At 70.5% G+C, this 44,701-nt stretch carries 59 protein-coding genes (1 of these 59 cut by a window edge); 43 read left to right on the plus strand and 16 right to left on the minus strand.

Going from position 1 to position 44,701, the window contains the following annotated elements:
• On the minus strand, positions 1–752 hold the 5' portion of the coding sequence (locus LRP67_RS19065) for a hypothetical protein (protein WP_231271730.1). It extends 199 nt beyond the left edge of the window; 752 of the gene's 951 nt are visible here — the first part of the coding sequence; it begins with the start codon at positions 750–752; the stop codon falls past the left edge of the window.
• A gap of 638 nt (positions 753–1,390) precedes the next feature.
• Between LRP67_RS19065 and rpsJ the strand changes: the two genes are divergently transcribed.
• From rpsJ to rplQ, 33 genes are all read left to right on the plus strand, one after another.
• Positions 1,391–1,699 (plus strand): 30S ribosomal protein S10, encoded by a 309-nt coding sequence (rpsJ, locus tag LRP67_RS19070; protein WP_008360994.1) that lies wholly within the window; start codon positions 1,391–1,393, stop codon positions 1,697–1,699.
• A gap of 10 nt (positions 1,700–1,709) precedes the next feature.
• The gene (rplC, locus tag LRP67_RS19075; RefSeq protein WP_231271731.1) at positions 1,710–2,369 is read left to right on the plus strand and encodes a 50S ribosomal protein L3; all 660 of its coding nucleotides are present in this window, start codon (positions 1,710–1,712) and stop codon (positions 2,367–2,369) included.
• 4 nt (positions 2,370–2,373) lie between these two features.
• Complete coding sequence (rplD, locus tag LRP67_RS19080) at positions 2,374–3,096, plus strand: 50S ribosomal protein L4 (RefSeq protein WP_231243373.1); 723 nt, start codon at positions 2,374–2,376, stop codon at positions 3,094–3,096.
• On the plus strand, positions 3,093–3,398 hold the full coding sequence (gene rplW, locus LRP67_RS19085; protein ID WP_231243374.1) for a 50S ribosomal protein L23: 306 nt from the start codon (positions 3,093–3,095) through the stop codon (positions 3,396–3,398). Before rplD ends, rplW begins: the two co-directional genes overlap by 4 nt.
• Positions 3,399–3,422: 24 nt before the next feature.
• Positions 3,423–4,259 carry a 50S ribosomal protein L2 gene (gene rplB, locus LRP67_RS19090; protein ID WP_231271732.1) on the plus strand — a complete coding sequence of 279 codons (837 nt, stop codon included), beginning with the start codon at positions 3,423–3,425 and terminating at the stop codon, positions 4,257–4,259.
• 5 nt (positions 4,260–4,264) lie between these two features.
• Positions 4,265–4,546, plus strand: a complete 282-nt coding sequence (gene rpsS / locus LRP67_RS19095) for a 30S ribosomal protein S19 (RefSeq protein WP_231243376.1) — start codon at positions 4,265–4,267, stop codon at positions 4,544–4,546.
• Complete coding sequence (gene rplV, locus LRP67_RS19100; RefSeq protein ID WP_231271733.1) at positions 4,543–4,989, plus strand: 50S ribosomal protein L22; 447 nt, start codon at positions 4,543–4,545, stop codon at positions 4,987–4,989. Before rpsS ends, rplV begins: the two co-directional genes overlap by 4 nt.
• Positions 4,989–5,834, plus strand: a complete 846-nt coding sequence (gene rpsC, locus LRP67_RS19105) for a 30S ribosomal protein S3 (protein ID WP_231271734.1) — start codon at positions 4,989–4,991, stop codon at positions 5,832–5,834. The genes rplV and rpsC overlap by 1 nt, the downstream gene beginning before the upstream one ends.
• A gap of 3 nt (positions 5,835–5,837) precedes the next feature.
• Positions 5,838–6,257, plus strand: a complete 420-nt coding sequence (gene rplP / locus LRP67_RS19110; RefSeq protein ID WP_231271735.1) for a 50S ribosomal protein L16 — start codon at positions 5,838–5,840, stop codon at positions 6,255–6,257.
• Positions 6,257–6,502 (plus strand): 50S ribosomal protein L29, encoded by a 246-nt coding sequence (gene rpmC / locus LRP67_RS19115; RefSeq protein WP_231243380.1) that lies wholly within the window; start codon positions 6,257–6,259, stop codon positions 6,500–6,502. Before rplP ends, rpmC begins: the two co-directional genes overlap by 1 nt.
• Entirely contained in the window at positions 6,499–6,783 is a 285-nt protein-coding gene (gene rpsQ, locus LRP67_RS19120; protein ID WP_231271736.1) for a 30S ribosomal protein S17, read from the plus strand. The genes rpmC and rpsQ overlap by 4 nt, the downstream gene beginning before the upstream one ends.
• Before the next feature lie 88 nt (positions 6,784–6,871).
• Positions 6,872–7,240: a 50S ribosomal protein L14 gene (gene rplN / locus LRP67_RS19125; RefSeq protein ID WP_231243382.1), complete on the plus strand. Its 369-nt coding sequence runs from the start codon at positions 6,872–6,874 to the stop codon at positions 7,238–7,240.
• 3 nt (positions 7,241–7,243) lie between these two features.
• The gene (gene rplX, locus LRP67_RS19130) at positions 7,244–7,615 is read left to right on the plus strand and encodes a 50S ribosomal protein L24 (protein ID WP_231243383.1); all 372 of its coding nucleotides are present in this window, start codon (positions 7,244–7,246) and stop codon (positions 7,613–7,615) included.
• Positions 7,615–8,193 (plus strand): 50S ribosomal protein L5, encoded by a 579-nt coding sequence (gene rplE, locus LRP67_RS19135; RefSeq protein ID WP_231243384.1) that lies wholly within the window; start codon positions 7,615–7,617, stop codon positions 8,191–8,193. The genes rplX and rplE overlap by 1 nt, the downstream gene beginning before the upstream one ends.
• Before the next feature lies 1 nt (position 8,194).
• Positions 8,195–8,380: a type Z 30S ribosomal protein S14 gene (locus tag LRP67_RS19140; protein ID WP_011757321.1), complete on the plus strand. Its 186-nt coding sequence runs from the start codon at positions 8,195–8,197 to the stop codon at positions 8,378–8,380.
• Positions 8,381–8,453: 73 nt separating this feature from the next.
• Complete coding sequence (gene rpsH, locus LRP67_RS19145; RefSeq protein ID WP_091025724.1) at positions 8,454–8,861, plus strand: 30S ribosomal protein S8; 408 nt, start codon at positions 8,454–8,456, stop codon at positions 8,859–8,861.
• 28 nt (positions 8,862–8,889) lie between these two features.
• On the plus strand, positions 8,890–9,429 hold the full coding sequence (gene rplF, locus LRP67_RS19150) for a 50S ribosomal protein L6 (protein WP_231243385.1): 540 nt from the start codon (positions 8,890–8,892) through the stop codon (positions 9,427–9,429).
• Position 9,430: 1 nt separating this feature from the next.
• Positions 9,431–9,814 carry a 50S ribosomal protein L18 gene (gene rplR, locus LRP67_RS19155; RefSeq protein ID WP_231271737.1) on the plus strand — a complete coding sequence of 128 codons (384 nt, stop codon included), beginning with the start codon at positions 9,431–9,433 and terminating at the stop codon, positions 9,812–9,814.
• A gap of 34 nt (positions 9,815–9,848) precedes the next feature.
• Entirely contained in the window at positions 9,849–10,487 is a 639-nt protein-coding gene (rpsE, locus tag LRP67_RS19160) for a 30S ribosomal protein S5 (RefSeq protein ID WP_231243387.1), read from the plus strand.
• Positions 10,487–10,678, plus strand: coding sequence for a 50S ribosomal protein L30 (gene rpmD, locus LRP67_RS19165; RefSeq protein ID WP_231243388.1), 192 nt, complete (start codon positions 10,487–10,489; stop codon positions 10,676–10,678). Before rpsE ends, rpmD begins: the two co-directional genes overlap by 1 nt.
• Positions 10,679–10,682: 4 nt before the next feature.
• Complete coding sequence (gene rplO, locus LRP67_RS19170) at positions 10,683–11,123, plus strand: 50S ribosomal protein L15 (RefSeq protein ID WP_231271738.1); 441 nt, start codon at positions 10,683–10,685, stop codon at positions 11,121–11,123.
• Positions 11,124–11,310: 187 nt separating this feature from the next.
• Positions 11,311–12,609 carry a preprotein translocase subunit SecY gene (gene secY / locus LRP67_RS19175; protein WP_231271739.1) on the plus strand — a complete coding sequence of 433 codons (1,299 nt, stop codon included), beginning with the start codon at positions 11,311–11,313 and terminating at the stop codon, positions 12,607–12,609.
• Positions 12,610–12,709: 100 nt separating this feature from the next.
• Positions 12,710–13,285, plus strand: a complete 576-nt coding sequence (locus LRP67_RS19180; protein ID WP_231271740.1) for an adenylate kinase — start codon at positions 12,710–12,712, stop codon at positions 13,283–13,285.
• Positions 13,286–13,293: 8 nt separating this feature from the next.
• Positions 13,294–14,112 carry a type I methionyl aminopeptidase gene (gene map / locus LRP67_RS19185; RefSeq protein WP_308189791.1) on the plus strand — a complete coding sequence of 273 codons (819 nt, stop codon included), beginning with the start codon at positions 13,294–13,296 and terminating at the stop codon, positions 14,110–14,112.
• A gap of 241 nt (positions 14,113–14,353) precedes the next feature.
• Entirely contained in the window at positions 14,354–15,346 is a 993-nt protein-coding gene (locus tag LRP67_RS19190; protein ID WP_231271741.1) for a TerC family protein, read from the plus strand.
• 72 nt (positions 15,347–15,418) lie between these two features.
• Positions 15,419–16,453, plus strand: a complete 1,035-nt coding sequence (locus LRP67_RS19195) for an LLM class flavin-dependent oxidoreductase (RefSeq protein ID WP_231271742.1) — start codon at positions 15,419–15,421, stop codon at positions 16,451–16,453.
• A 246-nt stretch (positions 16,454–16,699) separates the two neighbouring features.
• Entirely contained in the window at positions 16,700–16,921 is a 222-nt protein-coding gene (gene infA, locus LRP67_RS19200) for a translation initiation factor IF-1 (RefSeq protein ID WP_026145687.1), read from the plus strand.
• 32 nt (positions 16,922–16,953) lie between these two features.
• Positions 16,954–17,067 (plus strand): 50S ribosomal protein L36, encoded by a 114-nt coding sequence (gene rpmJ / locus LRP67_RS19205; protein ID WP_137756603.1) that lies wholly within the window; start codon positions 16,954–16,956, stop codon positions 17,065–17,067.
• A gap of 194 nt (positions 17,068–17,261) precedes the next feature.
• Positions 17,262–17,636 carry a 30S ribosomal protein S13 gene (rpsM, locus tag LRP67_RS19210; protein ID WP_231243394.1) on the plus strand — a complete coding sequence of 125 codons (375 nt, stop codon included), beginning with the start codon at positions 17,262–17,264 and terminating at the stop codon, positions 17,634–17,636.
• 65 nt (positions 17,637–17,701) lie between these two features.
• Positions 17,702–18,106: a 30S ribosomal protein S11 gene (gene rpsK / locus LRP67_RS19215; protein WP_091025736.1), complete on the plus strand. Its 405-nt coding sequence runs from the start codon at positions 17,702–17,704 to the stop codon at positions 18,104–18,106.
• A gap of 28 nt (positions 18,107–18,134) precedes the next feature.
• Positions 18,135–18,743 carry a 30S ribosomal protein S4 gene (gene rpsD / locus LRP67_RS19220; protein ID WP_231243395.1) on the plus strand — a complete coding sequence of 203 codons (609 nt, stop codon included), beginning with the start codon at positions 18,135–18,137 and terminating at the stop codon, positions 18,741–18,743.
• Between the two features lie 113 nt (positions 18,744–18,856).
• A complete protein-coding gene (locus LRP67_RS19225) occupies positions 18,857–19,873 on the plus strand; it encodes a DNA-directed RNA polymerase subunit alpha (protein ID WP_231271743.1) in 1,017 nt (338 codons plus the stop codon).
• 105 nt (positions 19,874–19,978) lie between these two features.
• Entirely contained in the window at positions 19,979–20,542 is a 564-nt protein-coding gene (rplQ, locus tag LRP67_RS19230) for a 50S ribosomal protein L17 (protein WP_231271744.1), read from the plus strand.
• 94 nt (positions 20,543–20,636) lie between these two features.
• On the opposite strand, the gene LRP67_RS19235 is transcribed toward rplQ, so the two are convergent.
• The gene (locus LRP67_RS19235) at positions 20,637–21,602 is read right to left on the minus strand and encodes a ketopantoate reductase family protein (protein ID WP_231271745.1); all 966 of its coding nucleotides are present in this window, start codon (positions 21,600–21,602) and stop codon (positions 20,637–20,639) included.
• A gap of 100 nt (positions 21,603–21,702) precedes the next feature.
• On the opposite strand from LRP67_RS19235, the gene LRP67_RS19240 reads away from it, so the two are divergent.
• Complete coding sequence (locus LRP67_RS19240; protein ID WP_308189793.1) at positions 21,703–22,197, plus strand: SigE family RNA polymerase sigma factor; 495 nt, start codon at positions 21,703–21,705, stop codon at positions 22,195–22,197.
• Positions 22,197–23,462, plus strand: coding sequence for a hypothetical protein (locus LRP67_RS19245; protein WP_231271747.1), 1,266 nt, complete (start codon positions 22,197–22,199; stop codon positions 23,460–23,462). The genes LRP67_RS19240 and LRP67_RS19245 overlap by 1 nt, the downstream gene beginning before the upstream one ends.
• Here LRP67_RS19245 and LRP67_RS19250 read toward each other — a convergent pair.
• Positions 23,459–23,815, minus strand: a complete 357-nt coding sequence (locus tag LRP67_RS19250; RefSeq protein WP_231271748.1) for a GntR family transcriptional regulator — start codon at positions 23,813–23,815, stop codon at positions 23,459–23,461. The genes LRP67_RS19245 and LRP67_RS19250 overlap by 4 nt on opposite strands.
• Positions 23,816–23,865: 50 nt before the next feature.
• Between LRP67_RS19250 and LRP67_RS19255 the strand changes: the two genes are divergently transcribed.
• Entirely contained in the window at positions 23,866–24,729 is an 864-nt protein-coding gene (locus LRP67_RS19255) for a carbohydrate kinase (RefSeq protein ID WP_231271749.1), read from the plus strand.
• Positions 24,730–24,742: 13 nt separating this feature from the next.
• On the opposite strand, the gene LRP67_RS19260 is transcribed toward LRP67_RS19255, so the two are convergent.
• Positions 24,743–26,401: an FAD-dependent oxidoreductase gene (locus LRP67_RS19260; protein WP_231271750.1), complete on the minus strand. Its 1,659-nt coding sequence runs from the start codon at positions 26,399–26,401 to the stop codon at positions 24,743–24,745.
• A gap of 34 nt (positions 26,402–26,435) precedes the next feature.
• Between LRP67_RS19260 and truA the strand changes: the two genes are divergently transcribed.
• Together truA and LRP67_RS19270 are read left to right on the plus strand one after the other, a co-directional pair.
• A complete protein-coding gene (truA, locus tag LRP67_RS19265; protein WP_231271751.1) occupies positions 26,436–27,224 on the plus strand; it encodes a tRNA pseudouridine(38-40) synthase TruA in 789 nt (262 codons plus the stop codon).
• Positions 27,217–27,849, plus strand: coding sequence for a class I SAM-dependent methyltransferase (locus LRP67_RS19270; RefSeq protein ID WP_231271752.1), 633 nt, complete (start codon positions 27,217–27,219; stop codon positions 27,847–27,849). Before truA ends, LRP67_RS19270 begins: the two co-directional genes overlap by 8 nt.
• On the opposite strand, the gene LRP67_RS19275 is transcribed toward LRP67_RS19270, so the two are convergent.
• From LRP67_RS19275 to LRP67_RS19295, 5 genes are read right to left on the minus strand one after another with little or no spacing between them, the layout of a single operon-like run.
• Entirely contained in the window at positions 27,807–29,147 is a 1,341-nt protein-coding gene (locus tag LRP67_RS19275; RefSeq protein WP_231271753.1) for an ABC transporter substrate-binding protein, read from the minus strand. The genes LRP67_RS19270 and LRP67_RS19275 overlap by 43 nt on opposite strands.
• The gene (locus LRP67_RS19280; RefSeq protein WP_231271754.1) at positions 29,144–30,280 is read right to left on the minus strand and encodes a branched-chain amino acid ABC transporter permease; all 1,137 of its coding nucleotides are present in this window, start codon (positions 30,278–30,280) and stop codon (positions 29,144–29,146) included. Before LRP67_RS19280 ends, LRP67_RS19275 begins: the two co-directional genes overlap by 4 nt.
• Complete coding sequence (locus tag LRP67_RS19285) at positions 30,280–31,158, minus strand: branched-chain amino acid ABC transporter permease (protein ID WP_231271755.1); 879 nt, start codon at positions 31,156–31,158, stop codon at positions 30,280–30,282. Before LRP67_RS19285 ends, LRP67_RS19280 begins: the two co-directional genes overlap by 1 nt.
• A 17-nt stretch (positions 31,159–31,175) precedes the next feature.
• On the minus strand, positions 31,176–31,868 hold the full coding sequence (locus LRP67_RS19290; protein WP_231271756.1) for an ABC transporter ATP-binding protein: 693 nt from the start codon (positions 31,866–31,868) through the stop codon (positions 31,176–31,178).
• Positions 31,869–31,878: 10 nt separating this feature from the next.
• Positions 31,879–32,694, minus strand: coding sequence for an ABC transporter ATP-binding protein (locus LRP67_RS19295; protein ID WP_231271757.1), 816 nt, complete (start codon positions 32,692–32,694; stop codon positions 31,879–31,881).
• 153 nt (positions 32,695–32,847) lie between these two features.
• Here LRP67_RS19295 and LRP67_RS19300 point away from each other — a divergent pair, with 153 nt between their 5' ends.
• Positions 32,848–34,092: a CdaR family transcriptional regulator gene (locus tag LRP67_RS19300; RefSeq protein ID WP_231271758.1), complete on the plus strand. Its 1,245-nt coding sequence runs from the start codon at positions 32,848–32,850 to the stop codon at positions 34,090–34,092.
• Here the strand turns inward: LRP67_RS19300 and LRP67_RS19305 are convergent.
• From LRP67_RS19305 to LRP67_RS19320, 5 genes are read right to left on the minus strand one after another with little or no spacing between them, the layout of a single operon-like run.
• Entirely contained in the window at positions 34,079–34,540 is a 462-nt protein-coding gene (locus LRP67_RS19305) for a VOC family protein (protein ID WP_231271759.1), read from the minus strand. The two genes, LRP67_RS19300 and LRP67_RS19305, sit on opposite strands and share 14 nt — an antisense overlap.
• A 21-nt stretch (positions 34,541–34,561) precedes the next feature.
• Positions 34,562–34,684: a hypothetical protein gene (locus LRP67_RS21660; RefSeq protein ID WP_269211815.1), complete on the minus strand. Its 123-nt coding sequence runs from the start codon at positions 34,682–34,684 to the stop codon at positions 34,562–34,564.
• A 12-nt stretch (positions 34,685–34,696) separates the two neighbouring features.
• A complete protein-coding gene (locus tag LRP67_RS19310) occupies positions 34,697–35,845 on the minus strand; it encodes an acyl-CoA dehydrogenase family protein (RefSeq protein ID WP_231271760.1) in 1,149 nt (382 codons plus the stop codon).
• A gap of 15 nt (positions 35,846–35,860) precedes the next feature.
• Positions 35,861–37,036 carry an acyl-CoA dehydrogenase family protein gene (locus LRP67_RS19315; RefSeq protein ID WP_231271761.1) on the minus strand — a complete coding sequence of 392 codons (1,176 nt, stop codon included), beginning with the start codon at positions 37,034–37,036 and terminating at the stop codon, positions 35,861–35,863.
• Between the two features lie 59 nt (positions 37,037–37,095).
• On the minus strand, positions 37,096–38,067 hold the full coding sequence (locus tag LRP67_RS19320; RefSeq protein ID WP_231271762.1) for a phosphatase PAP2 family protein: 972 nt from the start codon (positions 38,065–38,067) through the stop codon (positions 37,096–37,098).
• A 110-nt stretch (positions 38,068–38,177) separates the two neighbouring features.
• Between LRP67_RS19320 and LRP67_RS19325 the strand changes: the two genes are divergently transcribed.
• Positions 38,178–39,878, plus strand: coding sequence for an ABC-F family ATP-binding cassette domain-containing protein (locus LRP67_RS19325; RefSeq protein WP_231271763.1), 1,701 nt, complete (start codon positions 38,178–38,180; stop codon positions 39,876–39,878).
• Positions 39,875–40,900, plus strand: a complete 1,026-nt coding sequence (locus tag LRP67_RS19330) for a GNAT family N-acetyltransferase (protein WP_231271764.1) — start codon at positions 39,875–39,877, stop codon at positions 40,898–40,900. Before LRP67_RS19325 ends, LRP67_RS19330 begins: the two co-directional genes overlap by 4 nt.
• 48 nt (positions 40,901–40,948) lie before the next feature.
• On the opposite strand, the gene LRP67_RS19335 is transcribed toward LRP67_RS19330, so the two are convergent.
• Positions 40,949–42,220 carry a S1C family serine protease gene (locus tag LRP67_RS19335; RefSeq protein WP_231271765.1) on the minus strand — a complete coding sequence of 424 codons (1,272 nt, stop codon included), beginning with the start codon at positions 42,218–42,220 and terminating at the stop codon, positions 40,949–40,951.
• A gap of 90 nt (positions 42,221–42,310) precedes the next feature.
• On the opposite strand from LRP67_RS19335, the gene LRP67_RS19340 reads away from it, so the two are divergent.
• The gene (locus tag LRP67_RS19340; RefSeq protein WP_231271766.1) at positions 42,311–43,276 is read left to right on the plus strand and encodes a YihY/virulence factor BrkB family protein; all 966 of its coding nucleotides are present in this window, start codon (positions 42,311–42,313) and stop codon (positions 43,274–43,276) included.
• 89 nt (positions 43,277–43,365) lie between these two features.
• The gene (locus LRP67_RS19345; protein WP_231271767.1) at positions 43,366–43,773 is read left to right on the plus strand and encodes a nitroreductase family deazaflavin-dependent oxidoreductase; all 408 of its coding nucleotides are present in this window, start codon (positions 43,366–43,368) and stop codon (positions 43,771–43,773) included.
• Here LRP67_RS19345 and LRP67_RS19350 read toward each other — a convergent pair.
• Positions 43,739–44,425: a ceramidase gene (locus tag LRP67_RS19350; RefSeq protein ID WP_231271768.1), complete on the minus strand. Its 687-nt coding sequence runs from the start codon at positions 44,423–44,425 to the stop codon at positions 43,739–43,741. The two genes, LRP67_RS19345 and LRP67_RS19350, sit on opposite strands and share 35 nt — an antisense overlap.
• Between the last annotated feature and the right edge of the window lie 276 nt (positions 44,426–44,701).

Consider the following 44,701-nt stretch of genomic DNA (forward strand, 5'->3'; position numbering starts at 1 on the left):
CCGAGCAGTCCGACCGGGACCGAGAGCACGGAGCCCGCGATCGAGGCGATGACCAGGGTCAGCAGCGCGATGCCGAGGGTGCGCCAGAAGTGACCGCTCGTCAGGTGGTAGCCCCGCCCGATCGCGCCCAGGACGCCGACGTCCTCGAGCATCAGGGACGGCGCCGGCAGGTAGTAGAGGCGAACCCAGAGCCACAGTGCGCCGGCGGCGAACGCGACGGTGCCGAAGAGGGCCCACAGCACGATCACGACGACGCTGTCGCTCATGAGGACGACGGCGAACCACAGCGTCACGTACGCGCCGGTGTAGAGCAGCATGCCGAGGTTGACCAGGACGGTCAGCCCGACGAGCCGCCAGCGCTTGCCCAGCGTGGCGGCCCACGCCTCTCCCAGGCTGAGGCGCCGCCCCTCGGCGGCGGCGCGCACCACCAGCGAGACCAGCCCGTTGACCATGCCCAGCGCCACGACGAGGAGGACCAGGCCCCCTAGCATCGAGCCGAAGGCACCGAGGGCCCCGAGCACCTCCTCGGTGCCGGTGACGTCCTGCGACTCGTCGATGACGACGCCGGTGGTGAACGTCAGCAGGGTCGTCACGAGGACCGGCAGTGCCATGGTGAGGGCGGTGACCAGCACCGCGGCTCCCACGGTCGCCTGGGGGTTGAAGCGGATGATCCGGAACGCGGCGTCGTACATGTCCCCGAGGGCGAGCGGGCGCAGGGGGATCGCGCCGGGCTTGTGTGCGGCACCGAGCATCCCGCGAGGCGCCGCCCAGGCGTGCGGCGGGGCGTAGGCCGGTGGCGGAGGCGGAGGCGGAGGCGGAGGCGGAGGCGGAGGCGGTGGCGGTGGCGCCCAGCCAGGCGGGGGAGGGGTCGCCGGCTCCCCGGCCGGTGCTCCCGGTGGCGGAAAGTGTTCGTAGCCCGACATCGCACCCCCTTCGTCCGGCACATCCTGTCAGGTGGTCGTCGGGCCCCCGGACGATCCGCGACATCAGGGTCGCGGGGAGGCCGGGCCCGCCCCGCGAGGAGGGGCGCTCGCCGGTGGCCGATCCGATTTGGCGCACCGGCACAGATCTGCCAAGATAGTCCGGTTGCTCCGGCGGGTCGCCGGGGTGCGGCACATCTTGACTACTGAATCGCGTCTCCCAGCTCCTCGCGGAGCGATGTTTCGGTAGCAGGCCTGTGCCAGCACCGCACCTGGAGACCCGATCAGCCCGACAAACCGTCGGGCACCACAACACCGTAGATCGATCCTGGTCTCGTGTTGCGAGGAAATCTCGCGACACGCCCGACCGCGGGGGTCGGCCGGGGGAGTGGTGAGCACAGGGCGGAGCGGATTCGACCTGAAGACGTTCCGGACAGCGACGTGGACCAGTAGAAGGTAGAGAGAGACCTATGGCGGGACAGAAGATCCGCATCAGGCTCAAGGCCTATGACCACGAGGTGATCGACACCTCGGCGCGCAAGATCGTGGACACCGTCACCCGTACGGGTGCCAAGGTCGCCGGCCCGGTGCCGCTGCCGACCGAGAAGAACGTCTACTGCGTGATTCGCTCGCCGCACAAGTACAAGGACTCCCGCGAGCACTTCGAGATGCGCACGCACAAGCGACTCATCGACATCATCGACCCGACCCCGAAGACCGTCGACTCCCTCATGCGACTCGACCTGCCGGCCGGTGTCGACATCGAGATCAAGCTCTGAGGTCCAAGCCATGACTGTTGAGAAGAACGTGAAGGGGCTGCTGGGCACCAAGCTCGGCATGACCCAGCTCTGGGACGAGAACAACCGCATCGTCCCCGTCACCGTGATCGCCGCGTCGACCAACGTGATCACCCAGGTCCGCCACCCCGAGATCGACGGCTACAACGCCATCCAGGTCGGGTTCGGCGAGATCGAGGGTCGCAAGGTCAACAAGCCGCAGGCCGGTCACTTCGCCAAGGCCGGCACCACGCCGCGCCGCCACGTGGTCGAGATCCGCACCTCCGACGCCGCGTCCTACACCGTCGGCCAGGAGCTCCCGGTCGAGACCTTCGCCGCGGGCGAGGTCATCGACGTGACCGGCACCAGCAAGGGCAAGGGCTTCGCCGGTGTCATGAAGCGCCACGGCTTCCACGGCGTGGGCGCGTCCCACGGTGCCCACCGCAACCACCGCAAGCCCGGTTCGATCGGCGCCTGCGCCACGCCGGGCCGCGTGTTCAAGGGCGTCCGCATGGCCGGCCGGATGGGTAGCGACACCGTCACCACCCAGAACGTCACCGTGCACGCCGTCGACGCCGAGAAGGGCCTGATCCTCGTGAAGGGCGCCGTTCCCGGTCCCAAGGGCGGGGTCATCGTGCTGCGCTCGGCTGCGAAGAAGAGCCAGGAGGCCTGATCCAATGGCGACCGAAAGCACGACCAAGAAGGCTGCCGCCAAGAAGGCGCCCGCCAAGAAGGCTGCCTCGAGCAAGAAGGCCGACTCGAGCGCTCCCAAGACCGTCAAGGTCGACCTCCCCGCCGAGATCTTCGACGCCAAGGTCAACATCCCGTTGATCCACCAGGTCGTCGTGGCCCAGCAGGCCGCGGCCCGCCAGGGCACGCACTCGACCAAGCGTCGGGGCGAGGTCCGCGGTGGCGGACGCAAGCCGTACAAGCAGAAGGGCACCGGCCGCGCCCGTCAGGGCTCGACCCGCGCCCCGCAGTTCGCCGGCGGTGGCGTCGTCCACGGGCCCAAGCCGCGCGACTACGACCAGCGGACCCCCAAGAAGATGAAGGCCGCCGCACTGCGCGGGGCCCTCTCGGACCGGGCGCACAACGAGCGCATCCACGTCGTGGAGTCGCTCGTGTCCGGAGACGCGCCGTCGACCCGCGCGGCGATCGCCGCCCTGGCGTCGCTGACCTCGCGGACCCGCGTGCTCGTGGTGCTCGAGCGCACCGACACGCTCACCTGGCTCTCGCTGCGCAACGCGCCGCAGGTGCACCTGGTGGCCGTCGACCAGCTCAACACCTACGACGTGCTGGCCTCCGACGACGTGGTCTTCACCAAGGGCGCCTACGACGCCCTCGTGGGCGCCGCCTCGGCGACCGAGACGGACCAGAACGCCGAGGAGGGCGACAAGTGAGCACGCTGCACAAGGACCACCGCGACGTCCTGATCGCGCCCGTGGTGTCGGAGAAGAGCTACAGCCTCCTCGACGCCAACAAGTACACGTTCCTGGTCCGCCCGGACTCCAACAAGACCGAGATCAAGATCGCGGTCGAGAAGATCTTCGGAGTCAAGGTCACGTCGGTCAACACGATCAACCGTGCCGGCAAGACGCGACGTACCCGCAACGGTCTGGGCAAGCGCAAGGACACCAAGCGCGCCATCGTCAGCCTCGCCGAGGGCCACCGCATCGACATCTTCGGGGGTCCGGTCTCCTGACCGGGTCTCTGACTAGGAACTGATATGGCTATCCGCAAGTACAAGCCGACCACGCCGGGCCGTCGCGGCTCGTCCGTCGCCGACTTCGCCGAGGTCACCCGGACCACGCCGGAGAAGTCGCTGACCCGTCCGCTGCCCAAGAAGGGCGGCCGCAACAACCAGGGCCGGATCACCACCCGGCACCAGGGTGGCGGTCACAAGCGGGCCTACCGGATCATCGACTTCCGTCGCTACGACAAGGACGGCGTGCCGGCCAAGGTCGCTCACATCGAGTACGACCCCAACCGCACCGCCCGCATCGCGCTGCTGCACTACGCCGACGGCGAGAAGCGCTACATCATCGCGCCGAAGGACCTGACGCAGGGCACCCGCGTGGAGTCCGGCGTGGGCGCCGACATCAAGCCCGGCAACAACCTGCCGCTGCGCAACATCCCGGTCGGTACGACGATCCACTGCGTGGAGCTGCGTCCCGGCGGCGGCGCGAAGATCGCCCGCTCCGCCGGCAACAGCGCTCAGCTGGTCGCCCGCGAGGGCAGCCGCGCCACGCTCCGCATGCCCTCGGGCGAGATGCGGTTCGTCGACGTGCGCTGCCGCGCGACGGTCGGTGAGGTGGGCAACGCCGAGCAGTCCAACATCAACTGGGGCAAGGCCGGCCGCATGCGCTGGAAGGGCAAGCGCCCGACCGTCCGAGGTGTCGTCATGAACCCGGTCGACCACCCCCACGGTGGTGGCGAGGGCAAGACGTCGGGTGGTCGTCACCCGGTGTCCCCCTGGGGCAAGCCCGAGGGCCGTACGCGCAAGCGCAAGGCCAGCGACTCCCAGATCATTCGTCGCCGCAAGTCCGGCAAGGGTAGGAAGTAACTGACATGCCTCGTAGCCTGAAGAAGGGCCCCTTCGTCGACGACCACCTTCAGAAGAAGGTGGACGCCGAGAACGCCAAGGGCAGCCACAACGTGATCAAGACCTGGTCGCGCCGCTCGATGATCGTGCCCGACATGATCGGCCACACCATCGCCGTGCACGACGGGCGCAAGCACGTCCCGGTGTTCGTGACCGACGCGATGGTCGGCCACAAGCTGGGCGAGTTCGCGCCCACCCGCACCTACCGCGGGCACGTCAAGGACGACCGGAAGGGACGCCGCCGATGAGCACCACCGAACGCCACCGCGTCAGCGCGCGGCGCGAGTCGCTGCTCGGCGACCAGCCCGGTGCCTTCGCCAGTGCCCGCTTCGTGCGGATCACGCCGATGAAGGCCCGCCGAGTCGTGGACCTGGTCCGCGGCATGCCGGTCGACGACGCGCTCTCCCTGCTGCAGTTCGCGCCGCAGGCCGCCTCGGAGACCGTCTACAAGGTGCTCGAGAGCGCCGTCGCCAACGCCGGCACCACCGAGGGCCTGGACACCCACGACCTCGTCGTGTCGGTCGCCCAGGTCGACGAGGGTCCGACGATGAAGCGCTGGCGCCCCCGTGCCCAGGGCCGGGCGACGCGGATCAACAAGCGCACGAGCCACATCACCCTGGCGGTCCAGCCCGCCGATGTGGTCGCGGCCGGCAAGAAGAAGCGGACCCAGAAGAACGGAAAGGGCGCCTGATGGGCCAGAAAATCAACCCGAACGGCTTCCGGCTCGGTATCTCCACGGACCACAAGTCCCGTTGGTACGCCGACAAGCTGTACAAGGCGTACGTCGGCGAGGACGTCGCGATCCGCAAGCTGCTCTCCAAGGGCATGGAGCGGGCCGGCATCTCCAAGGTCGAGATCGAGCGCACCCGTGACCGCGTCCGCGTGGACATCCACACGGCCCGCCCGGGCATCGTCATCGGTCGCCGCGGCGCCGAGGCCGACCGCATCCGCGGCGAGCTCGAGAAGCTCACCGGCAAGCAGGTCCAGCTGAACATCCTCGAGGTGAAGAACCCCGAGGTCGACGCTCAGCTGGTCGCGCAGGGTGTGGCCGAGCAGCTCTCCGGTCGTGTGCAGTTCCGCCGCGCCATGAAGAAGGCGATGCAGACCTCGATGCGCTCCGGTGCCAAGGGCATCCGGATCCAGTGCTCGGGTCGACTCAACGGCGCGGAGATGTCGCGCACGGAGTTCTACCGCGAGGGTCGCGTCCCGCTGCACACGCTGCGTGCCGACATCGACTATGGCTTCTACGAGGCCAAGACCACCTTCGGCCGCATCGGCGTGAAGGTCTGGATCTACAAGGGCGAGGTCGCCGGCACCCGTGCCGAGCGTCAGGCCCAGGCTGCCGCCCGCGCCGGTGTCCCCGGTCGCGGTGGCGCCGGTGGCCGCCCCACCCGTGGTGGCGAGCGCCCGAGCCGTGGCACGCGTCCGACCCGCTCGGACCGCGAGTCCGCGCCGGCCGCGACCGAGGCCCCGGCCGAGGCTGCTGCGTCCGCCGCTCCCGCCGAGGGCGCCGCTGCGTCCGGAACGGAGTCCTGAGCCATGTTGATGCCCCGTCGTGTCAAGCACCGCAAGCAGCACCACCCCAACCGGCGTGGTGCGGCCAAGGGCGGCACCACCCTCGCGTTCGGCGAGTTCGGGATCCAGGCGATCGAGGGTCACTACGTGACCAACCGGCAGATCGAGTCGGCTCGTATCGCGATGACCCGTCACATCAAGCGAGGCGGCAAGGTGTGGATCAACATCTACCCCGACCGCCCGCTGACCAAGAAGCCCGCCGAGACCCGCATGGGCTCGGGCAAGGGCTCCCCGGAGTGGTGGATCGCCAACGTGAAGCCCGGCCGTGTCATGTTCGAACTTTCCGGCGTCGATGAGGCAACCGCTCGCGAGGCCATGCGCCGCGCGATGCACAAGCTGCCGATGAAGTGCCGGTTCATCTCGCGAGAGGCGGGTGAATTCTGATGGCTCAGGGACTGAAGGCCCACGAGCTCGACGAGCTCAACGCGGTCGACCTCGAGGCGAGGCTCCGCGAGTGCAAGGAAGAGCTGTTCAACCTGCGCTTCCAGGCGGCCACCGGCCAGCTGGAGAGCCACGGCCGGCTCAACACGGTCAAGAAGGACATCGCCCGGATCTACACCGTGGTGCGCGAGCGCGAGCTCGGCATCCGGTCCACCCCGGGATCTGACAAGGAAGAGGCGTCCGCATGAGCGAGCAGCCCACGACCGCCACGACGGCGGCGCGCAACGCGCGCAAGACCCGTGAGGGCCTGGTCGTCAGCGACAAGATGGACAAGACCGTGGTCGTGTCCGTCGAGGACCGCGTCAAGCACGCGCTGTACGGCAAGGTCCTGCGCCGTACGAGCAAGCTCAAGGCGCACGACGAGGCCAATGAGTGCGGCATCGGCGACCGCGTCCTCATCATGGAGACGCGCCCGCTGTCGGCCACCAAGCGCTGGCGCGTCGTCAAGATCCTCGAGAAGGCCAAGTAACCCTCCGGGCCCTGTGGCCCGCAACTGACAACCGTTCGGCAAGGCTCGCCGCCCAGGCGGCGAGAACCGGCTCGACAAGGAGAGACTGATGATCCAGCAGGAGTCGCGACTCAAGGTCGCCGACAACACCGGTGCGAAGGAGATCCTTTGCATCCGTGTGCTCGGAGGCTCGGGTCGACGCTACGCGGGTATCGGCGACGTCATCGTCGCCACCGTGAAGGACGCGATCCCCGGTGGCAACGTGAAGAAGGGTGACGTCGTCAAGGCAGTCATCGTTCGCACCGTCAAGGAGCGCCGTCGTCCCGACGGTTCCTACATCCGCTTCGACGAGAACGCCGCCGTGATCCTCAAGGCCGACGGCGAGCCCCGCGGCACCCGCATCTTCGGCCCCGTGGGCCGCGAGCTGCGCGACAAGAAGTTCATGAAGATCATCTCGCTGGCGCCGGAGGTGCTCTGAGTCATGGCCAAGGACAAGAAGACCGTGAACCTGAAGAAGGGCGACACCGTCAAGGTGATCGCCGGCAAGGACAAGGGCGCCGAGGGCAAGATCATCAAGGTGCTCCGTGAGGAGCAGCGGGTGATCGTCGAGGGTGTCAACCGGATCAAGAAGCACACCAAGGTCGTCAACCAGGGCGGTCGCGCCGGCACCACCGGCGGGATCATCACGACCGAGGCCCCGATCCACGTCTCCAACGTCATGCTCGTCGAGGGCGACGGCGTGACCCGGATCGGCTTCCGCCGCGACGAGGTCACCAAGCGCCGCCCGGACGGGTCGACGTACTCCTCGACGCGCAGCGTCCGCATCTCGCGCAAGACCGGCAAGGAAATCTGATGAGCACCGAAACGACCGAGGCGACCGAGAAGGTCACGCCCCGTCTCAAGACCCGCTACCGCGAGGAGATCCTTCCCGCGCTGCAGTCGGAGTTCGAGATCAAGAACGTCATGCAGGTGCCCGGCCTGACCAAGATCGTGGTCAACATGGGTGTCGGCGAGGCGGCTCGTGACTCGAAGCTGATCGAAGGCGCCGTCAAGGACCTCACCGCGATCACCGGCCAGAAGCCGCTGGTGACCAAGGCCCGCAAGTCCATCGCGCAGTTCAAGCTCCGCGAGGGCATGCCGATCGGTGCGCACACCACGCTGCGCGGCGACCGGATGTGGGAGTTCCTGGACCGCCTCCTGTCGCTGGCGCTCCCGCGCATCCGTGACTTCCGCGGCCTCTCGCCCAAGCAGTTCGACGGCAAGGGCAACTACACGTTCGGCCTGACCGAGCAGGTCATGTTCCACGAGATCGACCAGGACAAGGTCGACCGTCAGCGGGGCATGGACATCACGATCGTCACCACCGCCACCAACGACGAGGAAGGCCGCGCGCTGCTCAAGCAGCTCGGCTTCCCCTTCAAGGAGAACTGACATGGCAAAGACCGCGCTCAAGGTCAAGGCCGCCCGCAAGCCGAAGTTCGCGGTGCGGGGCTACACCCGCTGCCAGCGCTGCGGCCGCCCCAAGGCCGTCTACCGGAAGTTCGGCCTGTGCCGGATCTGCCTGCGCGAGATGGCGCACCGCGGCGAGCTGCCCGGCGTCACCAAGTCCTCCTGGTAACACCACCCACAACCGCTGAAGGTCCTGCCGAAGATGTCGGTGGGAAACCACAGGAAGAAAGGGCCATCCGGCCATGACGATGACTGACCCGATCGCAGACATGCTGACCCGTCTGCGCAACGCCAACCAGGCGTACCACGACGCGGTGACCATGCCCTACAGCAAGCTCAAGCAGGGCGTCGCCGAGATCCTCAAGCAGGAGGGCTACATCACGTCGTTCGACGTGAAGGAGCCCGCCGAGGGGGAGGTCGGCCGCACGCTGACCATCACGCTCAAGTACGGCCGCAACCGCGAGCGCTCGATCGCCGGCGTCCGCCGCATCAGCAAGCCCGGTCTGCGGGTCTACGCCAAGCACACGGGCCTCCCGAAGGTGCTCGGCGGCCTGGGCGTCGCGATCATCTCGACCAGCCAGGGCCTGCTGACCGACCGCCAGGCAAACCAGAAGGGCGTGGGTGGGGAAGTCCTCGCCTACGTCTGGTAACGACGAGACCGAGAAGGAGTACAACAGCATGTCGCGCATTGGCAAGCTCCCCATCCCGGTCCCGTCCGGCGTGGACGTGGCCATCAACGACTCCCTGGTGACCGTCAAGGGGCCGAAGGGCACCCTGTCGCACACCGTCGCCGCGCCGATCACGGTCGAGCGCAACGACGGCGTCCTGGACGTCAAGCGCCCCAACGACGAGCGTGAGAGCCGTTCTCTGCACGGCCTGACGCGCACCCTGATCGCCAACATGGTCCAGGGCGTCACCGAGGGCTACGAGAAGAAGCTCGAGATCGTGGGCGTGGGCTACCGCGTCCTGTCGAAGGGCCCCACGCAGCTGGAGTTCCAGCTCGGCTACTCGCACGTGATCGTGTTCGATGCCCCCGCGGGCATCACGTTCAACGTCGAGAGCCAGACCAAGCTGGGCGTGGCCGGAATCGACAAGCAGCTCGTCGGAGAGGTCGCGGCCAACATCCGCAAGCTCCGCAAGCCCGAGCCCTACAAGGGCAAGGGTGTTCGTTACGCCGGCGAGCAGATCCGCCGCAAGGTCGGAAAGGCTGGTAAGTGACATGGCGATCTCCCTGAAGCACAACAAGCACACCGCCGCGCGCACCAAGTCGCGGCTGCGTCGTCAAGTCCGGGGGCGCAAGCGCATCTCCGGCACCGCCGAGCGCCCGCGCCTGGTCGTCACGCGTTCGTCCAAGCACATCACCGTGCAGGTCGTGGACGACCTGGTCGGCAAGACGCTGGCCTACGCCTCCACCATGGAGGGCGACCTGCGCTCGTTCGACGGTGACAAGACTGCCAAGGCCAAGAAGGTGGGCGAGCTCGTTGCCGAGCGCGCCAAGGCTGCCGGTGTCGACGGAGTGGTCTTCGACCGCGCCGGGAACAAGTACCACGGACGCATCGCGGCCCTCGCCGACGGTGCTCGCGCTGGAGGCTTGACCTTCTGATGGCCAGCTACAAGCAAGAGAAGAGGAAAGACTCATGAGCGGAGCCCAGCGCGGACAGCGCGGCGGCGAGCGCCAGGGCGGTGGCCGAGGCGGACGCGACGGTGGTCGTGGCCAGGGTGCCGACAAGAACACCTACATCGAGCGCGTCGTCGCGATCAACCGTGTCGCCAAGGTCGTGAAGGGTGGTCGTCGCTTCAGCTTCACCGCCCTCGTGATCGTCGGCGACGGTGACGGCATGGTCGGCGTCGGCTACGGCAAGGCCAAGGAGGTCCCCGCGGCGATCGCGAAGGGCGTCGAGGAGGCCAAGAAGGCCTTCTTCCGCGTCCCCCGCATCCAGGGGACCATCCCGCACCCGGTCCAAGGTGAGAAGGCGGCCGGTGTGGTCTTCTTGCGCCCCGCCTCTCCCGGTACCGGCGTCATCGCCGGTGGCCCGGTGCGTGCGGTGCTCGAGTGCGCCGGCATCCACGACGTGCTCAGCAAGTCGCTGGGTTCGTCGAACCAGATCAACATCGTGCACGCGACGGTCGAGGCCCTGCGGATGCTCGAGGAGCCCGAGGCCGTGGCCGCACGTCGCGGCCTCGCGGTTGAGGACGTCGCTCCGGCGGCCCTGCTGCGCGCCAAGGCCGAGGGCATCGCCCAGGCGGCCGACGTCGCGGCGGCGGGGAGGTCCTGATGGCACAGCTCAAGGTCCAGCAGAAGAAGTCCACGATCGGCTGCAAGGCGAACCAGCGCGAGACCCTGCGTACGCTCGGTCTCAAGCGGATCGGCGACACGGTCGTCAAGGAGGACCGCCCGGAGATCCGGGGCATGGTCCACACCGTCCGTCACTTGGTGACGGTCGAGCGAATCGACGGAGGCGAGTGACGCTATGACGCTCAAGCTTCATCACCTGCGCCCGGCCCCCGGCGCCAAGAAGGCCAAGACCCGCGTGGGTCGCGGTGAGGGCTCCAAGGGCAAGACCTCGGGTCGTGGCACCAAGGGCACCAAGGCCCGCTACCAGGTCCCGGCCGCCTTCGAGGGTGGCCAGATGCCGATCCACATGCGGCTCCCCAAGCTGAAGGGGTTCAAGAACCCGTTCAAGGTGGAGTTCCAGGTCGTCAACCTCGACCGGATCAACGAGCTGTTCCCCGAGGGTGGCAGCGTCACCGTCGACCAGCTCGTCGACCGCGGCGCGGTCCGCAAGGGCCAGCCGGTCAAGGTCCTCGGCCAGGGCGACATCTCGGTCAAGGTCGACGTGAGCGCCAACGCGTTCTCCGCCTCGGCCAAGGACAAGATCGAGGCTGCGGGCGGCACCGCCACCCTGGTCTGACCCGCTCCACCTCGCGACACGCAGGGGCGCCGCCTTCCACTCCTCCGGGAGTCGGGGTGGCGCCCCTCGTGCGCGGAGCAGGACCCACCGGGGTGCCTGTTAGGCTTCCACGGGCCCTGGCGCACCTCACACGGTGCGCCGGTCGAGGACACCGGGGGCCGCCACCAGCTTGGAGAAAGAGGATGTCGTGCTCAGCGCGTTCGTGAACGCTTTCCGAACCCCCGACCTGCGGCGCAAGCTGCTGTTCGTCCTGCTGGTGATCGTGATCTTCCGGGCCGGTTCCCAGATCCCCGCCCCCGGCGTCGACTTCGGCAACGTCCAGGACTGCCTTGGCGACGACGCGAACAGCCAGGGCGTCTACGGCCTGATCAACCTGTTCTCCGGTGGCGCGCTCCTACAGCTGACGATCTTCGCGCTGGGGATCATGCCGTACATCACCGCCAGCATCATCCTTCAGCTGCTCGTCGTGGTCATCCCGCGGCTCGAAGCGCTGAAGAAGGAGGGGCAGTCGGGCCAGACGAAGATCACGCAGTACACGCGCTACCTGACTCTCGGCCTCGCGCTGCTCCAGGCGACCGGGATCGTGGCCCTGGCCCGCTCACGCAACCTGCTTCAGGGCTGCCCCGAACCGCTCCTGCACAACGAGGACACCCAGACCTTCCTGGTCATGGTCATCACCATGACCGCCGGCACGGCCGTCATCATGTGGCTCGGCGAGCTCATCACCGACCGCGGGGTCGGCAACGGCATGTCCATCCTGATCTTCTGCCAGGTCGTGGCGACCTTCCCGGCCGCCCTCTGGCAGGTCAAGGTCAGCCAGGGCTGGTGGATCTTCGGGATCGTAATCGCCGTCGGGCTCGTGGTGGTCGCCGCGGTCATCTTCATCGAGCAGGCGCAACGGCGGATCCCCGTCCAGTACGCACGCCGCATGGTGGGTCGCAAGATGTTCGGCGGGAGCTCGACCTACATCCCGCTCAAGGTGAACCAGGCCGGCATCATCCCGGTCATCTTCGCCTCGTCGCTGCTCTACCTGCCGGCGATGGCCGTGCAGTTCAACCAGAACAGCCAGTCGGAGTGGGTCCAGTTCGTCAGCAAGTACTTCGTCACGGGCGGTCACCCGATCTACATGGCGACGTTCTTCGCGCTCATCGTCTTCTTCACCTACTTCTACGTGTCGATCACCTTCAACCCGACCGAGGTGGCCGACAACATGAAGAAGTACGGCGGCTTCATCCCGGGTATCCGTGCCGGGAAGCCGACCGAGGACTACCTGTCCTACGTCCTGGCCCGCATCACCCTGCCGGGCGCCCTCTACCTGGGCCTGATCTCGTTGATCCCGCTCATCGCACTGGTGCTCATCGACGCCAACCAGAACTTCCCGTTCGGAGGCACGTCGATCCTGATCATGGTCGGGGTCGCCCTCGACACCGTGAAGCAGATCGAGAGCCAGCTGCAGCAGCGCAACTACGAGGGATTCCTGCGGTAGGGCCCGCCTCGGCGCACCCGCACCGACGCGCTGCGCAACTGCACCGTGCGGCATGAGAAAATATGCCAGCACCAGGCCACGACAAGGAGATCCGCCGGTTATGCGACTCATCATGATGGGCCCCCCGGGCGCCGGCAAGGGCACCCAGGCGAAGTTCGTCGCCGACCACTTCAAGATCCCCGCCATCTCCACGGGTGACATCTTCCGCGCCAACGTCAGCCAGGGCACCGAGCTGGGCCTGAAGGCCAAGCAGTACATGGATGCCGGGGACTACGTCCCTGACGAGGTCACCAACCTCATGGTCCGCAACCGGATCGACGAGGCAGACGCGGTGTCCGGCTTCCTGCTCGACGGCTACCCGCGCACGCTCTCGCAGGTCGAGGAGCTCGACGGGATGATCAAGTTCACCGGCCACGAGCTCGACGCCGTCGTGGCGCTGACGGTGGACCAGGACGAGATCGTGCAACGGCTGCTGCAGCGCGCCAAGGTCGAGGGCCGCGCCGACGACACCGAGGACGTCATCCGCAAGCGCCAGGAGCTCTACGTCGAGCAGACCGAGCCGCTGATCGAGGTCTACCGCGGCCGCGGCATCCTGATCGAGCTCAACGGCATGGGTGAGGTCAGCGAGGTCACGCAGCGGATCTTCGACGCCCTGGACGAGATCCCCCAGAGCTGACGTCGCTCGTGGGACTGTTCGACCGCGGCATCGAAATCAAGTCGCCGGACCAGGTCGACGCGATGCGCCGCGCCGGCCTCGTGGTGGGCGCCACGCTGGAGCTGATGCGCGCCAGCGTCCGCGCCGGCATCACCACCGCGGAGCTGGACGCGATCGCGGAGGACCACATCCGCTCCTCCGGCGCCGTGCCGTCCTTCCAGGGCTACCAGGGCTTCCCAGCGAGCATCTGCGCCTCGGTGAACGACGAGGTCGTCCATGGCATCCCGGGACCACGGGTGCTCGCCGAAGGTGACCTGGTCTCGATCGACTGCGGCGCCATCGTCGACGGTTGGCACGGTGACGCGGCCGTCACCGTCGCCGTCGGCCCGGTCACCGACGACCTCAGCGCGCTCATGCGGGTGACCGAGGAGGCGATGTGGCGCGGGATCGCAGCCGCGCGCCCGGGCGGTCGCGTCACCGACATCTCCTACGCCGTCGAGCAGCACGTCCGCTCCGCCGGCGCCTACGGCATCCTGGAGGACTACACCGGCCACGGGATCGGCAGCCAGATGCACCAGCCCCCCGATGTACCCAACTACGGTCGGGCCGGCCGGGGCGCCAAGCTGGTCGAGGGCCTCGCGCTGGCCGTCGAGCCCATGGTGACCCTCGGGACCAAGGACAGCGTGCTGCTCGACGACGACTGGACCGTCGTGACGGCCGACGGCAGCTGGGCCGCCCACTTCGAGCACACATTCACCCTGACCGACCGCGGCACCTGGGTCCTGACCGCGCTCGACGGCGGCGAGGAGATGCTGCGCCAACTCGGTGTCCCCTTCGGGGGCCGCTGACGGGTCGCCCACGGTCCGTCGGAGGCACCGGTCAGCCGGAGACTTCCCGATCGTGGTGGCGGGCGAGTTCGCGGGCCCGTCTGCGGCGTGGGAGGATGGGGTACGTAGGAGGGGAGTATTCCTTTCGCTGCGGTGTCGTCAGCACGACCAGCGTCTCGGCGCGGTCCGGGGCCGTGGGTCGCTTGCGAGCGGCGGAAGAGACCTCTGGGCTTTCCCTGTCCCCTCATCCCTGGAGTCACCTGTGGACGTTTCCACCCTCGAATGGACCATCACGATCGGGGTCACGGTCGCCGTGCTCCTCTTCGACGTCGTCGTGATCGCCCGTCACCCGCACGAGCCGACGATGCGCGAGTGCGCGGTCGCCCTGACCTTCTACCTCGGCGCGGCCGTCGCGTTCGGGGTGTGGACGCTGTTCTTCCACGGTCACAACTACGGGGTGGAGTTCTTCGCCGGCTGGCTGACCGAGTACAGCCTCTCGATGGACAACCTGTTCGTGTTCATCATCTTGATGGCGGCCTTGAAGGTGCCGCGGGAGCTGCAGCAGGAAGCCCTGATGGTGGGCATCATCCTGGCCCTGATCTTCCGGGGGATCTTCATCGCGCTGGGCTACCAGCTCATCGAGAACTTCTCCTTCGTCTTCTACGTGTTCGGCGCCTTCCTCGTCTACACCGCCTACACGCTGGTGAAGAGCTACCGCTCCCATGAGGACGAGCACCCGGAGGAGAACGCCCTGGTGAAGTTCGCGCAGAGCCACCTCAACGTCGGCGACCAGTGGCACGGCCTGAAGCTCTGGTACCGCGAGAACGGCGCGCGCGTCGTGTCCCCGATGCTGATCGTCATCATCGCGCTCGGCAGCACCGACATCCTGTTCGCGCTCGACTCGATCCCGGCGATCTTCGGCATCACCCAGGAGCCGTACCTGGTCTTCGCCGCCAACGTCTTCGCGCTGATGGGCCTTCGCCAGCTGTACTTCCTGCTCGGCGGGCTGCTCCAGCGCCTGGTCTACCTGTCGCTGGGCCTGTCCTTCATCCTCGCGTTCATCGGCGTCAAGCTCGTGCTGCACGCCCTTCACGAGAACGAGCTGCCCTTCATCAACGGCGGCGAGCACGTCTCCGTCCCGGAGATCTCGTCGCTGCTGAGCCTCGGGGTGATCCTGGTGACGCTGGTGCTCACCGCGGTGGCCAGCCTGGTCAAGGACAAGCGCAACGCGGAGGCCGAGAGCGGCGCCGCCTGACATCCGGACGGCGGTGGGCCGGGCGGAATGATCCCCCGCGCCCACACGTTGACCAGGGTGATGTCGACCAACATGCCTGCCCTGTCCGTGCTCGACCTGGTGCCGGTGCGCAGTGACCAGACGACCGGGGACGCGATCGCCGCGACCCTGGCCCTGGCGCGCGTCGCCGACGAGTCGGGCTACCGCCGCTTCTGGCTCGCCGAGCACCACAACATGCCCGCTGTCGCCGCGACCAACCCACCGGTCCTGATCTCGATGGTCGCCTCGGCCACCTCGCGGATCAAGGTCGGCTCCGGCGGGGTGATGCTGCCCAACCACGCGCCGTTGGTGGTCGCCGAGCAGTTCGCGCTCCTCGAGGCGGCGTTCCCCGGTCGGATCGACCTCGGCATCGGCCGGGCGCCCGGGACCGACCCGGTGACGTCCTGGGCGCTGCGACACGGCGCAGGGGGAGTGACCGACGAGGCCGTGTCGCTCTTCCCCGAGTACGTCGACAACGTGCTGGCCATGATGGAGCCCGGAGGGGTCGGGCTGGCCGTGCAGGGCCGCAGGCACGTGCTGCGCGCGACTCCCACGGCGACCTCCGTGCCCCAGATCTGGCTGCTCGGCTCCTCGGACTACTCCGCCCGGCTGGCGGCGGAGAAGGGGATGCCGTACGTGTTCGCGCACCACTTCTCCGGCGAGGGCACCCGCGAGGCGGTCGCGCTGTACCGCTCCCGCTTCGTCCCCTCGCCCGAGCTGGCCGAGCCGCGCACCTTCCTGACCGTCAACGCTGCGGTGGCCGAGACCACCGAGGAGGCCCGGCGACTCGCCCTGCCCCAGCTGCTCCAGATGGTCGCCCTGCGCACCGGCCAGCCGCTGACTCCCCAGCGCACGGTCGAGGAGGCCGAGCGCGACGGGGTGCCCGAGGCGCATCGCCCCCTGGTGGAGGCCATGGCGGCCCGCTGGATCATCGGGGGAGCCGAGGAGGCGCGTGCCCGGGTGACGGAGCTCGCGCGGACCTACGGCGTCGACGAGGTCATGGTCAACCCCGTGGCCGGTGCCGTCGCCGGCACCGACTCCGCCTCGAGCCCCGCCCGGGAGGAGACGCTCCGGCTGCTGGCGAAGTAGACCGCCGGATTCGTGTTTCCGCGTGGTTATCTCGTAAACTGGCGTGTCGGCCCAACGTGGGTCTGTGCTGCGGCGCCTCGCGGCTGCCCGGAACGTGCCAGTGACTCTCGCAAGAGGGGCTCGGACATGCTCCGGTCTGAGGCTCCGAGGGACGATCCTACGAGGTCCACCGGTCACCCGACCGGAGGTTCCCGGGCCGGACGGTAGAGACACGAAGCGACATCCAGACAACAGATTGTGGAGGACATGCCGAAGAAAGAAGGCGTGATCGAGCTCGAGGGGACCATCACCGAGGCCCTCCCCAACGCCATGTTCCGCGTCGAGCTGAGCAACGGCCACAAGGTGCTCGCCCACATCAGCGGCAAGATGCGCCAGCACTACATCCGGATCCTCCCCGAGGACCGCGTGGTGGTGGAGCTCTCGCCGTACGACCTCACCCGGGGTCGCATCGTCTACCGCTACAAATAAGCAAGCAGCCGACCGAGCGAGAAAGGGCTGACATGAAGGTCAACCCGAGCGTCAAGCCGATCTGTGACAAGTGCAAGGTGATCCGTCGCCACGGACGCGTCATGGTGATCTGCGCGAACCCGCGCCACAAGCAGCGCCAGGGCTGAGCCTCGGCTCACCCCCGCTGGACAACTGAAGAACCCATCAACGTGAACGCTTAGCCCAGCACCACAGCACCATCGTGGGAGGGCGAACCACCTCCGGAGCAGAAGGCCGGGGCCCCGTCGAGAGGCGGGGGCGCGTCACGATCGAAACCTCTGTGAATCACCGAAGGGCACTCGTCCTTCAAGAAAGGGCCATCATGGCACGCCTTGTTGGTGTCGACCTCCCGCGCGACAAGCGCATCGAGATCGCACTCACCTACATCTACGGCATCGGCCGTACCCGTTCCCAGCAGCTGCTCGCACTCACCGGGGTCGACCCCAACCTGCGCGTGCACCAGATGGGTGACGAAGAGCTGGTCAAGCTCCGCGACGCGATCGAGGGCAACTTCAAGATCGAGGGCGACCTCCGTCGAGAGGTCCAGGCCGACATCCGTCGCAAGATCGAGATCGGCAGCTACCAGGGTCGCCGCCACCGTCAGGGCCTCCCGGTCCGCGGTCAGCGCACCAAGACCAACGCCCGCACCCGCAAGGGTCCGAAGCGCACGGTTGCCGGCAAGAAGAAGGCCAAGTGACCGGTCGCGTCCGCGCGCCTCACTGCCTTCCCAACTCACAGACCAGCTAACACAGGAGTAACTGCATGCCTCCCAAGGCTCGTGCGGCCGGGGCCAAGAAGGTCCGCCGCAAGGAGAAGAAGAACATCGCTCAGGGCGAAGCCCACATCAAGAGCACGTTCAACAACACGATCGTCACGATCACCGACCCCACGGGTGCGGTCATCTCGTGGGCCTCTGCCGGCACCGTCGGCTTCAAGGGCTCACGCAAGTCCACGCCGTACGCCGCGCAGATGGCTGCGGAGGCCGCCGGCCGTCGCGCGATGGACCACGGCATGAAGAAGATCGACGTCTTCGTCAAGGGCCCGGGCTCGGGTCGCGAGACGGCGATCCGGTCGCTGGGTGCCATCGGCCTCGAGGTCGGCACCATCCAGGACGTCACGCCCACCCCCCACAACGGTTGCCGCCCGCCCAAGCGCCGGCGCGTCTGACCCGAGACTGAGAAAGAGAGACTGACCCATGGCCCGTTACACCGGACCCATGACCCGGAAGTCGCGCCGTCTCGGTGTCGACCTCGTCGGCGGCGACGCAGCATTCGAGAAGCGTCCCTACCCTCCGGGCCAGCACGGCCGCGCCCGGATCAAGGAGAGCGAGTACCGCTCCCAGCTGCAGGAGAAGCAGAAGGCCCGCTTCACCTACGGCGTGATGGAGAAGCAGTTCCTGAACTACTACAAGGAGGCCTCGCGCCGTTCCGGCAAGACCGGTGACAACCTCCTGCAGCTCCTCGAGTGCCGCCTGGACAACGTGATCTACCGCGGTGGGTTCGCCCGCACGCGTCGTCACGCCCGCCAGCTGGTGTCGCACGGACACTTCCTGGTCAACGGCAAGAAGGTCGACATCCCGTCCTTCCAGGTCTCGGCCTACGACATCATCGACGTGCGCGAGAAGTCGCTCGAGATGACGCCGTTCATCGTGGCCCGCGAGACCTTCGGCGAGCGGATCGTGCCGGCCTGGCTGCAGACGCTGCCCGACCGCATGCGGATCCTGGTCCACCAGGTCCCCGTGCGCGCGCAGATCGACATGCCGATCCAGGAGCAGCTCATCGTGGAGTACTACTCCAAGAAGTGAACGCATCGGTGGCCGGGCCCAGCCCGGCCACCGATCGCACGTACGTCGCCGCCGTCAACACGCAAATGTTCGGATCCGTCATATAGCGGGTGGGTCCGGAAAGGAAAGAATCAGTGCTCATCGCACAGCGTCCCTCACTGTCGGAAGAGTCCGTCGACGAGTTCCGTTCGCGGTTCGTCATCGAGCCGCTGGAGCCGGGCTTCGGCTACACGCTCGGTAACTCGCTCCGGCGCACCCTCCTGTCGTCGATCCCCGGTGCCTCGGTCACGAGCATCAAGGTCGACACCGTCCTGCACGAGTTCTCGACGATCGAGGGCGTCAAGGAGGACGTCACCGAGATCATCTTGAACCTGAAGGGCCTGGTCGTCTCCTCGGAGCACGACGAGCCCGTCACCATGTACCTGCGCAAGTCGGGCGCCGGTGCCGTCACCGCCGCTGACATCGCGCCCCCGGCCGGCGTCGAGGTGCACAACCCCGACCTGGTCATCGCCACCCTGTCCGACAAGGGCAAGCTGGAGATGGAGCTGGTCGTCGAGCGCGGCCGCGGCTACGTCTCGGCTGTCCAGAACAAGGGCGCCGACAACGAGATCGGCCGCATGCCGGTCGACTCGATCTACAGCCCCGTGCTGAAGGTGACCTACAAGGTCGAGGCCACCCGTGTCGAGCAGCGCACCGACTTCGACAAGCTGGTCATTGACGTCGAGACCAAGCCCTCGATCCTGCCGCGCGACGCCATCGCGTCGGCCGGCAAGACGCTGGTCGAGCTCTTCGGCCTGGCGCGTGAGCTCAACGTCGAGGCCGAGGGCATCGACATCGGCCCCTCGCCCGTCGACGAGCAGCTGGCCGCCGACCTCGCCCTCCCGGTCGAGGACCTGCAGCTGACCGTGCGCTCGTACAACTGCCTCAAGCGTGAGGGCATCCACACCGTGGGCGAGCTCATCTCGCGCTCGGAGCAGGACCTGCTCGACATCCGCAACTTCGGCGCCAAGTCCATCGACGAGGTCAAGGCCAAGCTGGTCGAGATGGGTCTGTCCCTCAAGGACAGCGCGCCCGGCTTCGACCCGCACGCCGCCCTGGCGGCGTACGGCGACGACGACGACGACGCCTTCGTCGAGGACGAGCAGTACTGACCCACCGCTGACCCGTCAGAGACTTTCTGACGGGTCAGCGCCTCAGCAGCACCCGCCCTCTACCCCGGTACCTGACACGGCCGGGGAGAATCGAGAAGAAGAGCAATGCCCAAGCCCACCAAGGGACCCCGCCTCGGCGGCAGCCCGGCCCACCAGCGCCTGATCCTGTCGAACCTGGCGACCCAGCTGTTCCAGCACGGCCGCATCACCACGACGGAGGCCAAGGCCCGCGCGCTGCGCCCGCACGCGGAGAAGTTGATCACGAAGGCGAAGAAGGGCGACCTCCACAACCGCCGCATGGTCCTCAAGACCATCCGCGACAAGGGCGTCGTGCACACCCTCTTCACCGAGATCGCGCCGACCTTCGCCGAGCGCCCGGGCGGCTACACCCGGATCACCAAGCTCAACCCCCGCAAGGGCGACAACGCCCCCATGGCGGTCATCGAGCTCGTGACCGAGGCGTACTCGCCCACCGCGCCGAAGGCGACGAAGTCCGCCCCGGCGAAGACGGCCGCCCCCGCCGAGGAGGCCCCGGTCGAGGAGACCGAGACCACCACCGACGAGGCCACCACCGACGAGGCGCCCACCGAGCTCGCCGAGGAGGCGTCGCCCGAGGAGAGCGTCGTCGCCGAGGAGGAGCCCACCGAGGACGAGGCCCCCAAGGCCTGATCCCACCGCTTCACCGCTGACCCGTCAGAAACTCTCTGACGGGTCAGTGTCATTTCCGGGCAGTTGGTGACGGATCAGCCGTGGTGGTGGTGCCTCAGGCGGGGAGGACCGTGGCGGGGTCGACGCTGCGGGGAGCGCCGCCGGAGCGGACCAGGTCGTGGGTGGCGCGTTGGATCGCCTCATTGACCGGTGTCGGTGCGCCGTGCAGCCGGCCGAGCAGCACGATCTCGCCGGCGAGATAGTCGATCTCCACGCCGCGGCCGCCGCGCACGACGCTCTGCCAGGTCGAGCCGCCCTCGCCGACGGGCAGCTGCTGGCGACGCGCCAGCAGATCGCCGCGGCGCTCGCGGTCCTCCTCATCGGAGACGACGGGGACGCCGGCGCGCCGCAGCACCTGCTCGCCCTCCTCGCGGGCCCGGCGCGCCAGGTCGTCGGCGGCCGGGCCCGGCGTGCACACCGCGCCGACGCCGTTGCCGAGGTTCATCAGCAGCTTGCGGTGCTTCCAGGCCATGATGTCGGGCCGGGCGACCGACTCGAAGCCGCCGCGGCGCAGGTCGGCGGCGATCGCCTCGGCGCGGGCGTCCACCCCACCGGCCGCCGGGCCCAGGTCGAGGATCCCGGGGCGATAGCACTTCTGCACCACGACGCCCGGCTCCAGGTGGGTCGCGGGCAGCATCACGCACACGCCGTAGGTCGCCGCGTAGCGGCGCAGCACGGTGAGCTCGTTGGCCACCCCGTTCTGCACGCAGGCGATGGTCACGTCGGCCGGCGCGTGGGCCCTCAGGTCGTCCAGCGCGGACTGCGTCTGGTGCCCCTTGACGCACAGGAGCACGACGGTGTCGTCGGTCCAGGCGACGTCGGCGGCGGTCTCGGCCGCGGGTGCGTCGACGCGGTGGCGGCCGTCGGCACGGTCCAGCACCAGCCCGTCGGCCTGGATCCGCGCGAGGTGCTCCCCGCGGGCTACCAGCGTGACCGGGACCCCCGCCAGGTGGAGGTTCCCGCCGATGACCCCACCCACGGCACCTGTTCCGTACACGACGTAGCGCATGTCGACCTTCATACCGGAGGCAACCTTTGACAGGGTCCACCGGGTAGGACAGGACATGAGAGCAACGAACGCTGAGTCTCACGACCTGGCGCACGGGGAACGGGGTGGTGGGGTGGCCGCGGCCGAATTCGACGAGTTCGTCGTCGCGCGCTCCACGAGCCTGCTCCGTACGGCGTACCTCCTCACCCACGACCACGCGCTGGCCGAGGACCTCCTGCAGACGGCGCTGAGCAAGGCCTGGTTCTCGTGGAGCCGTATCGACGGCAACCCCGAGCCCTACGTGCGCCGGATCCTGGTCAACACCTACGCGACGTGGTGGCGGCGCAAGTGGAACGGCGAGCTCGCCACCGACGCGCTGCCCGAGCGAGGGCACGCCGACGCGAGCGACGCGGTCAGCGCGGGCCACGACCTGTGGCAGGCGATGGAGCGGCTGCCGCGCCGCCAGCGCGTCGTGGTCGTGCTGCGCTACTTCGAGGACCTCACGGAGGCGCAGACCGCCGAGCAGATGGACTGCTCGGTCGGCACGGTCAAGAGCCAGCTCAGCAAGGCCCTCGCAAAGCTGCGGATCGATCCCGCGCTCGCCACCACCGACGGGAAGGCGCTGTGATGGACGGCATCGACGAGCTCCGCTCGACCCTCGACCGGCACGCCGTCGAGCTCGTGGACCACGACCTCGACGGACGGGTCGGCTCCGTGCGGCGCCGCATCGGCGCGGCACGCCGGCAGCGGCGCGCCGCGGCCGCCGGCGGGGTGGCGCTCACCCTCGCGGCGGCAGGCGCCGTGGCGCTGCTGCCCGAGTGGGGCGCGCCGAGCGCTCCGGAGCCGGCGTCGGTCGCCGGCGTCGAGGTGCCGACCACGATGAGGGCGCTCGGCTACACCTTCGAGTACCGCGACGGCGTCGAGGGTGACGATCGCGTGACCATCGACCTCGCGCCCTCGGACCAGCCGCGGCTGGTCTCCTGGGGCACCTCCGACAGCAACGACCACGTCGAGATCACCGAGGGGCGGCAGGTCACGAGCTACACCGTGCCCGACTTCTCCGACTACGTGTGGGTCGACCCCGGCGAGGAGGTCTCGCTGACCGTGGCCGGCTCCGACGAGGTCGGCCTGGCGGTCTACGAGCTCACCGACGACGAGCCGGACGGTGTGTCGGGCGACGGGGTCACCTTCCGCAAGCAGGTCGCAGGCGACCTCCTCCTGGGCGCCACGATCGGGGAGCCGGGGGAGTCCGAGGTGTCGGTCGGCTTGCAGGCTGCCGGGAAGGCGGTCGACTACCGGTACTTCTGCGCCCACGGGCCGCAGGACGCCACCCTGCACGTCGACGACGGCAGCGGCGAGGTGACCCAGGGCCGCTGTGGGGACGAGGCGCCCTTCGATCCCGCCGGCGGGGGCGGCGTCAGCGTCGTCAACGACCGCGACGAGGTGACAGTGCGCCTGTGGGTGACCGACGGCCCGGACGGCCCGCGGCTCGACAGCGACGAGGTGGTGCTCGGGCTGGGGGTCTACGACCGGGGTGTCTCGCAGCGGGTCACCGGCCTACCCGTCCCCGAGCTCATCGAGTACGACGGCCACGTCTGGCGGGCCTCCGAGCACGTCCCGTCGGACCTGGGTGGCCGGTCGGTGAGCGTGGACGGCGACGGCGACCCGGCGCGCCCGGTGCTGGCGGTGGGCTACCACGCCGCGGGTGAGGCGACCGTGGTGACGGAGCACAACGTCACCGGGGAGGGCCTCCGCTCCCAGGGGATCGGCGAAGTGAGGGACGCGGTGATCGGGCTGCTCTCTGCGCCCAGCGACACGGCGACGATGCGGGTGGAGGGCGACGTCCCGGACGACGCCCGCCTGCTGATCGTCCTGTTCGAGCAGGTCGACTAGTCCGAGGACCAGGCGTCGGCGAGGAGCCGCTGCGCCTGGGCGAGCGTGACGCCGGCACGACGGGCGGCCGCGGCCAGTGCGGCCGCGGCCGCCCCGACGTCCGCCGGCGCGGCCGGGGCGGCGATGAACGTGCCGCGCCGGCCCTCGGTGATGATGATGCCGTCGGCCTCGAGCTCGCGGTAGGCGCGGGCGACGGTGTTGACCGCGATCCCGAGCTCGGCGGCGAGCGCGCGGACCGTCGGCAGCCGGCTTCCGGCCGGCAGATCACCGGACGCGGCGCCCGCGGCCACCTGCCTGCGCAGCTGCTCGAACGGCGGCTCGGGCAGTGACGGGTCGAGGGCGAGGTCCGGCATGCGGGGAAGGTATCGCAGGAGATGGTGGGCGCAGTGGTAGGCATGGGCAGGTGAACCCCTACGCCCTGGTGGTCGGCGAGTCCCTGGTCGACGTGGTCCTCGAGCCGGACGGGAGCCGGACCGAGCGGCCCGGCGGCAGCGCCGCCAACGTGGCGGTGGCGCTGGCCCGGCTGGGACGGCCGGTGCGGTTGGCGACCAGCTTCGCCGACGACGAGCGCGGGCGGACGGTCGCCGCGCACCTCGAGCGGGACGGCGTCGTCCTCGCGACCGACCCGTACGCCGTCGCGCGGACGTCGTCGGCGCAGGCGACGATCGCAGGGGACGGCTCGGCGTCGTACGTCTTCGATCTCGACTGGCGGCTGAACCCGGTGGGCGCGGAGCACCCCCGTTTCGTGCACGTCTGCTCGATCGGCGCCGTGCTGGAGCCCGGGGCCGACGACGTGCTCGCCCTGCTGGGGCGATTGAGGGGTCCGACCATCACCTACGACATCAACGCTCGCCCCGCCATCACCGGCACCGGTCCGGAGGTCGTCGACCGCGTGGAGCAGGTGGTGGCGGCCTCCCACCTGGTCAAGGCCAGCGACGAGGACCTCGAGGCGCTGTATCCCGGCCGCTCCCTACGGGACGCGGCCGCACATCTGCTCGGGCTCGGTCCCCGCGCCGTCGCCGTCACCCGTGGCGGCGACGGCGCGACCTGGCTCGACGCCGACGGCCTCCGCGAGGTGGCGGCCCCGCGGGTCGAGGTCGCCGACACCATCGCAGCCGGGGACACCTTCTCCGCCGCGATCCTCGACGCGCTCTGGGACGACGCCGACCGCGACCCGGCCGAGGTGCTCGCCCACGCGGTGCGCGCCGCCGCCGTCACCGTGTCGCGCCCCGGCGCCGACCCGCCGTACCGCCACGAGCTGGGCTGAGCGTCCGCCCGGCTCAGTCGCCGGGCGCCAGGTAGGCGTGCACGAGCGGGACCACCGACGAGCCCTCTCCGGCGGCGGCAGCGACCCGCTTCATCGATCCCGCGCGGATGTCGCCGGCGGCGAAGATTCCGGGGACCGTGGTCGCGAGGTTGGCGGGCGGGAGCTCGCCGGGCCAGCGTTCGGTGGGGATGTCACGACCGGTGAGGACGAAGCCGCGGTGGTCGCGGGCGACCTCGGGCGGCAGCCAGTCGCAGTGCGGGTCCGCGCCAAGCAGCAGGAACAGGCCGTGGGTTGCCTGCCGGGCGACCTGACCGGTGGTCGTGTCGCGGACGTCGATCCACTCCAGGTGGCCCTCGCCGCCGCCGTCGGTCACCTCGGAGGAGGGCTGCACCGTGATGCGGGGGTTGTAGGCGATCTCGCCGATCAGGTACTGCGACATCGTCGAGGTCAGGTCGGGGCGTCGCACCAGGATCGTGACCGACTCGGCGAAGCGGGCGAGGTGGATCGCGGCCTGGCCGGCCGAGTTGCCGCCCCCGACGACGACGGCCCGCCCGCCCTCCATCTCGCGCGAGGCGCTCATCGCGCTGCCGTAGAACACGCCGAGGCCCTCGTGCTCCTCGATCGAGGGGATGCCGAGCTTGCGGTAGGCCACGCCGGTCGCGACGACGACCGTGCGGGCCTCGACGTCGCCGCCGCCCGTGCTGAGCACGTGGATGCCGTCGTCGCGGGACTCGAGCATGGTGACGTCCCAGCCGGTGTAGAACTGCGTGCCGAAGCGCAGCGCCTGGTTGCGCGCGCGCTGGGCGAGTCGCATGCCGGAGATGCCGCGCGGGAAGCCGAGGTAGTTGCGGATCATCGTGCTGGTGCCGGCCTGACCGCCGATCGCCTCCGACTCGAGCACGACCGTGGTGAGCCCCTCGGACGCGGCGTACACCGCGGCGGCGAGACCGGCCGGCCCGGCGCCGACGATCGCGACGTCGACGACGCCCTCGACCCTCACGTCGCCCGGGGCGCCGAACATCGAGATCGCCACGTCGCGCACCGAGGTCGCGACGAACGGCGGGCGTCCCGGCGTCGACACGACCGGATAGGCCGGCCCGCCCGGCGTGGCGCACTGCGCGACCGCCTCGCGCCCGATGTCGGTGTCCGGGGTGTAGAAGCCGGAGGGCATCCCCAGACGGTCGGCGTAGTCGCGGATCGCCGCGGTCAGCTGGTCCTGCGCCGGGGCCACGACCCGCACGCTCTCGACCTCGGGCTTGGCGACCGTCGAGCCCCAGTCGGACAGCAGCTCGGTCACGGCGTTGTGGAACTCCTCGTCGCGGGCGCCGCGCGGCATCAGCAGGTAGGCGTCGTACTTGCCCTTGGCCATGGCGGACCGCAGCGCGGGCGCACGCTCCAGGAAGTGGTCCCAGTGGGCCGCGATGATCCGCCGGGAGGTGGGTACCACGGTCCGCCACGCGTGGAAGGCCTCCAGCACATGGGCGTCGGGGAGCTCGGTGTCGGTGACGAAGAGGGCGACCTGACCGCCTCCGTCACGGACGGTCCGGGTGACCTCCAGCGCCTGTGCGCAGGAGCGCGCGGTGTGGAGGTCGTAGTCGCGGGCGTAGCGGCCGAACTCGTCGAGGAGGAAGTCGGCGTGCTCATCGGAGACCAGGATGATGGCGGGCTGCACGCCTCCCAGTATCACCACCTGCGAAACTGGGCCGGTGCGGTTGCGGATCGAGTGTGCCTACGACGGCACGGACTTCCATGGCTGGGCGACCCAGCCGGGGCTGCGGACGGTCCAGGAGGTGCTCGACCACGCGCTGGCCACGGTCCTGCGCGTCGACTCCGTGGCCACCGTCTGCGCGGGCCGTACCGATGCCGGGGTGCACGCGAGAGGACAGGTCGTGCACGTCGACGTCGAGCATCTGCCGCCGAACCTGCTGCGCCGGCTCAACGGCGTGCTCCCGGCCGACGTGCGGGTGCGCACGGTCGCGGAGGCGGCGCCCGGGTTCGACGCGCGCTTCTCGGCACTGTGGCGTCGCTACGCCTACCGGGTCGCCGACGACGCGGCGCTCGTCGACCCGCTGACGCGGCGCCACGTGCTCGTCTGGTCCCGTCCGCTCGACCTGGACGCGATGAACGAGGCCTCGGCACCCCTCGTCGGACGCCACGACTTCGCGTCCTTCTGCAAGCGACGCGAGGGCGCGACCACCATCCGCACGCTGCTCGAGCTCGGCTGGTCCCGCTCGCCCGAGGGGGTGGCGGTGGCCACCGTGCGGGCCGACGCGTTCTGCCACAGCATGGTGCGCGCCCTGGTCGGCTGCCTCCTCGCGGTGGGCGACGGTCGCCGCTCGCCGTCCTGGGCCGGTGAGATCCTGCGGGCCGAGGCCCGTGACCCGTCGGTCGCGGTCGCGCACGCGCACGGATTGACCCTCGAGGAGGTCGCCTACCCGCCCGACAGCGAGCTGGCGGCGCGGGCCACCACGACGAGGGCGAGACGCGATGGATGAGCACTACTTCTCCGCCGACCCGACGGTCGCCTTCAAGCGCTCGCCGGTCGTAGCGTCGGTGTGGGGTCACGAGCTCCACCTGACCAGCGGGTCCGGTGTCTTCGCCAACGGGCGCGTCGACATCGGCACGGCGATCCTGTTCCGCGAGGCCGCGCCCCCTGACCGCGGCCGGATCCTCGACCTCGGCTGCGGGTTCGGCGTGATCGGGCTCGCCATCGCGGTCGCCTCGCCCGGGTGCGTCGTGACGGCGGTCGACGTCAACGAGCGGGCGGTGCTGCTCGCCCGGGAGAACGCGGCCGCGCTCGGCGTGGCGGACCGGTTCACCGCGGCCACCCCGGACGAGGTCGACGCCGCCGCGACGTACAACGAGATCTGGTCGAACCCGCCGATCCGCATCGGCAAGCAGGCGCTGCACGAGCTGCTGCTCACCTGGCTGCCGCGGCTGGCCCCCGGCGGGCGAGCCGTGATGGTCGTCGGCAAGAACCTCGGCGCCGACTCCCTTCAGGGGTGGCTGGGGGAGCAGGGCTACCCGACCACCCGGCTCGCCAGCGCCAAGGGCTTCCGCGTGCTGGAGACACGCGCCTACTCGGGCACGCCGCTCTCGGGCGGAGCGTCCTCGGCCTGACCCGAGGTGTCCTCCTCGATCGGGGCGTCCCCGATGTCGGAGACGAGCACGGGGGTCAGCGGCTCGGCCGCGCCGCCGCCCTTGATCTCGACCACGCGCAGCCCGGAGATGCCCAGGTGCGAGTCGGCGCTGAACCGGAACGGCGCGAGCTGTGGCCCCTCGAGGTCCTGGCCGTTCTCCTCGAGCGCCTCGACGAGTCCCTCGCGGGTCAGGTCCTCGCCGGCGGCCTGCAGCGCCTGGACGAACGCGTAGGCGTGGGACATGCCGTAGACCCGGTAGTTGGTCAGCTCGCCCTCGGTGCCGTGCTCGTCCCAGACCTTCTGCCACAGCTGCACCCACGGGTCGTCGGCCTGGTCGATGCCGGGGATGTACTCCGTGGTCAGGACGCCGTCGAGCGAGCTCGCGCCCCCCTCGACCGCACCCTCGGAGAACTCCGCAAGCAGCGACCCGACGAGGTCGGGGTCGGCGCCGACGTTGCTGTAGAACCACTGCGGCTGGTAGCCCAGCTTGAGCGACACCAGCTGGCTCAGCGCGGTGTACGACGGGGTGTTGAACGACAGCACGACGTCGGCGCCCGAGGCCTGCAGCCCCGCGATCTGCGGGCCGACGTCGGTGTTGCCCGAGGTGTAGCGCTCCACGCCGACGATCTGGTCGTCGAGGAACTGCCGCACGCCCTTCTCCGCGTCCTCGCCGAAGTCGTCGTCCTGCAGGAAGAGCCCCACCTTCGCGTCGGGCAGGTTCTCGGCGACGTACTGGCCGATGATCTTGCCCTCGATCTCGTAGTCCGGCTGCCAGCCGAAGGTCATGGGGCTCGTCTCGACGTCGTCGCCCCACTGCAGCGACCCCGACGAGACGAACAGGTCCGGCACGCCCTCCTCGTTGAGGAAGTCCACCACCGCGCTGTGCGTCGGCGTGCCCAGCCCGCCCACCATCGCGAAGATCTGGTCCTTCAGCACCAGCTCGTTGGTGACGGTGTTGGTGTTGGTCGGGTTGTAGGCGTCGTCCCTGACCAGGTACTCGATCTCGCGGCCGTGGACCCCGCCCTGGGCGTTGACGTAGTCGAAGTAGGCCTGCACGCCGGTCGGGATCTCGCTGTAGCCCGGGGCCGCCACGCCGGTCAGGGGGAAGTGGGCACCGACGGTGATGGTGTCCTCGGTGACCCCGACGTCGCTGGCGCCGCCCGCGCCGCCTCCGCCGTCTTCGTCGGATCGGTCGTCACCTGCGCCGCAGGCGGCGAGCAGCACGAGTGTGGCCAGGGCGCCGGCGAGCGGCCCCGGCCTGGAGAGGCGTCGGTTCATTTCGGTGTTCCCTTCGAGGTGGTGGTGACGGGCTCGCTGGTGCTCGGGATCGGGCGCTCCGGGGGCGGGACGGGGGCGGGCTCCTCGGTCGTGGGGGGCCGCCTGCGGCGCTGGGCCAGCGACCGCACGGTCCCGACGACGCCGCTGGGGGCCATGAGGACGACCAGGACCATGACCAGGCCGTAGACGAGCGGCGCGAGCTCGGCCGCGCGGATGTCGGAGAGCCCGGCGGAGCTGCCCCAGTCGGTGACCACCTGCGGCAGGAACGTCAGCAGGGCGGCGCCGATCAGCGCCCCGGCCAGGCTGCCGAGGCCGCCCAGGACCACGGCCGTCAGCAGGGTCAGGCTGAGCGTCAGCGTGAACCCGCTGGGCGCGGCCAGGCGCACGATGATCGCCATCATCGCGCCCGCGGCGCCCGCGGCGGCGGCGCTGACCACGAACGCCGACACCCGGGCCCGGCCCAGGTCGATACCGGCCAGCTCGGCGGCGACCTCGCCATCGCGCACGGCGCGCCATCGGCGCCCGACCCGGCTGCGCGACAGGTTGGCGAGCAGGACGAAGGTGACGATGAGAGTCAGCCAGGCGGCGTACGCGATGTAGCGGCTGCGGGTGAGCTCGTGCCCGGTGACGAAGAACGCCAGGTCCAGCACCCACGCGGGGATCTCCGGCAGGACCACCCTCAGCCCCTGCTCGCCGCCCAGCTCCTGCTTGAAGAACAGGGCCACGCCGGGCACCGCGACCGCGAGCGCGAGCGTGGCGCCGGCGAGGTAGGGGCCGTGGAGCCGAGCGGCCGCGTAGCCGACCGCGAGCCCGACCACGAGGGTGACTGCGACGGCGGCGAGCACGGCCAACGGGAGCGGTGTCGAGGCGTCCCGATCGGGCAGCAACAGCGCCGTCGTGTAGGCACCGATCGCCATCAGGGCCCCGTGCCCCAGCGAGATCTGGCCGTTGACGCCGGTGAGGACGGTGAGGCCGCCGGCGGCGATGCCGAGGTAGGCCATGGACGCGAACTGCAGGTTGCGGAAGTCGCTCGAGGACTCCAGCGCCAGGACCACGACCGCCAGCCCGAGCGCCGCGCCCACCAGGTGGCGCACCAGCGTGGCCTCCCGCCAGACCTCGCGCAGCCGCGACATCAGACCCGCCGCTGCGCGGCCGGGGCGAACAGGCCACCCGGACGCAGGGTCAGGACCAGCATCAAGATGGCCAGTGCGGTCAGCGCGACGAGCTGCGAGCCGACGTACCCGCTCACGAAGCTCAACGACAGCCCCAGCAGGAGCCCGCCCAGGACCGCCCCCACGGGGCTCTCCAGGCCGCCGAGCACGGCAGCCACGAAGCCGAACACCACGATCGAGTCCATGAATCCCGGGTGCACGAGGCTGCCGCCGGCGATCAACAGCCCGGCCAACGACCCCACGAGCGACGCCAGGGCCCACCCCAGCGTCAGCATGCGGCCGACCCGGACGCCCAGGAGTCTCGCGACCTCCTGGTTGAGTGCGGCCGCCCGCATCTTCAGCCCCAGGTCCGTGTAGCGGAACAGCGCCACCAGGATCACCATCACGACGAGCACGGCGGCGATGGAGAAGACCCCGAAGCCGGTGATGCCCAGCGTCGTGTCGCCGACCTCGATCCCGCGCACGCCGAACGGCGCGGGGAACGAGCGGTAGCGGTTGCCGAAGACCACGGAGGCGAGGGCGTGCAGCACGATGAACAACCCGAGCGTGAGGATGACTGCGTTGATCTCCGGCTTGCCCTCCACCGGCCGGATCACCACCCGCTCGGTCACCGCCCCCAGCACCAGCCCGCTGAGCAGGGCGAGGCCGAACCCCAGCCAGTAGGAGTGGCCGGCGTCGATCACCGCCAGGGCCACGAACGTCGTGACCATCGCCATCGGTGCCTGGGCGAAGTTCACGATCCGGGTCGAGCGCCAGATCATCACCAGCGCGAGGGCGAACGCCGCGTAGACCATGCCGAGGGTGAGGCCGCTGAGCGCGGTGTTGACGAACTGCTGCACGAGATCTCCTGTCCTGCTCAGAAGCCGAGGTAGGCGTGGCGGAGCTGGTCGTCGTCGGCGAGGACCGACGCGTCGGCGCTCGCGACGACGCGCCCGAGGTTGAGCACGACCCCGTGGTGGGCGATGGAGAGCGCGCTGCGGGCGTTCTGCTCGACGAGGAGCACGCTGAGACCGTCCCTCTCCACCAGCGAGCGCAGGAGGTCGAAGATCTGGGTGACGATGCGCGGCGCGAGCCCGAGCGAGGGCTCGTCGAGCAGCAGCATCCGCGGCCTGGACATCAGCGCCCGGCCGATCACGAGCATCTGGCGCTCGCCCCCTGAGAGCACGTGGGCCACCGCCGCACGCCGGTCCGCCAGGGCGGGGAAGAGGTCGTAGACCCGCTCCAGCTCCGCGGCCCGCACCCGGCCGCGCACGAGGCCGCCCAGACGCAGGTTCTCGTCGACGGTGAGCTCGGTGATGACGCCGCGGCCCTCGGGCACCTGGGCCAGGCCCAGGGCGGGCATCCTCTCGGCGGCGAGTCGGTCGACCCGGGTCCCGTCCAGCTCGATCGTGCCGCTCTGGCTGCGGACGAGGCCCGAGATCGTGCGGAGCAGGGTGGTCTTGCCAGCGCCGTTGGCGCCGAGCACCGCGGTGATCCGCCCTCGCTCGGCGCTCAGCGAGACGCCGTGCAGGGCACGCACCGGCCCGTAGCTCGTCGACAGGTCCTTCACGACCAGCACCTCAGGCCTCCCCGCCGCCGACGGCCTCGCCGAGGTACGCCGCCAGGACGGCCGGGTCGTCGCGCACCTGAGCGGGGGATCCGTGCGCGATCACCCGGCCGAAGTCGAGGACCGTGATCTCGTCGCAGACGCGCATCACCAGGTCCATGTGGTGCTCGACCAGCATCACCGACATCCGGGTAGTCAGGCCGCGCACCAGCTCCCCGAGGTCGTCCATCTCGCCGGTCGACAGTCCGCTCGCGGGCTCGTCGAGCAGCAGCAGGTCGGGCTCCCCGGCCAGCGCACGCGCCAGCGCGACCCGCTTGCGCACGGCGTAGGGGAGGCTGGAGGGGTAGCGGGCGGCGTGCTGAGAGATGCCGAGGTCGGCGAGGACCTCGCGGGCGCGCTCCCGGATCTCGCGCTCCTCGCGCGAGGCGCGGGGGAGCGCGAGCAGCGAGGAGAGGAACCCCGAGCGTGCGTGGTGGTCGGCGCCGACCATGACGTTCTCCAGCACCGTCACGCGGTCGAACAGACCGAGTCCTTGGAGGGTGCGGGCGATCCCGAGGCCCGCGAGCTCACGCGGGCGGAGTCCGCTGAGCTCCTGGCCCCGCCAGGAGATGCGCCCACGGTCGGGGGCCACGAACCCACAGACGACGTTGAACAGGGTGGTCTTGCCGGCGCCGTTGGGCCCGATCACGCCGAGCACCTGGTGGGGGCGAGCCGTCAGCGCGACGTCGCTCAGTGCGGTGATGCCGCCGAAGGTGACGGTCACGTCGCTGACCTCGAGCTGCGGACCGAGGACCCCCGGCCGGGGAACGCCCGCCTGCATGTGGCTCATGCGCTACCTCCGCAGGTGTGCTGTGACGCGCACCACTGTGGTGCTGAGCGCACAGGTTGCGCATTGGGCGCAGCGCCCAACGATGGCTGTCTCATCGCCGCCTCTCGCGAAGGACGCTGGTCAGAACTGTGCGGAGAGTGCGAATCTCTCCTCATGCCAGCTCGCAGCGCAGGCTCGGCCGTCCCGCGGCCCGCCGGTTCCCAGCCGGACGACGCCGCAGTGCTGCACGACGTCGAGGCGGCCTGGGCGGCGCTGCGTCCGCGTGCCGACGAGATCGCGGACACGATCACGCTGACCCTGCTCGTGCGGGACTCCGAGGTCTACGAGCGGGTGGGGCCCGAGCTGCGCGTCGACGTGCGCGACAGCACCCGCGAGCACATCCGGCGGGGGATCGAGGTACTGGCCGGCACCAGCGACGCGCCGTCCTCGGCGATCGAGCTGTGGCGCGAGACGGGCCGTCGCCGGGCCCGTCAGCTGGTCCCGCTCGAGACGGTCCTCAACGCCTACACGCTCGGCACGCGGGTGCTGTGGGAGGCGCTGGTCGAGTCCGGCCGCACCACCGGGGCGGTGACCGACGAGCACGTGCTGCTCGTGGCGGGCCAGCGGGTCTGGTCCGCCCTGGACGTGCAGAACGGCGTCCTGGTCGAGGCCTACCGGCGCGAGAGCACCCGCATGCAGCGCCAGGACCTGCAGCGCCAGCAGAGCGCCCTTGACGCGCTGGCCGAGGGGCGGGGTGCCGACCCGCAGTTCGCGGAGGAGGCGCGCGACCTGCTGGGCATCGCCGCCGACGCCCGGGTCGCCTGCGTGGTGGCGCTGTTTGACGGCTCCCTGGACGAGCCGCTCGGCGCGCTCGAGGACCGGCTGGAGCGCGTGGAGGTCAGCTGTCACTGGCACGTGCGCACGGGGCGCTACTTCGGGCTGCTCTCCGGGCCGATCCCCGATGACAGCGAGCTTGTGGCGCTGATCGAGCCGCACGCCACCGGGAGAGTGGGGATCGCCGCCTCGCCAGAGGGGGTGGCCGGCTTCGCGACGGCGTTCCAGCTGGCCACGCGGGCCGCGGAGACGCTCGGGCGCGGAGAGGCACGGGTCGTCTCGGTCACCGATCGTCTCCCCGAGGTCCTGCTGGCCGGCAGCCCACAGGTCACGCCTCTGCTGATGCGCGAGACACTCGGCCCCCTCCTGGCGCAGCCTGAGCCCCTCGGGTCGACACTGCTCGAGACACTGGCCGCGCTGCTGCGCCATGACGGCTCACCCACGCACGCGGCCGAGGAGCTCTTCTGCCATCGCAACACCGTGATCTACCGGGCCCGCCAGATCGAGGAGATCACCGGGCGCACGCTCACCTCGCCGCGCGACAAGATGCTGCTGTCGCTCGCGCTGATGGTCAGCGGTCGCTGACGGGGTCGGTGACGGGGCCCTTCGTGACCGTGACGCCGCCCCACTCCTCCGGGGCCACGTCGCGCAGGGTCTGGGTGAGCTGCCATCGGTGGCCGGCTGGGTCGGCGACCAGGCACTCGAGCTCGCCGTAGTTGCGCTCCGTCAGCTCCTCCAGGAGCGTCGCGCCCTGGGCCAGGGCGCGCTCGAGCCCGGCCGCGACGTCGTCCACCCGGATCTTGATCACGTGGGTGACGGCGCCGGGAGTCGGCGGCTGCTGCTCGCCGCGCGCCTCCGCGACGACCATGCCGACGCCGGGCGCCACGGACATCTGGGCGCGGTGCCCCTCGCCGATCCGGACCGTCTCGACGAAGCCGAACGCCGCGGTCAGCCAGGCGACGGCCTCCCGGACGTCCGGGTAGACCAGGACCGGGGCCAGCGCGCCCGGCGGGGCGGAGCGGTTCGTGACCACGGGGCCATCGTACGCCCGGACTCAGTCGGCGAGGCGACCGTCGACGAACATCGTCAGCCGGGTGACGGTCGGCTTGTCGTCGCCCGCGATGTTTCCCGCTGACCCGTCCCAAACTTTGAGCCGGGTCAGCGGTGAATCCGCCAAGTTGGGGACGGCTCAGCGGTCGAGCGGGTCGAGGAGGTCGTAGTCGGCGAGCTTGGCGGAGAGGACGCGCACCTGGTGGTCGCCGTCGCCGAAGAGGTGGTCGAGGGCGGTGAGGTGGGCGACGTACATGCCGACGTGGTACTCCGCGGTCATCGCGATGCCGCCGTGGAGCTGGATGGCCTCCTGGCCGACGTGACGGCCGCCGCGGCTGACCTGGAGCGACACCCGGGCGGCGGCCTCGGCGACCTCCTCGGGGGTGCCTGCGGCGATGACCATGGTGGCCCAGTCGACCAGGCTGTGGGTCAGCTCGAGCGAGGTGTACATGTCGGCGGCGCGAAAGGTGAGCGCCTGGAAGGTGTTGAGCGTGACACCGAACTGCTTGCGGCTCTTGAGGTAGTCGGTGGTCGCCCCGAGCAGGGTCTGCATCGCGCCCAGCGCCTGGTTGGCGGCCATGATCCGGGTGATGTCCGAGACGGTGGCGATGGACGCGGTGAGGTCGAGCCCCGGGGCACCCAGGGGGACCGCCACGGTGCCGTCGAGTGCCACGCGTGCGGCCCGGCCGCCGTCGTACGTCGAGTAGCCGGCGCGGCTCAGGCCCTCGGCGTCCCCGGGGACCAGGAACGCGCCGGTGCCGCCGTCGGGCAGCGCGGCGGTGACGACCAGCACGTCGGCTCGGGCGCCGTGGAGCACCGGCTCCTTGACGCCGGTGAGCGTCCAGGAGTCGCCGTCCCGCGCGGCGGTGACCTTCTCGGCGGCCGGCCCCCAGCGGCGACCGGGCTCGTCGTGGGCAAAGGCCAGCACGCTGTCGCCGGCCGCGAGCGCGCCGAGCACCTCCGCGCGCTGCTCGGCGGTGCCGGCCGCGGCGACCAGCCCGCCGGCCAGCACGACCGAGGCGAGGAAGGGCTCGGGGGCGATGGTGCGGCCGAGCTCCTGGCAGACGATGCCGATCTCGACCGGTCCGGCGCCGACGCCGCCGTCCTCCTCGGCGAACGGCAGCCCGAGGATCCCCATCTCGGCCAGCCGCGCCCACTGCTTCTCGTCGAAGCCCGGCTCCTCCTTGACGACCTGGCGCCGGTGCTCGTAGTCGTTGTAGGCCTTGCCCACGAGGCCGCGGACGGCGTCGCGGAGGGCGACCTGCTCGTCGTCGTACGTGAAGTCCATGTCAGTCCCTTCGACTCAGAGCCCGAGGATCGTGCGGCTGATGATCTGCCGCTGGATCTCGTTGGAGCCGCCGTAGATGGAGGCCTTGCGGAGGTTGAGGTAGGTGGGCGTCGAGATGCGCGCCCACTCCTCGAGGTCGGAGGAGTCCCCGGCGCCGCTGGCGATCGAGGCGGGACCGGCGAGGTCCACCATCAGCTCGCTGACGGCCTGCTGGAGCTCGGTGCCCTTGAGCTTGAGCACCGAGGAGGCCGGGTGCGGCTCGCCGTCGCTCGAGTGGGCCACGACGCGCAGGGCGGTGAGCTCGAGCGCGAGCAGCTCGTTCTCGAGCTCGACGATCCGGGCACGGACCAGCGGGTCGTCGAGCAGCGTGCCGCCCTCGCCGTCGGAGGCGTCCTTGGCCAGGTCCTTGGCGCGGGCCAGGATGCGCTTGGTCGCGCCCACGGGGGCGACCCCGACGCGCTCGTTGCCGAGCAGGAACTTCGCGATCGTCCAGCCGCCGTTGAGCTCGCCGACCAGGTTCTCGGCCGGCACGCGCACGTCGGTGAACCACACCTCGTTGACCTCGAAGCCGCCGTCGATCAGCTCGATCGGGCGCACCTCCAGCCCGGGGCTGGTCATGTCGATCAGCAGCATCGAGATGCCGGCCTGCTTCTTCACGTCCGGGTCGGTGCGCACCAGCGTGAAGATCCAGTCGCCGTACTGGCCCAGCGTCGTCCAGGTCTTCTGCCCGTTGACGACCCAGTCGTCGCCGTCGCGTACGGCGGTCGTGCGCAGGCCGGCCAGGTCGGAGCCGGCGTCGGGCTCGGAGAACCCCTGGCTCCACCAGATGTCGAGGTTGGCGGTCTTGGGCAGGAACTCACGCTTCTGCTCCTCGGTGCCGAACTGGGCGATCACCGGTCCGATCATCGAGGCGTTGAAGGCCAGCGGTGTCGGCACGCCGGCGCGCTGCATCTCCTCGTGCCAGATGTGGCGCCGCAGCTCGCTCCAGCCGCGGCCGCCGTACTCCTCCGGCCAGTGCGGTACGGCGAGCCCGGCCGCGTTGAGCGTCCGTTGGGCCTCGACGATCTGGTCGCGGGTCAGCTCGCGGCCCTCGATCACCGTGCGGCGGATCTCCTCGGAGACCTCGGTCGTGAAGAACGCGCGCATCTGCGCGCGGAACTCCTGGTCGTCCTCGGACAGCTCGAGTTGCATGCGGGTCGGCCCCTCTCCTGGTCGGCTGCCCCGATGCTACTGAGAGGTAGAAGCCGGCCTCAGACGCGAACGTCCTCCGCGGTGGCGTGGACCTCCGCGCGCTCCTCGCGCCGCCGCTCCCAGCGGCGCGCCAGCACCATCACCAGAGCCGCGAGCGCACCGCCGGCGACCAGGTCGATCACGTAGTGCTCGCCGTAGTAGACCAGCGCGACGCCCATGACGGCGGGGTAGGCGAACAGCAGCCAGCGCCAGCTGCCCCGCAGGCGCCACACGCCGTAGAGCGCCACCAGGAACGCGGTGCCGAAGTGCAGCGAGGGCATCGCCGCGGTCGGGTTGCCGACGCCGTTGAGGATCACGTCCACGCGCTGCAGGCCGATGTCGCGCCAGCCGCGTGAGGTGAGGCGCTCGACGGGGCCCATGAAGCCCTCGTCCGACGCCAGCCACGGCGGCGCCATCGGGTAGGACACGTAGATGACCAGGCCGCCGAAGTTGAGGCCGACGAAGCGGCGCATCCAGACCTGCCACTCGTCGTGGTTGCGCACCCACAGCACCACGGCGATGGTCAGCCCGACGAGGAAGTGGGTGGCGTAGGTGGTGGTGAACAGCACGTCGTACCAGCGCGGGTCGCTCGCCTTCAGGCACGGGTCCCCGCACCAGGCCGACTGCAGGAGCTCGGTCGGGGTGGTGCCTCCACCGAGCCACCGGTCGGCGTCGATCGGCATCGTCCAGTGGACGGGGATCTGCAGCTCGTCGGTGAGTCCGCGGCTGAAGAAGTAGAACGTCAGCAGCGCCGCGGGGAGCCACCAGTCGCGCAGGAAGTTCAGGTGCTCGCGCGGGTGGGCCTCGATGTTCCAGGCGATGGTGCCCAGCCAGAGCGTGATCATGACGGTGATCGAGTCGTTGGGGATCCCGAAGCGCCACCACCAGATCGCGACGGCGGCGACCCAGACGGCCATGGCGCCGGCGCGGACACCGGGGCGACGGGTGCGTACCTCGGCGTCGCTGCTCGCGACCTCCGCCTGTGCCGTCATGGTGCGCAATCGTAAAACACCGTGCTTTGCGCCCGGCCGCCGGATCGCCCATACGGGTGAGACGGAAACCGGTGTGCCGATCCGGCAGCGTTGGCGGACAATTCTCCGACGTGGGACACGTCGAGGTCAGTGGAGTGCGTTTCGAGCTGCCGGACGGGCGGGTGCTGCTCGACGAGGTGTCCTTCCGGGTCGGCGAGGGCGCCAAGGTGGCGCTGGTCGGCGCGAACGGCGCCGGGAAGACGACGCTGCTCAAGATCATCACCGGCGACCTGGTGCCGCACGCCGGCGCCGTGACCCGCAGCGGCGGCCTCGGCGTCATGCGGCAGATGGTGGGCGCCGGGCTCGGCGCCGAGCCCACGGTCGCCGACCTGCTGCGCTCCGTCGCCCCGCCGCGGGTGCGGTCGGCCGCGGCCGAGGTCGAGCGCTGCGAGCTGGCGCTGATGGAGACCGACGACGAGCTGACCCAGATGCGCTACGCCGAGGCGCTGGCGGAGTACGGCGACGCGGGCGGCTACGACGTCGAGGTGACCTGGGACGTGTGCACGGTCAAGGCACTGGCCGTGCCCTACGACCGGGCCAAGTACCGCGAGCTCCGCACCCTGTCGGGTGGGGAGCAGAAGCGCCTGGTGCTGGAGTACCTGCTCGCCGGACCCGACGAGGTCCTGCTGCTCGACGAGCCCGACAACTTCCTGGACGTGCCCGGCAAGATCTGGCTGGAGCAGCGCATCCGCGAGTCCGACAAGACCATCCTGTTCATCAGCCACGACCGCGAGCTCCTCGACAACACCGCGACCCGGGTGGTCACCGTCGAGCTCGGGCACGCGGGCAACCTGGTGTGGACCCACCCGGGCGGGTTCTCGAGCTACCACGAGGCCCGCAAGGACCGGTTCGAGCGCTTCGAGGAGATGCGCCGCCGCTGGGACGAGGAGCACGCGAAGATCAAGGCGCTGGTGCTCCGGCTGAAGGTCAAGTCCGAGTACAACGACGGCATGTCGAGTCAGTACCGCGCCGCTCAGACCCGGCTGCGCAAGTTCGAGGAGGCCGGCCCGCCGACCGAGCAGCCGCGCGAGCAGCAGGTGACGATGCGGCTCAAGGGCGGGCGGACCGGCAAGCGCGCGGTCGTCTGCGAGGGCCTGGAGCTGACCGGGCTGATGAGGCCCTTCGACCTGGAGGTCTGGTACGGCGAGCGGGTCGCCGTGCTGGGCTCCAACGGCTCGGGCAAGTCGCACTTCCTGCGCCTGCTGGCCGCGGGCGGGAGCGACCCCGACGTGGAGCACCAGCCGGTGGGCGACGTGGCCATCAAGCCGGTGCCGCACACGGGCAAGGCCAAGCTCGGCGCGCGCGTGCGGCCGGGCTGGTTCGTGCAGACCCACGAGCACCCCGAGCTGGTGGGGCGCACCCTCGTCGAGATCCTGCACCGCGGCGACGGCGAGGCCGACGGCCGCGGCCGCTCGGGGATGGGCCGCGAGCAGGCGGCGCGGGTGCTGGACCGCTACGAGCTGGCGCACGCCGCCGACCAGCGGTTCGAGTCGCTGTCGGGCGGCCAGCAGGCGCGCTTCCAGATCCTGCTCCTCGAGCTGTCCGGGGCCACGCTGCTGCTGCTCGACGAGCCGACCGACAACCTCGACGTGCAGTCCGCCGAGGCCCTCGAGGAGGGCCTGGAGGCCTTCGACGGGACGGTGGTCGCGGTGACCCACGACCGGTGGTTCGCCCGCGGCTTCGACCGGTTCCTGGTCTACGGGGGCGACGGCGAGGTCTACGAGTCCGACGGTCCCGTGTGGGACGAGGGAAGGGTCCAGCGCACGCGATGAGCGCGCTCGAGATCGCCCCCGTCGACCCGTTCGACGGTGCCACGTTCGAGGCCTGGCACGACGTCTACGTGCGTGCGGAGCGACACGGACGCGAGGAGCTCGCGACCCCGTGGGCGCTGGAGGAGCTGCGGGTCCAGCTGCAGGAGCCCACCCGGTCGCGCCGCACGGTGCTGCTGCTCGGCACCGTCGGCGGCACGGCCGTGGTCGTCGGCAGCGTGCACCTGCGGCTGCTGGACAACCTGAGCCACGCCGAGATCGACGTGCACACCGCGCCCGAGCACCGGCGCCGGGGGCACGGGTCGGCGATGCTGGCCCGGGTGGAGCACGTGGCGCGGGAGCACGGTCGCACGACGCTGGCCGCCGAGGCCGCCTGGGCCTACGAGGTCGGGCCGACGGGGGCCGGCGCACCGGGCCTGGAGTTCGGCCGCGCGCACGGCTACGAGATGGGCCTGGGGGACGTGATGCGGGTCCTCGCCCTGCCCGTCGAGCGGGAGCTGCTCGACCCGCTGGGCGTCGAGGCCGCCGCCCGCCACGCGGCGTACACGCTGCGCTCCTGGGTCGGCCCGGTCCCCGACGACCTGGTCCGGAGCTGGGCCGAGCTCAGCACGACCCTGATGACCGAGGCGCCCACCGGGGAGATGGAGCGCGAGCCCGAGGCCGTCGACCTGGTCGCCTTGCGGGAGGGCGAGGAGGTCAGCCGCCGGCAGGGGCGCACGAAGTACAACACCGTGGCGCTGGACGCCGACGGCACCGTGGTGGCCTACACCGACATGGTCACCACGGTCCACGAGCCCACCCGGGCCTACCAGTGGGGCACGTTGGTGCGCCGCGCTGACCGTGGGCACCGGCTGGGGCTGGCCGTCAAGGTCGCCAACCTGCGGCTGCTGCAGCGCGAGACCTCGGGGCTGGAACGTGTCGTGACCTGGAACGCCGAGGTCAACGACCACATGATCGGAGTCAACGAGCGCCTGGGCTTCGTGCCCGCCGAGCGCTTGGGGGAGCTGCAGAAGCGCTGGGCCTGACGGGCGGGCGGTCTCGGGTCCGCCCGCCCGTCAGGGGTCAGGTGGAGCTCAGGAGGAGCTCTCCTCGGCGTCCGAGTCGAGCGTGACCTTGGTGGTCTCGCTCTCGCCGTCACGCACGTAGGTGAGGGTCACCTCGTCGCCGGGGCGGTAGGTGCGGATCGTGGCGACCAGCGAGTCGGCGCCGGTGATGGTGGCGTCGTCGACCTTGGTGATGACGTCGCCGGGGCGCAGCCCGGCCGCGCCGGCGGGGGAGTCGTCACTGATGGTGCCGACCTGGGCGCCCTCGGTGACCTCCACGCCCGTGGCGTCGGCGACGTCCTGGACGCTGACGCCGAGCTTGGCGTGGGTCGGGGTCTCGCCGGCGGCCATCTGCTCGACGATCGGAAGCACCGCGTCGATCGGGATCGCGAAGCCGAGACCGATGGAGCCGGCCTCGCTGCCGGTGGAGGCGCTGCGGATCGAGGAGTTGATGCCGATGACGTTGCCGTCCATGTCGACCAGCGGTCCGCCGCTGTTGCCGGGGTTGATGGCGGCATCGGTCTGGATGGCGGGGTACGTCGTCCGGTTACCGTCGGCGTCCGCGCCCACGTCGACCGGGCGGTTGAGGGCGCTGACGATGCCGCTGGTCACCGTGGACTCCAGGCCGAACGGTGACCCGATCGCCACGACCTCCTGGCCGACGTCGAGGCTGGCGGAGTCTCCGATGCTGGCCGCGGTGAGGCCGCTCACGTCCTCGGCCTGGATCACGGCGGTGTCGGTGAGCGGGTCGGTGCCCAGGATCCGCGCGGAGGCCTTGGAGCCGTCGTTGAACGACACGGTGATCTCGCCGCTCTCGCCGGCGACCTCGACGACGTGGTTGTTGGTGAGGATCTGCCCGTCGGAGCTCAGGATGATGCCGGAGCCGGAGCCGGAGCCCTGCGCGCCGGAGACGTCGAGCTTCACGACCGAGGGCAGCACCGAGGAGGCGACGGCCTCGACGCGTCCGGTGGGAGCCTCGGAGTCCGGACTGCTGGCCACCTGCGAGCTGCTCGGGCCGGCCGTGGCCGCCGGGGAGCCCGCGGGCTCGTCGTCCATGGCGTTCCAGGCGGCAGCGCCGCCGAGGCCGGCGGCACCGCCCACGAGGAGCGAGGTGCCGACGACGGCGGCCGCGAGCCCGAGCCGGCCGCGTCCGCGCTTCGGCGCAGTGGTGGAGGCAGCGGCGGGGGTCCCGAAGGGGGAGGATGAAGGAGCCGCCGCCGGGGCGCCGGGCAGCGACTGGGTGGTGTCAGGGGCCTCGTGGGGCCCGTGACTGGGCGATGGGAAGGGAGGCATCTGGTTCATGACCACCATGGTGGCCAGGTCGCCTGTGAGCCGGCTGAGACGTGGCTGGGTGCTAGCGAAGAACTGTTCGAGCCCGCATAGGGTGCCCGGATGACCACGGCGCGCACGGTCCCCGTCACCACCGAGATGGACGGTGACGAGCTAGATGCCGAGGATGCCTGGCACCTCGCGCGCCGCCACGGGCTGAGGCACATCGCGGTGGGCAGCTTCGTGCGGTTCCGCTACGGCGACGGGTTCACCAACAGTCGGGCCCTGGCACTGCAGACCTGCCTGGCGGTCGTGCCGTTCCTGCTCGCGGTCACCGGTCTGGCCGCCGACCTCGACGAGGACCGATCTGCGCAGGTGCTGGCCCGCACGATCAACGCCGTGTCGCCCGGCTCCAGCGGCGACGACGCGCTCGTCGGCGCCATCGCCACCGGCTCCGAGGGCACCGGGGAGGTCGCGCTCGTCATCGGCCTGTTGCTCGCACTGGCGTCGATGACCACCGCCATGGCCCAGGTGGAGCGGGGCAGCAACCGCATCTACGGCATCCGCCGGGACCGGCCGGCGCTCGCGAAGTACGGGCGGGCCGCGGTCTTGACCGCCGTGCTGGCCGTGCCGGTGGGGCTCGGCTTCCTGCTGCTCGTCGCCGGCGGCGCGTTCGGAGAAGCGATGGTCGCGGAGTACGGCTGGTCCGAGGGGCTGCGCACCGCCTGGGAGGCGGGGCGCTGGCCGGTCGGCCTCCTGATGCTCGTGCTGACCATCGCGGTCCTGCTCGACCATGCGCCGCGTCGCCGCCAGCCGGCCCTCTCCTGGCTGGCGCTCGGCGCCGTGGTCGCCGTCGTGCTCAGCATGTTGGCGGCCGCCGGTCTGGCGCTCTACGTCAACCTGAGCGGCTCATTCTCCAGCACCTACGGCCCCCTCGCGGGGATCGTCGCTCTGCTGCTGTGGAGCCTGCTGTCCTCAATCTCGCTCTTCTACGGTGTCGCGGTATGCGCCCAGCTCGAGGCGCTGCGGGCCCACCAGGAGCAGCCCGCCTACGACGACCCGGGCCGGCCGGAGGAACAGCAGGTCTAGCGGGCCGCACCTCACCTCGTCACTCGCGCACGTTTCACAGGCCGCGACGAGGCGGGCGCCCCATGAGCTGGCTTTGCAAGACTTCTGGGATGAGCGACTTCAACCAGCAGGTCATCGCCGAGTTCCGGGCCAACCACGGACGCGTCGGGGGCCGCTTCGAGGGGGCCCCGCTGCTGCTTCTGCACAGCACCGGCGCCAAGAGCGGCCAGGAGCGGGTCAACCCGATGATGTACCTGCGTGACGGCGAGCGCTACGTCGTCTTCGCCTCGCGGGCCGGCGCGGACACCGACCCCGACTGGTTCCGCAACCTCAAGGCCCACCCGGAGGTCCGCATCGAGGTCGGCGACGGGGAGCTCGCCGTCCGCGCGGTCGAGGTGACGGGGGAGGAGCGCGACCGGCTGTACGCCCAGCAGACCGCCCTGTACCCGAGGTTCGGGGACTACCAGGACCAGACCTCGCGGGTCATCCCGGTCGTCGCGCTGCTGCCGACGGACTGAGGCTGGTCCGGCTGACCGGCCGCTCGCTGACGTAGAGCCGGAACAGGCACCAGGCGGAGACCGCGCACAGCAGGTGCCACACGCCGTGGCCCTGGTAGAGCGACCCGGGGAAGCACAGCGGCGAGCCGGTCTTGGCGGTGGTCCAGACCGCCAGGGCCACCAGGATGCTGCCGGCGGCCGCCCACGCCCAGCGGACGTCCAGGGCGACCCCTCCGGCGCGGGCGACACGCGACTCCAGCCACAGCGCTGCGGCCAGGCAGGTCCCGAACGCCACGTTGCCCATGTGGCCCAGCCACGGCGCCTCGCCGAGCAGACCGACGAGCTCGCAGGCCAGCACGACCGCGGCGTACGTCGCCGCCAGGAAGCCGGGGCCGCGCTCCCAGCGCCGCATGGCGGCGTAGGCGACGGCGAAGCCCGCGATCAGGTACATGCTGGCCAGGTCGAGATGTCCGCCGAGCGACGACTCGGTGGCGTGCATCGCCATGCTGGCCGGCCCGAGCAGCACGACCACGCACGCGTACGCCGTCGCGAGACCCGGGCGCAGTGCGAGCGTGCCGGTGCCTAGCCCGCCGTCGCGCCCCGCCCTGGCGGCGACGAGCAGCCCGGCGGCGACGAAGCCCAGGTTGCTCAGGGTGTTGACCGGCTGGCGCACCGTGCCGGAGGCCGCCTCGCAGAAGCCCGCCCCACGGTCGACGTCCGGGCCGAGCCAGCCGCCCGCGACGGCCGCGGCGAGCAGTCCCAGGGACAGGACGGCGACAGCCCCCGCCCAGACGAGGGGCGGGGGCTGTCGGCGGCTCAGGAGCTCAGGCCCAGCGCTCGGAGGCTGGGGTGAAGTCGAGGGTGCGGTCGCCGGTGTAGATCTGCTTGGGGCGGGCGATCTTCTGTTCTTTGTCCTGGACGAGCTCGAGCCATTGGGCCAGCCAGCCGG

It is taken from the genome of Nocardioides sp. cx-169 (genome assembly GCF_021083605.1).
Taxonomy (GTDB): Bacteria; Actinomycetota; Actinomycetes; order Propionibacteriales; family Nocardioidaceae; genus Nocardioides.

Coding starts and splice junctions, on each gene's coding strand:
- LRP67_RS19345 (WP_231271767.1), top strand. CDS start 43,366: ATGAGCGACTTCAACCAGCAGGTCATCGCCGAGTTCCGGGCCAACCAC.
- LRP67_RS19180 (WP_231271740.1), top strand. CDS start 12,710: ATGCGACTCATCATGATGGGCCCCCCGGGCGCCGGCAAGGGCACCCAG.
- LRP67_RS19310 (WP_231271760.1), bottom strand. CDS start 35,845: ATGGACTTCACGTACGACGACGAGCAGGTCGCCCTCCGCGACGCCGTC.
- LRP67_RS19275 (WP_231271753.1), bottom strand. CDS start 29,147: ATGAACCGACGCCTCTCCAGGCCGGGGCCGCTCGCCGGCGCCCTGGCC.
- rplB (WP_231271732.1), top strand. CDS start 3,423: ATGGCTATCCGCAAGTACAAGCCGACCACGCCGGGCCGTCGCGGCTCG.
- LRP67_RS19295 (WP_231271757.1), bottom strand. CDS start 32,694: ATGAGCCACATGCAGGCGGGCGTTCCCCGGCCGGGGGTCCTCGGTCCG.
- rplX (WP_231243383.1), top strand. CDS start 7,244: ATGGCCAAGGACAAGAAGACCGTGAACCTGAAGAAGGGCGACACCGTC.
- infA (WP_026145687.1), top strand. CDS start 16,700: ATGCCGAAGAAAGAAGGCGTGATCGAGCTCGAGGGGACCATCACCGAG.
- rpsD (WP_231243395.1), top strand. CDS start 18,135: ATGGCCCGTTACACCGGACCCATGACCCGGAAGTCGCGCCGTCTCGGT.
- LRP67_RS19235 (WP_231271745.1), bottom strand. CDS start 21,602: ATGAAGGTCGACATGCGCTACGTCGTGTACGGAACAGGTGCCGTGGGT.
- LRP67_RS19340 (WP_231271766.1), top strand. CDS start 42,311: ATGACCACGGCGCGCACGGTCCCCGTCACCACCGAGATGGACGGTGAC.
- rplN (WP_231243382.1), top strand. CDS start 6,872: ATGATCCAGCAGGAGTCGCGACTCAAGGTCGCCGACAACACCGGTGCG.
- rplO (WP_231271738.1), top strand. CDS start 10,683: ATGACGCTCAAGCTTCATCACCTGCGCCCGGCCCCCGGCGCCAAGAAG.
- rplD (WP_231243373.1), top strand. CDS start 2,374: ATGGCGACCGAAAGCACGACCAAGAAGGCTGCCGCCAAGAAGGCGCCC.
- LRP67_RS19335 (WP_231271765.1), bottom strand. CDS start 42,220: ATGAACCAGATGCCTCCCTTCCCATCGCCCAGTCACGGGCCCCACGAG.
- LRP67_RS19140 (WP_011757321.1), top strand. CDS start 8,195: ATGGCAAAGACCGCGCTCAAGGTCAAGGCCGCCCGCAAGCCGAAGTTC.
- rpmD (WP_231243388.1), top strand. CDS start 10,487: ATGGCACAGCTCAAGGTCCAGCAGAAGAAGTCCACGATCGGCTGCAAG.
- rpsK (WP_091025736.1), top strand. CDS start 17,702: ATGCCTCCCAAGGCTCGTGCGGCCGGGGCCAAGAAGGTCCGCCGCAAG.
- rplP (WP_231271735.1), top strand. CDS start 5,838: ATGTTGATGCCCCGTCGTGTCAAGCACCGCAAGCAGCACCACCCCAAC.
- LRP67_RS19320 (WP_231271762.1), bottom strand. CDS start 38,067: ATGACGGCACAGGCGGAGGTCGCGAGCAGCGACGCCGAGGTACGCACC.
- LRP67_RS19330 (WP_231271764.1), top strand. CDS start 39,875: ATGAGCGCGCTCGAGATCGCCCCCGTCGACCCGTTCGACGGTGCCACG.
- LRP67_RS19280 (WP_231271754.1), bottom strand. CDS start 30,280: ATGTCGCGGCTGCGCGAGGTCTGGCGGGAGGCCACGCTGGTGCGCCAC.
- rplC (WP_231271731.1), top strand. CDS start 1,710: ATGACTGTTGAGAAGAACGTGAAGGGGCTGCTGGGCACCAAGCTCGGC.
- LRP67_RS19315 (WP_231271761.1), bottom strand. CDS start 37,036: ATGCAACTCGAGCTGTCCGAGGACGACCAGGAGTTCCGCGCGCAGATG.
- rpmC (WP_231243380.1), top strand. CDS start 6,257: ATGGCTCAGGGACTGAAGGCCCACGAGCTCGACGAGCTCAACGCGGTC.
- LRP67_RS19195 (WP_231271742.1), top strand. CDS start 15,419: ATGCCTGCCCTGTCCGTGCTCGACCTGGTGCCGGTGCGCAGTGACCAG.
- LRP67_RS19300 (WP_231271758.1), top strand. CDS start 32,848: ATGCCAGCTCGCAGCGCAGGCTCGGCCGTCCCGCGGCCCGCCGGTTCC.
- rpsJ (WP_008360994.1), top strand. CDS start 1,391: ATGGCGGGACAGAAGATCCGCATCAGGCTCAAGGCCTATGACCACGAG.
- rplF (WP_231243385.1), top strand. CDS start 8,890: ATGTCGCGCATTGGCAAGCTCCCCATCCCGGTCCCGTCCGGCGTGGAC.
- rpsS (WP_231243376.1), top strand. CDS start 4,265: ATGCCTCGTAGCCTGAAGAAGGGCCCCTTCGTCGACGACCACCTTCAG.
- rplE (WP_231243384.1), top strand. CDS start 7,615: ATGAGCACCGAAACGACCGAGGCGACCGAGAAGGTCACGCCCCGTCTC.
- LRP67_RS19270 (WP_231271752.1), top strand. CDS start 27,217: ATGGATGAGCACTACTTCTCCGCCGACCCGACGGTCGCCTTCAAGCGC.
- rpsH (WP_091025724.1), top strand. CDS start 8,454: ATGACGATGACTGACCCGATCGCAGACATGCTGACCCGTCTGCGCAAC.
- rpmJ (WP_137756603.1), top strand. CDS start 16,954: ATGAAGGTCAACCCGAGCGTCAAGCCGATCTGTGACAAGTGCAAGGTG.
- rplR (WP_231271737.1), top strand. CDS start 9,431: ATGGCGATCTCCCTGAAGCACAACAAGCACACCGCCGCGCGCACCAAG.
- rpsQ (WP_231271736.1), top strand. CDS start 6,499: ATGAGCGAGCAGCCCACGACCGCCACGACGGCGGCGCGCAACGCGCGC.
- LRP67_RS19245 (WP_231271747.1), top strand. CDS start 22,197: ATGGACGGCATCGACGAGCTCCGCTCGACCCTCGACCGGCACGCCGTC.
- rpsM (WP_231243394.1), top strand. CDS start 17,262: ATGGCACGCCTTGTTGGTGTCGACCTCCCGCGCGACAAGCGCATCGAG.
- rpsE (WP_231243387.1), top strand. CDS start 9,849: ATGAGCGGAGCCCAGCGCGGACAGCGCGGCGGCGAGCGCCAGGGCGGT.
- LRP67_RS19250 (WP_231271748.1), bottom strand. CDS start 23,815: ATGCCGGACCTCGCCCTCGACCCGTCACTGCCCGAGCCGCCGTTCGAG.
- rplV (WP_231271733.1), top strand. CDS start 4,543: ATGAGCACCACCGAACGCCACCGCGTCAGCGCGCGGCGCGAGTCGCTG.
- rplQ (WP_231271744.1), top strand. CDS start 19,979: ATGCCCAAGCCCACCAAGGGACCCCGCCTCGGCGGCAGCCCGGCCCAC.
- rpsC (WP_231271734.1), top strand. CDS start 4,989: ATGGGCCAGAAAATCAACCCGAACGGCTTCCGGCTCGGTATCTCCACG.